At 63.2% G+C, this 51,661-nt stretch carries 40 protein-coding genes (1 of these 40 only partly in view); 35 read left to right on the top strand and 5 right to left on the bottom strand.

Features of this window, described 5'->3' with window-relative positions; genetic code table 11:
* Positions 1 to 1,067, top strand: a 1,067-nt coding sequence (gene mblB / locus EIP75_RS18445) for an anti-phage 6A-MBL system MBL-fold protein (RefSeq protein ID WP_125244752.1), incomplete at its 5' end; no start/stop codon positions are given.
* A gap of 5 nt (positions 1,068 to 1,072) precedes the next feature.
* Positions 1,073 to 3,334, top strand: a complete 2,262-nt coding sequence (gene cap2-3, locus EIP75_RS18440) for an anti-phage 6A-MBL system cap2_3 protein (protein ID WP_125244751.1) — start codon at positions 1,073 to 1,075, stop codon at positions 3,332 to 3,334.
* 214 nt (positions 3,335 to 3,548) lie between these two features.
* On the opposite strand, the gene EIP75_RS18435 is transcribed toward cap2-3, so the two are convergent.
* Positions 3,549 to 4,865, bottom strand: coding sequence for a hypothetical protein (locus EIP75_RS18435; RefSeq protein WP_125244750.1), 1,317 nt, complete (start codon positions 4,863 to 4,865; stop codon positions 3,549 to 3,551).
* A complete protein-coding gene (locus EIP75_RS18430) occupies positions 4,855 to 9,993 on the bottom strand; it encodes a Cdc6/Cdc18 family protein (protein ID WP_125244749.1) in 5,139 nt (1,712 codons plus the stop codon). Before EIP75_RS18430 ends, EIP75_RS18435 begins: the two co-directional genes overlap by 11 nt.
* 1,597 nt (positions 9,994 to 11,590) lie before the next feature.
* On the opposite strand from EIP75_RS18430, the gene EIP75_RS24175 reads away from it, so the two are divergent.
* A complete protein-coding gene (locus EIP75_RS24175; protein ID WP_158622905.1) occupies positions 11,591 to 11,728 on the top strand; it encodes a hypothetical protein in 138 nt (45 codons plus the stop codon).
* Between the two features lie 242 nt (positions 11,729 to 11,970).
* On the opposite strand, the gene EIP75_RS18425 is transcribed toward EIP75_RS24175, so the two are convergent.
* Positions 11,971 to 12,612 (bottom strand): pyridoxamine 5'-phosphate oxidase family protein, encoded by a 642-nt coding sequence (locus EIP75_RS18425; protein WP_125244748.1) that lies wholly within the window; start codon positions 12,610 to 12,612, stop codon positions 11,971 to 11,973.
* 112 nt (positions 12,613 to 12,724) lie between these two features.
* Between EIP75_RS18425 and EIP75_RS18420 the strand changes: the two genes are divergently transcribed.
* Complete coding sequence (locus EIP75_RS18420; RefSeq protein ID WP_125244747.1) at positions 12,725 to 13,663, top strand: LysR family transcriptional regulator; 939 nt, start codon at positions 12,725 to 12,727, stop codon at positions 13,661 to 13,663.
* Between the two features lie 69 nt (positions 13,664 to 13,732).
* Here the strand turns inward: EIP75_RS18420 and EIP75_RS18415 are convergent, their stop codons facing one another.
* Complete coding sequence (locus tag EIP75_RS18415) at positions 13,733 to 14,407, bottom strand: TetR/AcrR family transcriptional regulator (protein ID WP_125244746.1); 675 nt, start codon at positions 14,405 to 14,407, stop codon at positions 13,733 to 13,735.
* A gap of 85 nt (positions 14,408 to 14,492) precedes the next feature.
* Here EIP75_RS18415 and EIP75_RS18410 point away from each other — a divergent pair, with 85 nt between their 5' ends.
* From EIP75_RS18410 to EIP75_RS18370, 9 genes are all read left to right on the top strand, one after another.
* Positions 14,493 to 15,500, top strand: coding sequence for an HlyD family secretion protein (locus EIP75_RS18410; RefSeq protein WP_125244745.1), 1,008 nt, complete (start codon positions 14,493 to 14,495; stop codon positions 15,498 to 15,500).
* 5 nt (positions 15,501 to 15,505) lie between these two features.
* Positions 15,506 to 17,308, top strand: a complete 1,803-nt coding sequence (locus tag EIP75_RS18405) for an ATP-binding cassette domain-containing protein (protein ID WP_199758648.1) — start codon at positions 15,506 to 15,508, stop codon at positions 17,306 to 17,308.
* Positions 17,305 to 18,459 carry an ABC transporter permease gene (locus EIP75_RS18400; RefSeq protein ID WP_233584938.1) on the top strand — a complete coding sequence of 385 codons (1,155 nt, stop codon included), beginning with the start codon at positions 17,305 to 17,307 and terminating at the stop codon, positions 18,457 to 18,459. Before EIP75_RS18405 ends, EIP75_RS18400 begins: the two co-directional genes overlap by 4 nt.
* A 4-nt stretch (positions 18,460 to 18,463) precedes the next feature.
* Positions 18,464 to 19,576, top strand: a complete 1,113-nt coding sequence (locus tag EIP75_RS18395) for an ABC transporter permease (protein WP_125244743.1) — start codon at positions 18,464 to 18,466, stop codon at positions 19,574 to 19,576.
* A gap of 3 nt (positions 19,577 to 19,579) precedes the next feature.
* Entirely contained in the window at positions 19,580 to 21,202 is a 1,623-nt protein-coding gene (locus EIP75_RS18390) for an efflux transporter outer membrane subunit (RefSeq protein WP_476561145.1), read from the top strand.
* Positions 21,203 to 21,325: 123 nt separating this feature from the next.
* Entirely contained in the window at positions 21,326 to 22,342 is a 1,017-nt protein-coding gene (locus EIP75_RS18385) for a peptidoglycan DD-metalloendopeptidase family protein (protein ID WP_125244763.1), read from the top strand.
* A 173-nt stretch (positions 22,343 to 22,515) separates the two neighbouring features.
* The gene (locus tag EIP75_RS18380; RefSeq protein ID WP_125244741.1) at positions 22,516 to 22,770 is read left to right on the top strand and encodes a hypothetical protein; all 255 of its coding nucleotides are present in this window, start codon (positions 22,516 to 22,518) and stop codon (positions 22,768 to 22,770) included.
* Positions 22,771 to 22,864: 94 nt separating this feature from the next.
* Positions 22,865 to 25,351, top strand: coding sequence for a mechanosensitive ion channel family protein (locus EIP75_RS18375; RefSeq protein WP_125244740.1), 2,487 nt, complete (start codon positions 22,865 to 22,867; stop codon positions 25,349 to 25,351).
* Complete coding sequence (locus tag EIP75_RS18370) at positions 25,348 to 25,695, top strand: hypothetical protein (RefSeq protein ID WP_125244739.1); 348 nt, start codon at positions 25,348 to 25,350, stop codon at positions 25,693 to 25,695. Before EIP75_RS18375 ends, EIP75_RS18370 begins: the two co-directional genes overlap by 4 nt.
* A 52-nt stretch (positions 25,696 to 25,747) precedes the next feature.
* Here the strand turns inward: EIP75_RS18370 and EIP75_RS18365 are convergent, their stop codons facing one another.
* A complete protein-coding gene (locus EIP75_RS18365; RefSeq protein WP_125244738.1) occupies positions 25,748 to 27,238 on the bottom strand; it encodes a flavin-containing monooxygenase in 1,491 nt (496 codons plus the stop codon).
* Between the two features lie 261 nt (positions 27,239 to 27,499).
* Here EIP75_RS18365 and EIP75_RS18360 point away from each other — a divergent pair, with 261 nt between their 5' ends.
* The 22 genes from EIP75_RS18360 to EIP75_RS18255 all read left to right on the top strand — a co-directional run.
* Entirely contained in the window at positions 27,500 to 27,847 is a 348-nt protein-coding gene (locus EIP75_RS18360) for a GFA family protein (protein WP_125244737.1), read from the top strand.
* A complete protein-coding gene (locus EIP75_RS18355) occupies positions 27,831 to 28,238 on the top strand; it encodes an RDD family protein (RefSeq protein WP_158622904.1) in 408 nt (135 codons plus the stop codon). The genes EIP75_RS18360 and EIP75_RS18355 overlap by 17 nt, the downstream gene beginning before the upstream one ends.
* A 109-nt stretch (positions 28,239 to 28,347) precedes the next feature.
* On the top strand, positions 28,348 to 28,863 hold the full coding sequence (locus EIP75_RS18350; protein WP_125244735.1) for a hypothetical protein: 516 nt from the start codon (positions 28,348 to 28,350) through the stop codon (positions 28,861 to 28,863).
* Complete coding sequence (locus EIP75_RS18345; protein WP_125244734.1) at positions 28,860 to 29,306, top strand: DUF4124 domain-containing protein; 447 nt, start codon at positions 28,860 to 28,862, stop codon at positions 29,304 to 29,306. Before EIP75_RS18350 ends, EIP75_RS18345 begins: the two co-directional genes overlap by 4 nt.
* The gene (locus tag EIP75_RS18340; protein WP_125244733.1) at positions 29,306 to 29,938 is read left to right on the top strand and encodes a DUF2459 domain-containing protein; all 633 of its coding nucleotides are present in this window, start codon (positions 29,306 to 29,308) and stop codon (positions 29,936 to 29,938) included. The genes EIP75_RS18345 and EIP75_RS18340 overlap by 1 nt, the downstream gene beginning before the upstream one ends.
* Before the next feature lie 23 nt (positions 29,939 to 29,961).
* Positions 29,962 to 30,252: a hypothetical protein gene (locus tag EIP75_RS18335; RefSeq protein ID WP_125244732.1), complete on the top strand. Its 291-nt coding sequence runs from the start codon at positions 29,962 to 29,964 to the stop codon at positions 30,250 to 30,252.
* 27 nt (positions 30,253 to 30,279) lie between these two features.
* Positions 30,280 to 31,107: a PA3715 family protein gene (locus EIP75_RS18330; RefSeq protein WP_125244731.1), complete on the top strand. Its 828-nt coding sequence runs from the start codon at positions 30,280 to 30,282 to the stop codon at positions 31,105 to 31,107.
* A gap of 57 nt (positions 31,108 to 31,164) precedes the next feature.
* Complete coding sequence (locus EIP75_RS18325) at positions 31,165 to 31,767, top strand: DUF6151 family protein (RefSeq protein ID WP_125244730.1); 603 nt, start codon at positions 31,165 to 31,167, stop codon at positions 31,765 to 31,767.
* Positions 31,768 to 32,098: 331 nt separating this feature from the next.
* The gene (locus tag EIP75_RS18320) at positions 32,099 to 32,836 is read left to right on the top strand and encodes a class I SAM-dependent methyltransferase (RefSeq protein WP_158622903.1); all 738 of its coding nucleotides are present in this window, start codon (positions 32,099 to 32,101) and stop codon (positions 32,834 to 32,836) included.
* A complete protein-coding gene (locus tag EIP75_RS18315; protein ID WP_125244728.1) occupies positions 32,837 to 34,180 on the top strand; it encodes a phenylacetate--CoA ligase family protein in 1,344 nt (447 codons plus the stop codon).
* A 47-nt stretch (positions 34,181 to 34,227) separates the two neighbouring features.
* Positions 34,228 to 37,152 carry an autotransporter domain-containing protein gene (locus EIP75_RS18310; protein ID WP_125244727.1) on the top strand — a complete coding sequence of 975 codons (2,925 nt, stop codon included), beginning with the start codon at positions 34,228 to 34,230 and terminating at the stop codon, positions 37,150 to 37,152.
* Positions 37,152 to 37,994, top strand: coding sequence for an alpha/beta hydrolase (locus EIP75_RS18305; protein WP_125244726.1), 843 nt, complete (start codon positions 37,152 to 37,154; stop codon positions 37,992 to 37,994). Before EIP75_RS18310 ends, EIP75_RS18305 begins: the two co-directional genes overlap by 1 nt.
* A gap of 71 nt (positions 37,995 to 38,065) precedes the next feature.
* On the top strand, positions 38,066 to 41,500 hold the full coding sequence (locus EIP75_RS18300) for a hybrid sensor histidine kinase/response regulator (RefSeq protein WP_125244725.1): 3,435 nt from the start codon (positions 38,066 to 38,068) through the stop codon (positions 41,498 to 41,500).
* Positions 41,497 to 42,429: a response regulator transcription factor gene (locus tag EIP75_RS18295; RefSeq protein WP_125244724.1), complete on the top strand. Its 933-nt coding sequence runs from the start codon at positions 41,497 to 41,499 to the stop codon at positions 42,427 to 42,429. The genes EIP75_RS18300 and EIP75_RS18295 overlap by 4 nt, the downstream gene beginning before the upstream one ends.
* Before the next feature lie 139 nt (positions 42,430 to 42,568).
* The gene (locus EIP75_RS18290) at positions 42,569 to 43,942 is read left to right on the top strand and encodes an ABC transporter substrate-binding protein (protein WP_125244723.1); all 1,374 of its coding nucleotides are present in this window, start codon (positions 42,569 to 42,571) and stop codon (positions 43,940 to 43,942) included.
* A gap of 99 nt (positions 43,943 to 44,041) precedes the next feature.
* Entirely contained in the window at positions 44,042 to 44,902 is an 861-nt protein-coding gene (locus EIP75_RS18285) for an ABC transporter permease (protein WP_125244722.1), read from the top strand.
* Between the two features lie 33 nt (positions 44,903 to 44,935).
* The gene (locus EIP75_RS18280) at positions 44,936 to 45,844 is read left to right on the top strand and encodes an ABC transporter permease (RefSeq protein ID WP_338014941.1); all 909 of its coding nucleotides are present in this window, start codon (positions 44,936 to 44,938) and stop codon (positions 45,842 to 45,844) included.
* A gap of 38 nt (positions 45,845 to 45,882) precedes the next feature.
* The gene (locus EIP75_RS18275) at positions 45,883 to 47,070 is read left to right on the top strand and encodes an ABC transporter ATP-binding protein (RefSeq protein WP_125244721.1); all 1,188 of its coding nucleotides are present in this window, start codon (positions 45,883 to 45,885) and stop codon (positions 47,068 to 47,070) included.
* A gap of 48 nt (positions 47,071 to 47,118) precedes the next feature.
* Positions 47,119 to 48,138 (top strand): alpha/beta fold hydrolase, encoded by a 1,020-nt coding sequence (locus tag EIP75_RS18270; protein WP_125244720.1) that lies wholly within the window; start codon positions 47,119 to 47,121, stop codon positions 48,136 to 48,138.
* Between the two features lie 979 nt (positions 48,139 to 49,117).
* Positions 49,118 to 49,576, top strand: coding sequence for a hypothetical protein (locus tag EIP75_RS18265; RefSeq protein ID WP_125244719.1), 459 nt, complete (start codon positions 49,118 to 49,120; stop codon positions 49,574 to 49,576).
* A gap of 560 nt (positions 49,577 to 50,136) precedes the next feature.
* Positions 50,137 to 50,763 carry a hypothetical protein gene (locus EIP75_RS18260; protein WP_125244718.1) on the top strand — a complete coding sequence of 209 codons (627 nt, stop codon included), beginning with the start codon at positions 50,137 to 50,139 and terminating at the stop codon, positions 50,761 to 50,763.
* 131 nt (positions 50,764 to 50,894) lie between these two features.
* Positions 50,895 to 51,661: the 5' portion of a hypothetical protein gene (locus tag EIP75_RS18255; protein WP_125244717.1), read on the top strand. The gene runs 148 nt beyond the window's last position; 767 of the gene's 915 nt are visible here — the first part of the coding sequence; its start codon is at positions 50,895 to 50,897; its stop codon lies off the right edge, out of view.

Raw genomic sequence — 51,661 nt, 5'->3', positions numbered from 1 at the left:
GGGGATACGGGGGCAAGATCATCGCAAAAGATCTGCGCGACCGAATCAAGAAAGACGGCAAGGGGCGGCCGTATGTGGATGCATTCCTTCTGAGCCATCCTGATGAAGACCACTGCCGTGGACTTGAGCGGCACTTCCACCTGGGTCCAATCGCCGACTATCCAGACGACGCCAAGGAGTACAAAGACAAGAAGATCGTGATTCGCGAGATGTGGTCGTCTCCCATCGTCTTTCGCCGTGCGAGCAAGAGCCACACGCTTTGTAGGGATGCGGAGGCTTTCGACAAGGAGGCACGCCGTCGTGTGGCGTTGAACCTTGAGAAGAAGTTCGTCGTTGATGATGGTGACCGGATCCAGGTGATGGGTGAAGACGTCGATGGTAAGACTGACGACTTGGAGCCCATCTGCAGAAAAGTGAACACAACGTTCAACACCATCTGTGGGCGGTCATCGAGCTACTTCTCGGCCTATCTGCTTGGCCCCATCGAAGCTCAAGACGAGGAGGACAAAGAGGAACTTCTCGCGAAGAATCAGTCCAGTATCATCATAAACTTCACGCTTGCCGCCGATTCCAAGACACCTGACGGGGCCAAGTTCTTGTCCGGAGGTGATGCTGAGGTTTACATCTGGCGAGAGCAATGGTCTAGGCACAAGCACGAAGTTGCGGTCTTGCAATACGACCTCTTGCAAGCGCCTCACCACTGCTCTTGGCACTCGCTGTCAGAAGACAGCTGGTCCGAAAAGAAGAGAAAAGCAAAGGTCGATGCTGACGCCCGCTCCGCTCTTTCACAAGTTCGCAGCGGAGGCTTCATCGTGGCAAGTTCGAAGCCGATCAAAGATGATGACAAGGATCCGCCATGCATCCGGGCAAAAGAAGAGTACGAGGACATCCTTAAAGGTGTCGGTGGTACCTTCTACTGTACGGCCGAATACCCTAAAGAGGCATCGGTTGAGCCACTGGAGTTCACGGTCGGCAAGAACGGTCTGACGCCGCCCGCCAAGACGGATTCCGGGGCCAAGGCTGCGAGTGTCATCACTGCAGCCAGAACACCTATGCCTCACGGCTGATAGCGATGCAGAGCATTCTTGATGTGTTGGCCTTGCTGAAGCGCCATCCTTCCGTGAGTAGTGTCGTCCCCGCCGCTTCTACAAGCGATGGAATCGAGGTGATGGCCGTAATCGATGTCGAGCTACCCAGCCGGCTTCGAGCCGCCGGAGTCACACCAGAGGGCGTTCGCGCCAAGGAGCCTTGCTGGTTCCAGTTCTCCGGAGACTGGCCGCTCAAAGCTCCTACCGTTTGGCTTCGTGAAGACTTCCCTCTCGCCCTACCGCACATCAATCCGCGCCTCGCCGGGCAGCGCGTGAACCCATGTCTTTTTGAAGGTTCACTGCATGAAGTACTGCACCGCTTCGGATTCGAACGGATCGTTGACCAACTTTGCATCTGGCTGAACAAGGCCGCCGCTGGGCAGCTCATCGATCTGGCTCACGGGTGGGAGCCGACTAGGCGAGACACATGCCCCTCAACGACTGTGTTTAGTGCAGAAGAAGCCATCGAAAAGACGCCAAAGGATGGCAGCCTGTTGACGTCACAGGGAACATACTTCACCACTGACGGGAGTCTTTGGGCTGTGGCAGAAGAGAGCTTGCCTGCGGCCGATCCAGAGTTCACCCAGACTCACAGGAAGCATAGGTCGCTAACTTGGGCGAGTGGGTCAGTGCCGTTCTTCTTCCTTCGGTGTGTTGATGAAGCAGGGGATCCCAGAGTGGTCTCTGACTACGCGCCGGAGACCGTCGATGACCTTCCATCCTTGCTGGAGAAAGCAACTTGCCTTGGGGCAAAAGTTGACCTGTTGGAGGGAGCGCTAAAGAGCTTCACTTTCCAAATGACGCTGCAGAGGCCTTTGCGTCCTGCCCATGAGGCCGATTGGTCGCTTGGATTGTTCGCTGTTGTAGTACTGCTTGTCCACCGGCCGGCGTCTCTGGTCGGGTCGCCAGGTCGAGATGTTGAGGTGCTGCCATATGTTGTCAGGTACACCCTTGATGAAAAGAAGCCACTTGCCCCAGTCAGCCAGGCACACCCCGCCTTTCATGCACAGTGCGTCACGCCAGCACTACTTTCATCGGTGTCAGGCTTACCGTCAGATCGCAAGCGACTCCGTTTGGCAATTCTTGGCTGCGGCAGTCTGGGTTCGAAGGTTGCGCTGCATCTAGGACGCACTGGCGCAGGCAACATGGCTCTTGTTGATAACAAAGTCTTTGCCCCGCATAACAATGCTAGGCATGCATTGATTCTCCCAAGAAGTTCTGCAGTACTCCCGAACAAGTCGCTGTTGATGGAGCAGGCGATGGCGGAATTGGGCCACAAAGATTGTGAGTCTTTTGAACTCGACGCTGTCGATGTTTTAAATGATTCGGACTTGGCAAACAACGTGTTTGGCACCGCTGAAGCGGTCATCATCGAAACGACGGCATCGTTACGTGTTTCAGCCGCAGCGGCGCTGTCAAAAACTCTGGCTGCCCTGCCTTCTCGCCGCTTTGTGCAAGCGGGCATGTATGCCCAGGGTAAGGCGGCCTATCTATTTTGCGAGGGTGAGCATCGAAAGGTCACTACAGAGGACCTTCGCTCGGGACTCTTCGAGCTGTGCCGCCAGGACGAAAGAGTGAGGGCCATCCTGGCTGGAGATACATCCGACCCAACGCGCATCTTTGTTGGCGACAACTGCAGTTCCATGACGATGCCCATGCCAGACAGCCTGGTTTCCCGCGCTGCGGCGCTCATCTCCGTCCAACTTGAACGGTGCATTATCGAGAACCCGCCAATCAATGGGAAACTTTGCTACGGAATCGAAGACGCCACAGGCGTCGGAATGACATGGCATTGCGACGACGTTCTTCCTACGGTTGTTTTTCCCGCACCAGATGAAGATGGCTGGACCGTTCGCCTGCTGGAGTCCGTGGCTCAGATGATTGATCTTGATGCCAAGAGGTGGGGGCGACTAGAGACTGGCGGCGCGCTGCTCGGGCATGTCTCTCCTATCACACGGACCATTACCGTGGCAGGACTAGTTGATGCGCCACCAGACAGCATCCGCACCGAATCCAGATTCATTTTGGGAACAAGCGGTCTTGTGCCCTCACTGCGAAAAGCTCATCAACAATCCTTGGGGCACCTGCAATTCGTTGGCACTTGGCACAGCCACCCAATGGGTGGAAATCACTCAGCTCTAGATAGGAAGACGCTGAAGTCAATCGCTGAAGCCTTTGCCGGACTGCCTGCGTTGTCGTTAGTGTGGACACCGAGTGGTTTCAGTTGCGAAATAGCGGCTTCGTAAGCGAGGTGCCAGTTAGTTGAGTAGACCCGTCGTTAGTGGCCATTGGAAAACGCAGTACCCCAATCGATTCTGCGATGGTCTTCGGCGCTCGAACATAGCACAAGGCCATACCACCATCAAACTTTGGCCCCCCAGTTCATGAACATAGATCACCGGCTTACCTTGGAAGGATGAAACGGCCTCCTTAACAAGGTAACGCCAATCGGGCGCTTTTTTAGTCGTCGAAGCTCTCAAGAAGCTGGCGAGCATGATCTACGTGTCGCCAGTTAACGTAGTGCCCATGCGCAATCGCATTACGCAGCAACCGAGTGTTGCCGTACATCGGGCGGCTTCCGTCCGTGCTACTCGCCAAATTCTGACCGAGTGATGCGAACGCCCAGGCGTCATCCGGCGTTACCGGACGAGCCGGAAAGGCTGCAGGATAAACGATGAACCGGTCGCCGCCTCGCTTAAATCTATCTTGGCCATCAAGCGCTTCAGCCGATACCGCGCGGTTCCGCTTACCGTGAAGGCGCACAAGAATCTGGCTTTCAAACTTCAGACAAAGCGCCATGATCTCTCCCGCCAGGGGCGCACAGACCAGCTGATGCCGCAGCCCCCAAACATACTTGCGGGGAAGGCTGGTATGAGCCAGTAGTGCACGAGACGCCCAGGGAACGACCTGGAAGCTATTCATAGCGGGCGGACGCCAGAGCAAGTGATGCTGAAATAACTGGGAGCGAAGCAGCTGCCGGCGGCTGGAAGTGAAGTTGGCCAACGAACCGACTATTTCATGCGCTTCTTCAAGGTCCGCTTTGCCGGAATGCTCCTGCAAAGTCAGCACTGCATGCTCCTGCAATAACCGCTCCAACTCCTCATCATTTCCAGGTGGGCATTCGGCAATTTTGTGTCCCAGCGAAAGCGCGTAGGCAATACTGCCCCCTGCCTCCCACGCTATTCGATGATGGACGTAGGCTGGCCAGAGATCCTCGGCATTGCTAATCGACGATGCCTCTACGAGGACGCTATGCGATGGATGCCCGAATCGAAAGTCGCACGCAGGCTGTACATCCACGACATTCCTGTGGTCGATTACTATCGCTGCTAACGCAGAAGTTTTGGTGGACTTGCGAAAGTGTTCAAGCAGCATTACCAGTTGAAGCCAGTCGTCAGGATGGACAGCTGAGCCCTCATGGAAAACTAGAAGCAGACTGCGGTCCCGTATGCGTGCCTCTATCCTGCCAAGCGCTTCAAATGGCGGGATTGATGAGTCGAGTTCGAAAGCATGGATCATGGCCTGTACGGGTGTTCCAAGCTCGGCTCCGCAGCTGACATAGCAGATGTCCAAACGAGACAGGCCAGCGTTGATCCCGTGAACGAAGCGAGAAATGGAGGGTCTTAGCAATGCGCTAATACGTGCTTCCTCGGTATGCAGGACGCAGAGGGAGCCTTCATGGACCCAAGGTTTCCCTTCGGCCCAATTTGCAAAGGTGCGCGAACCTCGAAATGACCAAGGTGACGTGAATCCTGCCAGCGTTAAATCAAGCTGCACGATAGGATCCTAGCGCCTTGATTAACCGCAGCAGAGGGCCGTTGCGATCAAATCGTACGCGCCCTAATGACCGGGCCCCTGAATCATCGCTGGTCTCTACTCGGGTAGGTAGGAGCCCAGCATCGACAAGCAGCTTGATCGCCTGCCAATCTCCAGCTTGACTTAGAGGAGCATCGATCCCGGCGTCCGACAAGCCCAGCATCATCCAGCAGTCTTGGAACTCCTGTTCCAGATGGAACTCATCGGACACTTCCTCCGCCACATGTGCCGCCATGACTAGCAGTTGGACTTCGCGCGGCAAAAGATGTCCGGGTTGGGCTTCATCACACAGCCTCGATGCGAGTTCCGGCAAATACGCCTCAAACTGATCCAGCGCCGCTTGCAAGTCAGCTGACGTTACATCGGTTCCAGGTGACTGCGTTAGCTTTAGATCCAAAGCGTCCACTAAATACGGCGCGAACTCTGTGGCCTGCGCAATGCGGGCGATAGCGTCGCTGGAGCTGAAGTGGAGTGCCCTGGAAACCTCAAACCACCACGCAAGGGTGGCCTGAGTCATGCGCCCAAGCGTGACGACCTCTACAGGTACTTCGCTACCGGCAAGTGTGTGCTTCACGGCGGCGCGCTGTAGATCGAGGCTTCCAATTAGCACAAGAGGGCGGGAAGCCGGAGCGTTTAACAGCATTGACCAATGTGCAGCCGAAGCATTGCAAAGAACTCGCACTCCACTGGGCAGAGACAACGAATTTCCCTTGGCTGACGAGAGATCCAAGAGACCGTACCTGTCGCAACCAAGGCGGTCAGGTACGCCACACTTCTGGTCCAGTAGAGACCTTACCCAGTGGCCGCTGACAACCACTAGTTTGCAAATCGCCGTATCTGGCTCTCTGTACCAATATCGAACTGTGTTAAGTGCACTCTCCGACAACACGCTCTCTGCTAGGCGTCTTTGAGCTCCGCCCGCGCGGATGGTTTGGATTTGCTGCCGCACATCCTGCTCGACATCTGACTGACGTGTGAGGACAGTAAGAAAATGCGGAAAGCGGAGACGGTACTCCCGATCACCGAGGCGGCGGGTGGACTCTGCTTGAGTAAGCAGACCCCGGTCTATGAAATCCTGCAGATGACGTTCGATCTCTGCGAGTGGCGATGAATCCAGGCGTTCTAGCCAATCGAGGTTTGAATCGATTTTGTTTAGCTTGGTCAGTACCTGAACAGCGCCATCGGTTAATGCAAATCCCGGAGCCAAGTCTTTCAAGGCTAGCAAGGTTGCCCCAAAGACGACCGCACCAACCCGGTTGCCTTGGAAGTTGTTGTTTACTACAGTTTTGATCTCGTCAAGCACCGCCTGTTCGGCCAGCGTAGCACTCACCTCCTCGCGAGAGACGATAAGCTTCTCTCTGTGCGCAGATCTTGTGGCACGGCGCAACCGCTTGATAAGGCTTTCTCCGAACCGAATCAGCACTGCAGGTTGGAATCCACAGCGCATTGCTACAAACGGTGCATGGCTGCCCAGAGAAATTCCCACCCGTCCTAACATGCCATGGAGAAACTTGATCGCTTCGCTGTCCTCCAGTGGTGGCAAAAGAAGCACATCACCAGCATTAGCCCAAACGCCACCACGCGTATTCGTGGTTCGATAGCCTGAGAAGAGCGTCCGAATTCTTGGAAGCCCCTTGCCGTCCTGAGCAGGCAGCTGCTTCATCATTCGGAAGCTAAGCGACCCCTCTCGATCATGGTTGTAGTCCGCCTTGTTGTATCGAATAAGCTGGTCTTCGACAAATGCGTCGGCTTCGTCCAGGATAAGCAGTACGCTGTGTCCCGGCTTCTCGGTCAGGAAGTTATTCATGTAATTCATGAACCGAGCAGCCGCTCCCAATCCACGCGCATCGGGACTCTCCTGTAGCCCGAAGCGCTCAATCATCGCTGCAAGAATTGCATCCACGACCCACGACTCCGAGTCACCGCCCGCAATGGTGATGAAGAAGACGTTCAAGGTGTTCTCTGAGTCGAGCTTGCGCCCGTCGTACCGGTCGGCGACGTATTTCAGCAAAGCACTTTTGCCAAGCTTTCGACCTGAAAAGAGGCGTGTGTACTCGGCACCGAGGGCAATTTTTCTCGCCTCCTGCTCACGGCCAACATAGGTTTCCAGGCGCACATGCTGGCCGTCCAGGCTTGAAAATGGCGATGCATCGAATAGATCGATTTGCTCCAACAATATCTCAATGAACGGGACAAAGCTTTGAGGGCGGCTTCCAGCGAATGAGGCGCATAGACGGCACACGTCAATGTCGTCAATGATGGCTGCTGTGATACCACGCTTACGCAGGTCCGAGCAAAGCTCGTCGCGACGCGAGAGAGCGATTCCCGGAGCCAAGAAGGCGTAAAGAACGCGCGTCGCTTCGTCGCTTTTTGCTTCCGTAGCCCAGTTACTGGGAACGCTGTTTCCACGAACTATGGCTTGAGGCAGCGGCGTCATGACGATCTGACCGAACTCTGCAAGCTGAGGCAGAAAAGTTGGGTTCATTCCCGTCTTTTGGAAGTACCGCCGGATTGCTCCGCAGTTGACGATTACCTTGCGTGGCTGAAGTTCACGGAGTTGGCCGAGGAGGACGGGCCGCCGCTCCCCCCGCACTCGCTCGGTTTCACCACTGACCAAAGCAAAAAGTAACTTCGGGAGCGAATCGCGCTGTTCGCCTTCTATGGCACCTGACGACCAAGCGTCCGCCAAATTCCATTGTTCTTCAGTTGAACCGCGCAAATCCTGTGCGAGCTTAGTTCTGGGCTCTCGCCACAACTTAATTGCGTCGTCACGCCACAGTGTGCGGCGTCCGCTGCGCCGACCTGAATCAACTTCTGGTACTGCACCGCCGTGCAGCAGTGCAAAGCCCGCTCTGTAGTCGCCATCCTGAAAGTAAGGGGCAGCCCGCTCGGCCAGTTCTGGCGAAGTTGCCTGCGCCTGCTCTAGGAGCTTGCGAGCTGTATCGTCTCGCTGAGTCACAGCAAGCTCGATGCTACGTGTCAGCCATGTTAGACGCAGCAGACGTTTGTTGATCGAAATGCTGGCATCGGACTTGGGCCGCATCATTTCTCGGGCCTCGTCGACGACGCTCTTCAGCCGCGCCTCGTCAGGCACCATAAGGTCATCGCAGGCACTCCAAATTTCTTCCAGCCGGCGGGTCGCTTCGAAGGTCTCCGCTGAAAGGTCGAAGGTGTGCTGGTGCAATAGCGTGCGTTGGTGATCGAGCAAAACATCGGTATGCGACAGTGCCGCGAGCACGTCCCGACGCGTGCTTTCAGCGGCAACATTCCTCAGCGCTGAGAGGAAATCCTCGTCGCTACTGGGATTGTCAGCTTCACTGGCAAACCAGTTCTGCAATAGAACGCTTGCAGCTCTTGGTTCTTCGACATCGCGCACTCGCAAGCCATCTTTGGCAATACCAGCACGTGTCAGTGCGGCCGGCGCAAGAAAGCGAATGACATCGATGTGGTTCAACAAATGGCGAGCGCTCAGACGTAGCAACTGTGGCTGCGGGTTCTGCTTCAGGACTGCGGAAAACAGTGACGCGCATAGCGTGTCTGTGGTGCCCGAGGAGCCTCCGGCCAGAAGACGCATGCCTGCCTCAAACGGAATACCATCGTAGGATGTCTTGGCTCTGTCTTGCGATCGCCGCGTCTCCAACGCCAACAGAGCGTCAGCGAGATGGCTCACGGCCGCAATAATCTGCTGAGCTGCGCCATCCGCCGCAGATCGGTCCTGATGCTTCACGTTCGCGCTGTCCATGATGCGCACAAAAGCGCGCCCGATTCCAACGACGCGCGAGCCAATACTTGATGCTGGCACCTTCGGAGAAGCAAGGCCCTTCGGCCCACTTGGCGCAAGTTCGTCCCGCAGCGGGACGACCTGCTCTTGAATAAAGCGTGTCCAAGCAGCTCGGCAATGAGTGCGTTGGATCTTTCCTCCCGCTGCGCTCCACAAGGCCGTGACTTCTCGCTTCAAAGCCTCTTGCGCCTTTCGGAGGCTGTCCTCAAGTTTCGCCAAGGGCTCCGGTCTGGCGTCGAGCAATCGCAGACGTAAGGACTCCAAGGGATCCACTTGAGATGACCAGCCGTTCAGCAGAAAGGTAATTACCTCATTGATAGCCGAATCATGATACGAAGCTCGTTCTAGGAGCTTTTCGATATCAAGCGGCGTGAACGTGCATGGCAACGTAGGCCTCAATGCCTCCAGCATGAGCCTAACGCCGAAGCTTACGTCATAGACGTTAGGGCTGAGCATGACCTGACGCAACCGGTCCACCCGTTCGGGTTGACGCCCTGCGGTGGGAAATTCCGGTGCGGACAAGAGCTCCTCAGCCTCATCCATATCATTCAGGTTGAGCGGCGGGGTGGCCCCGGCCTCATCCGCAGCGCGCGCAAATAGATAGGCCATTCCGGCATCGCCACGTTCCCATGCCTGCAAGGCAAGGTTGGAAACAGCCGGAGCGAAACCCGGAGTGCTCCAAGGCGCGAGGACGACAACGCCTGAAGCGTCTACCCAATGGTGGCAGAAGAATTCCTGGAACGATTGGAACTCCAGAGTTGCCAAGTCGGACTGCCCCTCAACGAGCGTTAAGGGAATGCCATTTACCTCGGCGGTCGGCATCGTCGAATGCTCACCCGTCACCAAGAGCTTTGGATCCGAAGGTGTCTCAGAGGCCTCTACGATCCCCGTAGGCCACTCAGAATTTAGTTGCTCCGTGACATCGGTTTCCGTAGCCTCTTCAGGTGACGCGCCTGCAGATCCGACAGCTTCGCTAGTTACTGGCGCAGCCTCCCCCCGCGCGATAGACTCCGGCTCAAGCGCTCGTTCAGCTGGCTCAGGGTGCGACGTGCTCGTCAGCGCACCAGTAACAGATGCATCTGGATCGAACGGGCGGAAGGTAAGTTTGCCGCGCACCGCCGCGAAGGCAATCACACGACCAAAGACAACCTCGACTTCTAACTGGAGATCGGCGGCCAATTCGTCATCGAGTTGGTCACCCTCCTCAACCAGTCGCAGTAGGCTTTGGACGGCCAGTTCTGCGGCAGGTGCCAGTCCCCCTTGCTGATTGGCCTCATCCAGTTCATCGCACTTGTCACGCAGTGGCACGAACTCCGGTTCGCTTATGTGCCGGATCGCCCGACATCGCACAAGTTGCGCGTTGGCATTCGCGAGCCGACCACGGGCGGCTAGTGCCTCCCGGAGATCGGCTAAATGCGAAGTCTCGACGTTCAATTGAGAAGCAGCGGCGGAATGTGCAGCGTCAAGTTGCTCCCAATTCTCGATTACATGGATTAGGTCAGGAACCTCGCCTGCAGAAGCTGATGCTGCTGCCGTAAGGAGAAGGTCTTTTAGTTTCTGAAGGTCTGATTCAAGTGTCTGCAACGAGGATTCATCGATCGGCAGACATGAGACCTCTGCCCCGTCCGGAATTGGCAATGAGGGGGGATCGGTTGGGACCATCCCGCCATTGCCACATGTTGGCACGATTGACTGTACGACAGGGGCCTCAACAACTGGCGATAGCTTCAAACTCTCAAGTGCAGGTCTCAACCCGATCCAGCCAGGGTCCGACAACATTAGGCCGGCACAGACTAACGTCATCTGACGTGTTCCATGAATGGAGGCCAAGCTCAATGCATCGTGCTGAGCATTGTCGGAAGAGAAGGTCGGGACCGGCCCCTTCCTAGTACCCACATCATTGTGCTCACAACCAAGCACATCCAGGAAGTCGTTTAGAGCCGCAGTGAACGCAAACTGGATCCAATTGCACGTAGCCCCTATGAGGAACTCCTGCGCCGCCGGTCCTGCCAAGAGCAACTGCCCCTTGTGCCGCCCAATGGAACGCCTAACTTCGTCCGCCGACAGCAGCCTCACCTTTGCAATGAGCGGGAGCTTCACGCCTCGCGTATTTTTCACGGACTCTAATTCGCGTAATGCGAAGCAGAGCCGCTCATATCGCCCAGATCGACGATCCATTTCAGAGCCGTACTTGCCGGCGTTTCGCCAGAAGGCTTCTTGCTCGGCGGTGGTCAAATATGACCACAGCGACTGAAATTGCCCCCATGCTTCCGCCCAGTTGAATCCAACGCCCCCAGTCATTCGAAGCCACCCCTGAAAATATTTCAATTCGTATCGATTGTCTACCAGAGCTAGCAGTGATCCGTGCTTAAAAGGTGACTAAACACCTAAGATTTTCCCCAGTTCGCGTGCGCCATGCTCTCGGGTCGCCAATGCTGTTGCACAGTTCGGAAGCATCAACTTTCTCCCCTGCGGGGCAGTGGATGAAACCATGCAGTCGGCTTGATGTGGCGCTCCGCATGCAGGCTTGCTGGCTGATTCATAGCGCTACAGCAAAACCCGAACGCTGGCACCTCAGCTGCGTAGATTTAGCCGTCGATGACCGTTGTAGTGCACCATGCTTCACACGTATGCTCGAAGTCGCCGCAGCATTGCGCAACTCTGAAATTTGCCGGTTTTTAACTCTGATACAAGCGTTGAAAGGTTATCTAGCGTAGTAACACGAAGTTAGAACCCTGATCACGCCTAATGAGCGAGAACCCCAAGCTGCCCCCATCTGGGGTGGCCCTGGCCGAGGCCCTGCGCGACATGGCCCAACTTGACGCCCAGCGCCCACGCGTCACACGCCTGCGCAAGTTGATCGGCCGTGCTAACGATTCCGAGATGGCACTGGGCCAGCGACATTATGACCACCTCGCTGGAGGGCTACGCCCTGCTGAAGGTGCTGGGCAAGGCCTCGGGGCTGGACGCACTGCGCCGCGACATGGCCACCCGCTTCTCGCGCAAGGCGCCTGCCGCCAAGAGCCCGGTTGGCGCGCTCTGACACTCGGCCACGGAAGTTCAAAAGCCCCGCTCGCGGGGCTTTTTCTTGACCGCTTGCTTGCCGCATCAAGGGCCGCAAGGCTTGCGCGCAAGGTTCACAGGCTCGCTGCCAAGGCATTCATCCCAGCATGCAAGCCAAACTGCTTCGGTGCGCAAAGCAAAGATCCTTGCGCGCAAGCTCGCGGTGCTTTGCGTCCAAGCCTTCTCGCTCAATGCGCAAGGCTGTCTACTCGGCAAGCCGATCTATAAGGCTTGCCCGCTGCCTCCAGCGTTCGAGAGCCGAGCCTTCAAATCCGCATTCTCCCGCTCAAGCACCGCCAGCCTGTCACGCATCGGCGCCACCGCCTCACCCACTTCCTGCTCGGTGAACCGCGGTGTGATGTGCTGTGGGCAGTTCCAATCGAACGCCTCCAGCCGCAGCTTGAAGATCCGCTCCAGCTTGGCCCGGTAGTCAGGCGCCGTCACCAGCGCCGTCAACGCCGGGTCGGCATCCAGCGCCACCTCTTCCACCCGCACATACACCTTCAGCCGGGTGCGGTGCGCGTAGTCCATCAGGAACAAGCACGCCCGGTCGTTCGCCACCACGTTGCCCGTGCTGATGTACTGCCGGTTGCCCCGGTAGTCGGCAAAGGCCAGCGTGGTCTCGTCCACCAGCTTCAGAAAGCCGCGCGGCCCGCCACGGTGCTGCACGTAGGGCCAGCCGGTCTCTGACACGGTCGCCATGTAGAAGCTGTCGCGCGCGGCGATGAAAGCCGCTTCGTGCTCGGTGAAGCGGTTGAATTCGCGGTGGCCCTGAAAGTCTTCCCACGCGTGGGCCGCGCCCATCTTTTCTTGGGCGGCACGCACGCTGGGGGTGATGGCGATGTCCAGGAATCCGTATGACATGGTGGGCCGCCGTTTCTGTGAAGTGAAGCTGGCCCCATGATGGATCCTTCCAGCAATCTTGATAATCTACCAATATCAGGAATGTTCTTACCAAAATTTGGAAGGGTGCCCCGTGGATCGTTTTGAGGCCATGTCGATGCTGGTGGCGGTGACGGAAGCCGGCAGCCTTTCAGGCGCAAGCCGCGTACTCAAGGTGCCGCTGGCCACGCTCAGCCGCAAGATCACCGATCTGGAGGCGCTGCTAGGCACGCGCTTTTTGATCCGCACCACCCGCAAACTCACGCTGACGGATGCCGGCGTGGCCTACGTGGCGGCGGCGCGGCGCATCCTGGAGCAGGTCGATGAGGCCGAGCGCAATGCGCTGGGAGAGTTCACCACGCCCAAGGGCGAGCTGGTGATCACCGCGCCGCTGATGTTCGGGCGTCTGCATGTGCTGCCCGTGGTCGCCGATTTTCTGGCGGCCTTCCCGCAGATCAGCATCCGCCTGATGCTGGCCGATCGCAATGTGGACCTCATCGACGACCGGGTAGACATGGCCGTGCGCATCGGTGCCCTGCCCGACAGCTCGATGGTGGCCACCCGCATCGGCAGCATGCGCACCGTGGTGTGCGCCAGCCCGGCCCTGCTGCTTGAGCATGGTGAGCCCAAGCACCCCCAGGCCCTGAGCACGTATCCCTGCATCACGGTGGAGTCGCCCATGCCGTCGCCATCCTGGCGTTTCCGCGATGCGGGCAGCGGCGCCATCGACATCGAGATGCGGCCCCGCCTGGTGGTGTCAACGCCAGAGGCTGCTGTGGATGCAGCGGCCCTTGGTGTTGGCGTGACCCGCGTGCTGCATTACCAGGTGGCCAACGCGGTGCAGGCCGGGGCGCTTCAGATCGTGCTCGAAGGCTTCGAGCCAGAGCCTTCGCCGGTGCATCTGGTGCATGCATCGAGGGGCGTGATGCCGCTGAAGATGCGCTGCTTCATTGATTTCGCCGCGCCTCGGCTCAAGGCGCTGCTGGGCGAGGTGGCCAACAGGCCAGCTGCGCGGCAAAACAAAGATCGTTGAACGCAGGCTCACGGGGCTTTGCGCCCAAGCCTTGCGCTCAACGCCAGGGTGCCTACTCGGCAAGCCGAGCTATGTAGCTTGCGCCTCACTCTTCCCGCTCTGCGTGTGCGCCCGCCCCACCGCCTCCAGCCCCGCCAGCGCAAACCGGTGCATGTGCGCCACGATCTCATCCCTCGGCATCTGGCGCACCAACTGCGCCGGCCCCGGCAGCCCATTGCCCGCCACCAGCAGCATCAACCCTGGGGCAGCGATGCTCACGATGCAGCGCAGCAGCGCCGGGTCGCCCAGGGGGATGCCCGTGAGCTCGCTCAGGATGCGCGCCACGATGGCCAGCTTGGGTTGCACTTCGATGTCCAGCAGCACCTTCAGGTGTGAGCTGGGCGCCAGCAGCTCCCGCGCCAGGATGCGCGCATGCCAGACGCCATCGCTCAGGGCCGTGTCGATCAGCGTCTCGATCAGGCGCCTCAGCTTGTCGGCGGGCGGCAAGCTGCTGTCGGCCAGTTGCCGCAGAGCCTCCAGCTTGATCACCCGACCATGGGCCTCCGTCAGTACCGCCTGGTACAGACCGCTTCGGCTTCCGAAGTGGTAGTTGATCGAGGCCAAATCCACCCCCGCCTGCTCGGCGATAGCCTTGCTGGTTGTTTCTGCGTAACCGTGGGCGGCGAACAGCGGCCCGGCCGCCTCCAGGATGCGGCTGCGCGTCTGCTCTCCGTCGGCACGCATGCCGCGGGTTGGCTTGCTCATTGGGTTCAGGTCATTTGAGGAACGGGCTTGATTCTCGGCGGATCTTAGTTTAAATTGAATTTAGATTTCAGTCGAGGGTCATCCCATGGACAAGAAGAAGCTCATCGCCGCCGCCGTGGTGGCCATCGCGGTGGTTGTCGGCGGCGTGCTGTGGTGGCAGCACCGGCAGCAGGCGCCATCCACCACGCTGGTGCTGCACGGCAATGTGGACATCCGGCAGGTGTCTCTGGCCTTCGATGGCAATGGCCGCGTGGCCGAGTTGCGCGCTCAAGAAGGTGACCGCGTCAGGGCCGGCGCCGTGCTGGCCGTGCTCGACACGCGCACCCTCACCTTGCAGGCCGATCAGGCCAAGGCCCAGGCCGATGCGCAGCAGCAGAACCTGCTGCGACTGCGCAATGGCGCCCGGCCGGAAGAAGTCACCCAGGCCAAGGCCCGCCTGGCCGCCGTGCAGGCCGATGCCGCCCGCGCCGAGCAGGATCTGGCCCGGCTGCAGGGCATCGCCACCGACACGCAGGGCCGTGGCGTGAGCGCGCAGGATCTGGACCGCGCCAAGAGCGCCGCGCAGGTGGGCCGCGCCAAGGTCGATGAGGCGCGCGACGCCCTGCGCCTGACCGAGCAAGGCGCCCGCAAGGAAGACGTGGCCGGCGCCGAGGCGCAGCTCAAGGCCTCGCAGGCTCAACTGGCGCTGCTGCAGCACCAGATCGAACTGGGCCAGCTCAAGGCCCCGGCCGATGCGGTGGTGCGCTCGCGCCTGCTGGAGCCGGGCGACATGGCCACGCCACAGCGGCCGGTGTACGCCCTGGCCCTCACGGGCCCGAAATGGGTGCGCGTGTACGTGGGCGAGCCGGATCTGGGCCGCGTCAAGCCGGGCATGGCCGCCCGGGTCAGCACCGACGGTGCGCCCGGCCAGCCCCTGCAGGGCCAGGTGGGCTACATCTCGCCGGTGGCCGAGTTCACGCCCAAGTCCGTGCAGACCGAAGAGCTGCGCACCAGCCTCGTCTACGAGGTGCGTGTGCTGGTCAACGACACGGGCGACGCGCTGCGCATGGGCCAGCCGGCCACCGTGCAGCTGAACACCGGCCACGCGCCATGACAGACATGGGCACCCAGCCCACCGTGGTGAGCGACGGCCTGCGCAAGGATTTCCCGGCACCGGGCGGCGGCACGCTGCACGCGGTCGATGACATCTCGCTCACGGTGCATGCGGGCCAGCTCACCGCGCTGGTGGGCCCCGATGGCGCGGGCAAGACCACGCTGCTGCGCATGGCGGCTGGGCTGCTCAAGCCCGATGCCGGGCGCCTGAGCGTGCTGGGCATTGACGTGGCGCGCGATCCGCAGGCCGTGCAGGACCGCATCAGCTACATGCCTCAGCGCTTCGGCCTGTACGAAGACCTGAGCGTGCAAGAGAACCTGGACCTCTACGCCGACCTGCACGGCGTGCCGCACGAGGTGCGCCGCGATCGCTTCAAGCGCATGCTGGACATGACCGACCTGACCCGCTTCACCGACCGGCCAGCAGGCAAGCTCTCCGGCGGCATGAAGCAGAAGCTGGGCCTGGCCTGCACGCTGGTGCGGTCGCCCGACCTGCTGCTTCTCGACGAGCCCAGCGTGGGCGTGGACCCGCTCTCGCGCCGCGACCTGTGGCAGATCGTGCAGCAACTGGTCGATGAAGACGACCTCAGCGTGATCGTGAGCACCGCCTACATGGACGAGGCCGAGCGCTGCGCCCAGGTCTTCGTGATGCACCACGGCCGCGTGCTGGCCGAGGGCGCACCCGATGTGCTGCGCCAGCAGGCCCGAGGCCTGACCTTCACGGCCGAGCCGCCACCGGGCATGGCCGCCCGCGATCTGCAGGCGCGGCTGATCGACCGGGAGGCACTGGTCATCGACGCCGTGCCCAAGGGCGGCGCTGTGCGCTTCATCCGCCAGCGGCAGGCCGACGAGGGCGCTCTGCAGGATCTGCTGCAGGGCACCGAGCCCCAGGCCCGCCCCGAAGAGCTGGAAGACGCCTTCATGATGCTGCTGCGCCAGCACCACCAGAACGACGAGCGCGATGATCAGGCCGCCGCGCTGCCCCCCAGCGAGGCCGCACCCGACAAGATCAAGGTGCAGCCCAAGGCCATGCAGGACGGTGGTGTGCCCCAGGGCGATCAGCCGGTGATCGTGGTGCGCGATCTGGTGCGCAAGTTCGGTGATTTCACGGCCGTGGCCAGCACATCCTTCGAGGTCAGGCGCGGCGAAATCTTCGGCCTGCTCGGCCCCAATGGCGCGGGCAAGACCACCACCTTCCGCATGCTGTGCGGCCTGCTGCCGGCCAGCGGCGGCCACCTGGAGGTGGCGGGCGTGAACCTGCGCCACGCCCGCGCCCAGGCCCGGGCCCGCATCGGCTACGTGGCGCAAAAGTTCTCGCTGTACGGCAACCTCACGGTGCGCGAGAACCTGGAGTTTTTCGGCGGTGCCTACGGGCTGCGCGGCCGGGCACTGCGCGAGCGCGTGGACGCGGCGCTGGCCCAGTTCGCCCTGGAGCCCCAGGCCAAGAGCGGCCAACTGCCCGGTGGCTACAAGCAGCGCCTGGCCATGGCGGCCGGCCTGCTGCACCAGCCAGACATCCTGTTCCTGGACGAACCCACCAGCGGCATCGACCCGCTGGCCCGGCGCGCCTTCTGGCGCACCATCACCGGTCTGGCGCAAGGCGGCGTCACCATCATCGTGACCACGCACTTCATGGAAGAGGCCGAGTACTGCGACCGCATCGCCATCCAGGATGCCGGGCGCGTGCTGGCTCTGGGCACGCCGCAGCAGGTGCGCGAGCAGGCCGGAGGCGACCACGCGAGCGACATGAACAGCGCCTTCATCGCCATCGTCGAGCAAGCCCGCCAGGCCGGAAAGGAGGCGCCATGACGATGACGCACACGACGTCCCCCGGCGGCGGCTTCTGGCGCCGCTTCACCGCGCTGCTGCGCAAGGAAACACGCCAGATGCTGCGCGATCGCAGCAACCTCGCCGTGGGCCTGCTGCTGCCGGTGGTGCTGATCCTGCTGTTCGGCTATGGCCTGTCGTTCGATGTGAAGAACGCGCCCGTGGCCGTGGTGATGGAAGACCACTCGCCCCAGGCCCGCGACATGCTGGCCGGACTGCAGGGCTCACCCTACATCGCGCCCGTGTGGATGACCAGCATGGTGGAGGCGGAGCAGCGCATGCGCGCCGGCGAGGTCAACGCCATCGTGCGCGTGCCGCAGGATTTCTCACGCGAGTTGGGGCTGGGCCACGGCCGGATCCAGCTGGTGCTCAATGGGGTCGATTCCAACACCGCCGCGGCGGTGGAGGGCTACGTGGGCGGCGCCCTCGCCACCTGGGCGCAGCAGCAGGCCGACCGGGCCGGGGGCAAGCCCAACGGCGTGGGCAGCGTGCAGGTGGTGCAGCGCATGTGGTTCAACGAGGCCAACACCAGCACCTGGTACCTGGTCCCCGGCCTGATTGCGCTGGTGATGACGCTGATCGGCGCCTTCCTGACCTCGCTACTCATCGCCCGCGAGTGGGAGCGCGGCACGCTGGAGCCGCTGTTTGTCACGCCCGTGCGCCCGCTGGAGATCGTGCTGGCCAAGCTGGTGCCCTACCTGGCCGTGGGTGCCATCGACCTGGCCATGTGCCTGCTGGCCGCGCACTTCCTGTTCGAGGTGCCCATGCGCGGTTCGCTGGTGGTGATCGTGATCGCCTCGATGCTGTACCTGGCCGTGTCGCTGCTGCTGGGGCTGTTCATCTCCGGCCGCACGCGCAACCAGTTCGAGGCCAGCCAGATGGCGCTGCTCACCAGCTTCATGCCGGCCATGATGCTGTCGGGTTTCGTGTTCGACCTGCGCAATGTGCCCGTGGTGGTGCAGGTGATCAGCCAGTTGCTGCCGGCCACGCACTTCATGGGCCTGATCAAGACGCTGTTCCTGGCCGGCAACCATTGGCCCATGATCCTGTGCGACGGCGGGATCCTGGCGCTGTACGTGCTGGTTCTGCTGTTCGCCACGCGCCGCACCCTGCGCAAGACCCTGGATGCCTGACGCCATGAACGACTTCATCGCCGCGCTGGCGCGCATCGGCTTCCTGATCCGCAAGGAATTGCTGGACCTGCTCAAGGAACCCTCGGCCCGCGTGCTGCTGATCGCGCCCGCGCTGATCCAGGGCCTGTTGTTCGGCTATGGCGCCACCTACGAGCTGACGCATGCGCCTTACGCCGTGCTGGACCAGAGCCGGGGTGATGCCTCGACCGAGCTGCTGCGGCGCGTGGACGGCACCGGCGTCTTCAAGCGCGAGGTCATGCTGAGCACAACGCACGACATCGCCCCGGCCATCGAGGACAGCGGCGTGCTGATGGTGCTGAGCTTCCCGGCGGATTTCGAGGCGCAGCTGGCATCGGGCCGGGCCGCACCGCTGCAGCTGATCCTGGATGGGCGCAACTCGTCCACGGCGGCGGCCGCGGCCGCGCAGGTCACCGCCATCGTCACCGACTACAACCAGCAACGCGGCGGCGGCGCGCAGGTGAAGGTGGAGCGGCGCGCCTGGTTCAACCCCAACCTTGAATCGCGCTGGAACATCATGCCCGCGCTGATCGCCAGCCTCAGCATGCTGCAGACCATGCTGGTGGCCGCGCTGTCGGTGGCGCGCGAGCGCGAGCAGGGCACCTTCGACCAGTTGCTGGTGACGCCGCTCACGCCCATGCAGATCCTGATCGGCAAGGCCGTGCCCTCGATCCTGGTGGGGCTGGCGCAATCGACCGTCATCCTGCTGATCGTGCGCTGGTGGTTCCAGATCCCGATCGCCGGATCGACGTGGCTGCTGTACCTGGGGCTGCTCAGCTTCACGGTGGCGGCGGTGGGCATCGGCCTGTCGATCTCGGCCGTGTCGGTCAACATGCAGCAGGCCATGCTCTACACCTTCCTGCTCTTGATGCCGCTGATGATGCTGTCGGGCCTGCTGACCTCGGTGCGCAACATGCCCGAGGTGCTGCAGATCGGCACCTATGCCAATCCGCTGCGCTTCGGCGTGGACCTGGTGCGCCGCGTCTACCTGGAAGGCGCCGGCTTCAGGGACATCGCCTTCGACTTCGTGCCCATGCTGGTGATCTCGGCCATCACGCTGCCGCTGGCGGCCTGGCTGTTCCGCAACCGGCTTTCCTGAACCATGGGGACACCCGCCATGCCCACACCACGCCTCGCCTGTCTCAGCCTCAGCATCGCGCTGGCCCTGGCCTTCACTGCCTGCGCCACCGGGCCTGCCTACCAATCCCCCACCGCGCAGGCACCGGACGACTGGACCACCTGGCGCAGCGGCGACGAGAGCCTGCGCATCCCGGTGGAGACCCGCCAGGCCCTGCCCTCGGCGTGGTGGCGAGCCTTCAACGACCCGTTGCTCGACCAGCTGCAGCAGCGCGCCATCGAGGCCAGCCCCGACCTGCGCACCGCCACCCTGCACTTCGCCCAGGCCCGCGTGCAACGCAGCACCACTGCCGCGCAGCGCGGCCCCGATGTGGGCGTGAGCGGTGGCGTGAGCCGCCAGCGCCAAAGTGAAGTCGGTGCGGGCACGCGCATGCTCGATGCGCTGGGCGGCGACCGTGCGCGCCTGGCGGATTTCCTCAGCGAGCCCTTCACGCTCTACCAGGCCGGCTTCGATGCCTCCTGGGAGCTNACGCGCATGCTCGATGCGCTGGGCGGCGACCGTGCGCGCCTGGCGGATTTCCTCAGCGAGCCCTTCACGCTCTACCAGGCCGGCTTCGATGCCTCCTGGGAGCTGGACCTGTGGGGCCGCGTGCGCGGCAGCATCGAAGCGGCTGATGCCGACGTGCAGCGCCAGGCCGCCCTGCTGGACCTGGCCCGCCTGAGCCTGGCCAGCGACGTCGCCCGCCACTACATCGACCTGCGCACTGCGCAACGCCAGAGCCAGCTGGCCCGCGAAGACATCGCCGCCCTGCAGGACCGCCTGGGCCTGCTGGAGGCCCGCGTGAAACGCGGCGTGATGGACCACCTGGACCTGGAGCGCCAACGCGCCGAGCTGTCAGCCGTGGAGGGGCAGTTGCCAAGCCTGCTCGCGCAGGAGAGCGGCAGCGCCAACCAGATCGCGCTGTTGCTGGGCGAGCGCCCCGGCGCCCTGCGCGGTCTGCTGGCCGTGCCCTCAGCGGACACCGCGCCGGCCACACCGCCCGACCTGGCACTGGGCCTGCCTTCGGAGTTGGCCCTGCGCCGCCCCGACATCCGCGCTGCCGAGGCGCAACTGCACCGCGCCACGGCCAGCATCGGCGTGGCGCGCGCCGACCTGTACCCCAGCATCCGCCTGGGCGCGAAGTTCGGCCATGAGTCTTACCTGCGTGGCGAGTTCAGCGATTGGGGCAGCCGCACCTGGTCCATCGGCCCCTCCCTGAACCTGCCCTTGTTCGACCACGGCCGCCGCAAGAGCGTGGTGCAGTTGCGCGAGCTGGAGCAGCAGGAAGCGGCCGTGAACTACCAGCGCACCGTGCTGCAGGCCTGGCAGGAGATCGACGATGCGCTGAACGGCTACGCCGCCGAGCGCCAGCAGGCGCAGCAGATGCAGGCCCGGCTGGACAGCACCCGCAAAGCCTACGATCTGGCCCGCGCCCGCTACGACGGCGGCACGGTGGATTTCACCGTGGTACTCGATGGGCAGCGCGCTTATCTGCAGGCACGCCGCGATCTGGTGGCCAGCCAGGGGCGGCTGGGCAACCGTTATGTGATGGTGAACCGGGTGATCGGAAATGTGCCAGGGCCGGATGCCAACGGTGCCAAACCCTGACACGCCACGTCGGCGTCTCCAGGACCAGTGATCCTGTCCCCCAAGATTGAAGTCCCCAGCACCCTTGCAGCGCCCGGCAAACCCGGTTGCAATCTGAAGCTTCCGTTTGCAAGGGAGCACGCCATGGTCATCCAGCCCGCCACCGTCGCCCGCAGCCTGTACGCTGCGGCCGCCCTGGCTTTGTCCGCATCGGCCCACGCCGTCCAGTTCATCTCCCCGCTCGGCGGCCAGCCCTTCAAGGACTGGACCATCGTCAACTACGTCGACACGAACCCTGGACCAGGCGTGTCCGATTACCTTGGCGGCATCTACTCGTACAACGGCCACGACGCCATCGACTTCACGCTGCCCAACTTCGCCGCGATGAACCGCGACGTGCCCGTGTTCGCCGCCGCCGCGGGCACGGTGGTGAGCGTGCACGATGGCGAATACGACCAATGCTCCTGGGCCGCCCCCTGCGGCAACAACCCCAACTACATCACCATCGACCACGGCGGTGGCATCACCACCCAGTACCTGCACCTGGCCAAGGGCTCGGTCGACGTGGCCGTCGGGCAGACCGTCACGGCGGGACAGACCATCGGCCTGGTGGGCAGCAGCGGCCTGTCGACCGACCCGCACCTGCACTTTGCGGTGTTCGAGAACGGGCAGGTCGTCGACACCTACCAGGACCCGGCCAAGTGGTGGGTCTCTCCCCTGCCCTACGCCGGCGACCAGCGCGGCATCCTGGACTCTGGCGTTTCCAACCACCTGCCCACCAACACCGAATGGACCTACCGCCCGCCCGAGGCCGGCGCGTTCGAGCCCAACACCGGGGCCAGGGCGTTCATGTGGGTCAACTTCTTCGGCACCAACAGCGGCGACACCATCGACTTCATCTGGCGCCGGCCCGATGGCACACAGGTCGGCAAGTCGGCGTGGAACGTGGCCGAGTATTCGTTCGCGCGCTGGGCGGCCTCCTTCATGCTGCCTGAGGACCCGGCCCTTGGCCTGTGGAGTGTCGACTTCCGCATCAATGGCACCGTGCTGGTCAGCGAGACCTTCGCGGTGGGCGCCGTGCCGGAGCCGCAGACCTATGCACTGATGGCGGCGGGCTTGATGGTCGTGGGCGGCACGCTGCTGCGAAGAAAGAAGGGCTGAGTGCAGACCGCTGACTACAATCAAGGCATGCCAGTACGCCATCGCTCCGACCCGCCTGCGCGCCCGTCAGATCAGCAGCTTCGCGAACAGTTGAGCACAAGCTGACACTCCGCATGACTCTGATCGCTGGCTGGATGCGGAAGGTCGCACTTTGGAGATGCCGGCAACGCGGCTTGTCCAGCATCCTGGAAATCCCGGACGCCACCTTCCTGGACATCGTGTCGGCACTGGAGGCCGATGGTTGGGAAGTTTATTCAAGGTACTGGGGCATGGACGCAGGCATTGACCATGACTGCGTCCGCCTGCGCCGCCACGGCGTCAAGCTCAAGTGCGAGTGGGATCGCTGTGATGACTGGCGCATGGAAGGGCCGAAGGCAACCATCCAGCAGCTTGCAGAGCGCTTCGGATTGACAGCCCCACCGCCGTAGCGATGAGACATCCCGGATCGGGCCGGGTGACCGGAGGTTTGGTACGCTGGAACCCCGGCAGCAGCCGCCCTTCCAGGGCAAGGACACCCGATCGATGCACGACGAGCACCTCCACACGCGCAGCACCTTGCGGTGGCTGGCCATGGCCGCGCTGGCACCACTGCTGTCCCTCGTCCTGACCTGCATCGCAGCCCAGCCCAACACCACCGCAGCAACCATCGCAGCCTCCGCTGCGGTCGCTCCCATCGCAGTGGCAGACATCCTGGCCCGGGCTGACGAAGACCAGCAGCGGGTGGACCTGGCCAAGCACCTGCTGGCGGCGCCAGACCCTGTCGATCGCCTGGGCACCGCGCTCGATGACATCGCACGCCCGGTCGATGCCAAGCAGCGCACGGCCGCAGCGGGCACGCTGCGCCAACTGCCCGTCATGCGCCTGGAGAGCCTGGCGCGGCACTGGGCCTTCGACACCCGCCGCTTCGAGCGCTGGGAAGCGCAGGCCAGGCGCGAACTGGCCCCTTACGCCGACAGCGCTCTGCAGTTGGCACAGCGCCGCGCTGCCTGGTCAGCCACGCGGGCCGAGGGACTGCTGGAGGGATTGCCGCCCGCGATGTCCACGCGCGTCGACGACATGATCGGGCAGATCGATGCGTCCGAAGCTGCGCTGGGCACCGCACTGGCGCGCCAGTTCGCCCTGAAGCAGCGGGCCAGCGAGCTTCAGGCCCGCATCCAGGCCGGCAAGGACGAGGTCGCTGCCGCCATCGACGACATCGACCACCGGCTGCTGCAGACCGATGCACCACCCTTGTGGCAAGGGCTGGGCCAGCGTCCCGATTCGCAGGCCGCCTGGGCCGCCATGGAACAAGGCATTCAGATCGAGCGCCAGTTCGCGCTGGACTACCGCGCCTTCGGCACGAACAACCGGCAGGTGCTGGGTGTGCTCCAGATCCTGCTGCTCCCGCTGATCCTGTGGCTGATGGTGCGGAGCCGGCGCGCGCAAGATGGCGCGGCGCCACCGGTCCCAGCCACCGCACTGCACCGCCCGATCTCGGCATGGGTGCTGCTGTCGATGCTGGCCGTGCTGGCCCTGGAGCCGGACGCGCCACTGCTGGTGGAAGAGCTCGCGCTGCTGATCGCCCTGGTTCCCGTGCTGCGCCTGCTGCCCGCGGGCGTGCTTCAAGCGCTGGGCGTGTGGCCGTATGTCGCCGTCGGGCTCTATGCCTTGGACCGCCTGGGTGTGGCGGCCGTGGCCGATGCAGGCCTGTACCGCTTGTTCCTGCTCGCGCTCAACGGTCTGGCGCTGGGGCTGACCGCCTGGCTGCTGAACGGAGCGGGGCTGCCGGCCGCCTCGCGTGGCAGCCCTGCGTGGCGGATCGTGCGGCCCATCGGCTGGGTGGTGCTGACACTGCTCGCGGTGGCCGCTGTCTCCAACATCGCCGGCAACGTCTCGCTCGCCGAGATGCTCACCAGCGGGGTCATCGACAGCGGCTACATGGCCTTGCTGCTGTCCTCCAGCGTGGTGGCCTGCCTGGGCATATTCGGCACGCTGCTGGGCCAGCCTGAACTGGCCAACCGCCGGCTCGTGCGCCAGCAGTCGCCGCTGCTGCTGACCGCCTGCAGGCGCCTCCTGGTGCTGGGCGCATCGCTGGGCTGGTTGCTCTACACGCTGGACCGCTTTCGGGTGCTGCGGCCGCTGCACGATGCAGGCGCCACCGTGCTGGCTCTCGGCATCGACGTGGGCGAGGTGTCCATCCACCTGGGCGATGTGCTGGTGTTCGGGCTGTCCGTCTGGATCGCGTTCTGGGCGGCGCGGACCGTGCGCCATGTGCTGCGCGACGAGCTGCCCCGCCAGTCAAGGCTGCCACGTGGCGTGGGCAACAGCATCGCCTCATTGAGCTACTACGGCGTGCTGATGCTGGGCCTGCTGGTGGCGCTGTCCGCAGCGGGGTTTCAGGTCAGCCAATTGGCGCTCGTGTTCGGCGCGCTGGGCGTGGGCATCGGCTTCGGGCTGCAGGGCGTGGTCAACAACTTCGTGTCGGGCCTGGTGCTGATGTTCGAGCGGCCCATCCAGCCTGGGGATGTGGTGGACGCGGCCGGCACCTCGGGCACCGTGCGTGAGATCCACCTGCGCTCGACCATCATCCGCACGTCCGACGGCGCCGACGTGGTCGTGCCCAACGGCCTCCTGATCAGCGGCAACCTGACCAACTGGACCATGTTCGACCGCAGCCGGTGTGTCGAGATCCAGCTGGGTGTGGCGCCAGACTCGGACCCGGCGAGCACCTTGGCCGTGCTGGGCGCTGCGGCACGCTCGACACCCGGCGCGGCCGAGAAGCCCGAGCCCGTGGTGCTGATGACGGGTTATGTGAACGGCACGCTGACATTCGTGGTGCGGGCCTGGACGGATGACCTTTCCACCGCGGGCGCACTACGGGGCGAGTTGCTGGCACGCACGCTGGCAGCGCTGCGAGCGGCCCGGATCGCCATCCCGAACAACCAGCTTGATCTGCACCTGCGCGCCGTGCCTGAGCCCGTCGAGGCCTGGCTGAAGCACGAAAGCTCTGGCACGGAGAAAACCCCATGACCCCCATCGAACTTCTTGTCATTGCCGTCACCGCCGATCAGGACACACCGATCGGCAAGGTCCAGATCAACGAGGCCGGGCTTCTGACTTTGTTGAGCGCCACGCCTGAACAAAGCGACTACCTGGAGGGCTGGGTGCACAGGCTCAACGAGCGCGAGGATTTCACCTTGAAGGTCGTGCCGCCTGCCAGCGCGGGGGCACCCACGCTGAGCACCCATGGCCGCCGGTTCTCGCGCTCACAACCCTCATTCCTGGATGACTTGAAAGCCTACGTCCGCCAGTTGTACGGCATCAAGCTGATGAGCCAGGCCGAGCTCTCTCAACCGGCCGATGGCATCGGCTGACCAGCCTTGGCGTGAGCGGCCCGGCCAGAAGGCCGGGCTCAAAAGGGCCTGATCAGGCCGCCACCTTGCGTGGAACTGCCTCAGCGCCCACCACATGGGGCTTGCGGAACGCCATCACCCCGTCTTCCAGCTTGCCGTTGTGCAGTTGGTCCATGTCCAGCGCGTAGTTCTGGTACAGCTTCCAGGGTGCGCGGTCGGCGCCCTTGGGCATGTAATGCTCGGCGCGTGTCACGTAGTTGGAGGTCATCTCCAGCAACGAGCCGGTCTTGATGTCCGGGTCCTTGCGCTCGGGCACGGCGATGCGGGTGCCCGTCTTGTCCATGTGCTTGATCAGGCGGCACACGTACTCGGCAATCAGGTCGGCCTTGAGCGTCCACGACGCATTGGTGTAGCCCAGCGCATTCGAGAAATTGGGGATGTCGCTGAACATCACGCCCTTGTACGAAATGTGCTGGTTCATCTCGATGGCCTTGCCATCAACCGACATGGTCATGCCGCCAAACAGGCGCAGGTTCAGGCCTGTGGCCGTCACGATGATGTCGGCCTCGAGCGTCTGGCCCGACTTGAGCAGGATGCCCTTGTCTGTGAAACGATCGATATGGTCGGTGACCACCGAGGCCTTGCCCTTGCGCAGCACCTTGAACATGTCGCCATTGGGCACGGCGCACAGGCGCTGGTCCCAGGGGTTGTAGGGCGGCGTGAAGTGCTTCATGTCGAAGTCCTTGCCCACCTGCACCTTCACCTGCTTGAGCAGCAGCTTGCGCATGAAGTTGGGGTACTTGCGCGACAGCTTGAAGATCATCTGGGTGATGAAGTTGTTGCGCGCCCGGCTGATCTTGTAGACCGTCATCTCTGGCAGGAACTTCAGCAGCACCCGCACCATCGGGTCGAACTGCGGCACCGAGATCACATAGCTGGGCGTGCGCTGCAGCATGGTGACGTGCTGGGCCTTATCCGTCATCGACGGGATCAGGGTGATGGCCGTGGCGCCAGAGCCGATCACGACCACGCGCTTGCCGCTGTAGTCCAGGTTCTCGGGCCAGAACTGCGGGTGGATGACCTGGCCCTTGAAATCGTCACGGCCCTTGAACTCGGGCGTGAAGGCTTCTTCGTAGTTGTAGTAGCCGGAGCACATCATGAGCCAGTTGCAGCTCAGTTGCACCGTCTCACCCGAGGTCTTCTGCACGGTCAGCGTCCAGGTGGCGGTTTCGCTGCGCCAGTCGGCCGAGACCACCTTGTGGCCACAGCGGATCTTGCCTTCGATGGCGTGCTCGCGGGCGGTTTCGCGGATGTAGTTGCGGATGCGGTGGCCGTCGGCGATGACTTGCGGCTCGGTCCAGGGCTTGAAGTTGTAGCCCAGCGTGTACATGTCCGAATCAGAGCGAATGCCGGGGTAGCGGAACAGGTCCCAGGTACCGCCGGTGGTCTCACGGCCTTCCAGGATGGCGAAGCTCTTTTCAGGGCAGTTCTTCTGCAGATGGCGAGCGGCGCCGATACCGGACAAGCCGGCGCCCACGATCAGGACGTCAAAGTGTTCAGCCATGTGGAGTCTCCGTGGGCAGATCCCGGGGGCCTGCCCTATGTGATAACGAATGTGTGCACTTTACATCTGGCAATCATCATTGTCAAATTAGAGATGACCCGAAGAGCCCCCCTGCTCGGAGGGGGTCGGCACCGGGTCTGGCGGGACCGGAAGGTCTCTGTTGCCAGGACATGAAACGTCACGTTACCCCCAAAAAATCTCCGCACAGGCATCACTTACATTTCCGAAGGTGCGATTGAGCACCAATCAACAAAGATCGATATGAAGCACACAGGAAGTTGCCACTGCGGCAAGGTTGCATTCGAGGTCAGCGGCGAGATCACAGGGGCCCTGTCGTGCAACTGTTCGATCTGTCAGAAGAAAGGCTCGCTGCTCTGGTTCGTCCCCCGCGCTGACATGACGCTGCTCACGCCCGAAAACGCCGCAGACACCTACACGTTCAACAAGCACGTCATCAAGCATCGATTTTGTTCTGTCTGCGGCATCCACCCATATGGCGAAGGCATCGACCCCAAGGGCAATGCCATGGCAGCCATCAACATCCGCTGCCTGGACGGCGTCGATCTGGCTGCTGTGCCTGTGCAGCACTTCGATGGGCGCGCCCACTGAGACATCAGCGATGAACCAACCTCTCGCATCCATTGGCGACAGATTCACCGCGCAGTTTCTAGACGGCTTCGTGGCGGCCGGCACCGGCGCCCTCTTCTACTTCGCCGCCAAGGCCGCAGGGCTGCCGCTGGAGCTCACCATCCTGGGCTGGGTTCTCTACCTGCTGATCTGTGATGGGCTCCCTGGGGGCCAAAGCATCGGCAAGAAGTTCACGCGCAGTGCCGTGGTGCACGTGGATACCGGCCGGCCTTGCAGCTACCTGCAGTCGTTCGTGCGCAATCTGTGCCTGATCGTCCTGGGTGTTGTCGACTGCGCGTTCATCGCCGGCAGGCAACGGCGCCGCCTGGGCGATTTCATCGCGCGGACCAAGGTCGTGCGGCTGGCAAATTGATGACGCGACCCCAGGAAATCGTGCTCCCCAACTTCCACCCTCGATACATGACCTCCAAGCTGAACATTGCTTCGTTCGTCACGGCTCAGCCAACGAAGCAGGCCGCTCAATGAAACTCAATGCTGCTCTCGCCTGCTTGATCGCTCTTTCCAGCCAAGCCGCATCCAGTCAGGAGGTTGCAGGCGTTGCATCCGAATCACGCGACGCGGCAAGTGGATTCATCGGATCCATGAACTTCACAGTGGGCCGCATCGCCAGGGATTGCCTTGCGGATCTCGGCAGGACCGAAACCCCTCAGCAGTTCGCGGAAAGCTGGCAGCAACGCAACACCAAGTACGTGGTTGCCGCCGCTGAGTACATTCAAGCGCGCTTCAACGAAGCCACAGCCAAAGGCGATGACACCAAGAACACGCTTCTGGAAGAGCTGGCCTCGGTACGCCGAACAGCAGAAGGTGATCTCAAGGGCCTGTACGACAAGCACGGCAAGGATGCCACCTGCAAGCGCATGACCGCGCTCATCGATGGCGGAGCCTACGACATCACCCCCGGTGTACCCATGTTCAAGGAACTGGAAGCCTTGTCCGCCTGGTCTCAATCACACCTCAAGGAGCAGGCCACACCATGAACGCCCATGTCGCCGCGGTCTACAGCGGCCTTGTTGCGGCCCTGATCACCCCCATCGTGCCCGTGGCGCATGCAGAGGTCTACAAGTGGGTCGATGAGAAAGGGCAGACACATTACGGCGAACGCAAGCCCGGCACGGCCCCTGCGGCCAAAGTGAAGATCCAGCCATCGGCTGCCTTCCCGGCAGCGCCCCCGCCCCAGGGCGAAAAGACAGAAAACTGGTTGCGTCCTCAAAAGCCAAACACCAAAACAGCCGTCCCACCTGCAGAACCAGTCAAACGGAGCCGTACCGGCGGCCGCGACGACGGCACGGACGCATCGCGCTGCGCACTGGCCAGAGACGTGCTGGATGGAAACCTCCAGCACGCCAATGGCAGTCCGATCGACCAGCACGACATCGACGTCGCCAAGAACGACGTCAAGTTGTTCTGCAAGTCTCGCTGATGCTGCTGAGAACGTTCCTCATCTTCACCGCGCTGTCGAGCGCATCTGCGGCGTACTGCGCAGATGGCATTGCAGAGCCACAGGTCAAAATCTACGTGGTGGGCAATGGCTGGCATGCGGGGCTGCTGCTTCCAGCACAGGCCATCAATACAGAGATCCCCAGCCTGCGCGAGCGCTTCCCACAGGCTGGCCATTACGAGATCGGCTGGGGCGACATGGGCTTCTACCAGGCCAAGGACATCACGGTGGGCCTCGCCATCGAAGCCCTGTTCTTTTCGAAAGGCTCACTCCTGCATGTTGTGGGGCTACAGGGGCCTGTCGACCGCTTCCTGATCGGCAACGATGTTGCGCAAACCTGTGTCAGCCGCAGCCAGTATGAGCGCATGGCCCGGTTGATTGCACAGGCCTTTGTCCACGGACTTGACGGCAAGCCTGTTGCCGCCGGTCCGGGTCTGTATGGCGATGGCCAGTTCTACAAGGCGTATGGCAGATACAGCTGGCTGCACACGTGCAACCGGTGGACCGCAGCGGTGCTGCAAGCGGGAGGAGTGGCGCTGTCGCCCCAGTTCAGCCTCACGGCCGGCAGTGTTCTTGATGCCGTGCACAGGCAGGGAAAATGCCCGGCACCCTGAGCGATCCGCGCTAGCATCTGCCCATGCCGTTGAAGATCACCCCCACCGTCATCAGTGCAGCCTTGGCTGGCATTTTTTCTGCCGTCACCTGGCCCTTGTTGTGGAAACACTTTGGTCAATCGGCCTCGTCCGGGCACATCGAAGTGATCCTGGGCACGCTGCTGCTGGTCGCCCTGCCCGCTCACGCCTTCGTGCTCGGCTTCGGACACCGGCAGACCTCGCAGGCGGGATTGGACACGGCACTGCTCAAGCGCATCGGCGCCTGGTTGGCCACCGCCGCGGGCACGGTGCTGCTCATCGGCGTTCCGGCGTGAGCCCAGGACGCTCAAGAGGCTTGCCGCATGCCAATCGACGTTCTGCGCCTGTTGCGCTGCTCAGCCGTGCTGGGCCTCTTCAGTCTGTGCGCCATCTACAGCCATGCTCAAGCGCCCCACACTGACGCCTGCGGCGGGCCATGGCTGAGGGCGATCGACAACTTCCTGGGGTGGCAACTGCCCAAAGAGGCCGTGGTGGCCGAAGTGTGCAAGCCCTGGCCTGGAAGCCGCAGCGTCGTGCTCACGGCTGTGGCCTACACACCCAGGCAGAGCCCTGCCCAGCCTTCGGCAACCCCGCGCGATGAGCCTGGCGACAAGAAGAATCTGCTGGTGGCCATGGTCGACACCCGCAGCGGCCACGTGCTGGCCAGCCACCGGCAAACGGTGTCTGAAGACGCAATGGTCGCTGTCGACTCCCACAGCCTCAGTCTGGACACGGCTCGATACCAGCTGTCTGGCAAGGTGCGGGCCTTCGGCCTGCGGTTCAACAGCAGCGCCATGGGCGCCAGTTGCCCCGAAGCCGGCTGGGGCGATGAACTGACCTTGTTCGTACCGAAGGGCGAGGTGCTTGAACCGGTGTTGCACCTGGCGATGCTGCGCCAACGCGCCGTCACGGCATGCATCAGCGCACAGGCTGAAGGGGCTCTCTGGGAAGTGGCCGATCTCACCCTGGCCGTGCTGCCCAGCCAAACCAACGGCCTGGCCGACCTGCGCGTGACCGCCACCATCCGCCGCGAGACCAGCGACGACCGTGTGCCTCCCGCAGCGGTCACCACCGAGCACGCAGTGCTGCGCCATGGCCCGGCTGGGTACCGAGCCAGTGGCCCACATCCCTGGTGGTTGGGGAGCCGCTGACGCCGCCGGGCTACCCCTGATGCCCGTCCGGTTTTCCCAGACGGCTACTCTGCAGCCATGGATCACATCCCACTGCGCTGCACCTGCGGCATCCTTCAAGGCCAGGTCAACCCTGAACCCACCAGCGGCCGTGCCCGCTGCTACTGCAAGGATTGCCAGGCCTACGCGCGGTTCCTCGGGCGCCAGGACGAGATCCTGGATGACCACGGTGGCACGGATCTCATCGCCACGCTGCCCGCCGCCGTGAATTTCACCACGGGGCTGGACAAGCTGGCCTGCATCACGCTGACGGACAAGGGCCCCTTGCGCTGGTATGCCACCTGTTGCCGCACGCCCGTCGGCAACACCAGCCGCAACCACAAGGTGGCCTATGTAGGACTGGTCCGCACATGCCTGGCCGTGCCCCCGTCCAGCCTGGACCAGGCCTTCGGACCCGCCGACATCGCCTTGAACACCGGCTCGGCGAGTAGCCCCGTGCCTGCCACCCCCTGGGCCACATTCCAAGGTGTATTCAAGATCATGGGCAACGCGGCCAAGGCCCGGTTGAGCGGGCAATACAAGGACAACCCCTTCTTCGCCACCACCTCAGGTCAGCCGATCCAGGAGCCTCAGCCTCTTGGCGAAGACCAACGGCGGACGCTTTACCGCGATACGGATTGACCCTCGGATAAGCGCGGCTGTTGCCTGTGATTTCCACCAACCGGTAAAGTAGCCGGACAGCATCATCACACCCATGCAACCAGACACGGTGTGATGCCCGTCCGGTTCAGACCGTGATGCGGCTGGCTCTTTCAGCAGTCTTTAGAAGTACCCCCTGTCGGGGCGCGTCCAGGTCGTCATGACGCGCGCCCATTGCACGCGAACCTGCGTCACGTTCAGTGGAGGCTACACAGTGATACTGCCCTCAAGCGAGCCTCCTCGCTCGCATTGGACCGAGCATGCTGCCACGTGGGATCACTTCGGCCCACCCCTTCGCCCTCATCCGCTGGACATGGCACGTGTGCAAGCCGTGTGTGCAGCCCGTTGCGGCGATGCACCACGTGCCCTGCTTCTGGGCGTGACGCCCGAATACGCGCTGCTGCCCTGGCCTGCCGCCACCCGCCTCACAGCCGTCGACAAGTGCGCGGACATGATCGCCAAAGTGTGGCCGGCCAAGCGCCTGCCCGGCTCGTTCCGTGCCATGGAAGGCCAGTGGACCGACCTGCCCCTGCCCGACCAATCCGTGGACGTGGCCATGGGCGACGGCATCAGTACCGTGCTGCCCCACTGGTCCTTGATGGACAAGATCCTGAGCGAGCTGTACCGCGTGTGCGCCCCCGGATCGACCGTGATCCTGAGGCTCTTCGTGCAACCCGATACGCCCGACACCCTGGAGCAGTTGATGGACGATCTGGAGGTGGGCTGCATCCAGGGCTTCCATGCCTTCAAGTTGCGCCTGCTGATGCTGCTGCAGCGCGACCTGGCCAGTGGGATACAGCCGCGCCAGGCCTGGCAGACCTGGCACGCGCTTCGACGCCAGCATGCCGCCAGCATCGAGGCTCGCCGATGGCCCGTGCCAGTCATGGACACCATCGAAGCCTATGCCTCCTCGTCCGACACCTACTGGTTTCCCAAAGTAGGCGAAGCCTTGCAGGCCTTCGATCGGCACTTTGCGCCTCGGGAAATCCACTATTCGGATGTCGAACTCGGCAACCGATGTCCCATATTCGTTCTGGAGCGGAGAGCCTGAGTGCCCACCGGTGCCCCCACAGCGCAAGGTGATGCCACGGCCCTCACACATGCGCCCGCCCTGCGTCGGCTGATCGCAGACCTGGACGCGCTGGCCCTCGGAAATCCTGAGGCCTTGCGCGCCCATCAACAGGCATGCCTTCATGCCTTGCATGCCCATTTCCGGCAGCATTCGGCCTGGTATCGGGCACGGCGCGAGCGCGCTGGCCTGGCTCCTGAAGCCGGACTGGGTCTGGACACGCTCACGCGCCTCTCTCCCATCACTCGTGCAGAGCTGCAGGGCCTGGGCGATACCGCCTTCACAGATCCACCCACCGGTCATGGCGCCGTGCGCCTCACGCAGACCTCCGGATCGAGCGGCGAACCCGTGCGTGTGGCCCGCACCGAACTCAGTCACCTGTACTGGATGGCCTACGGCGTGCGCGAGCACCGCTGGTTCCAGCGCGACGCGGGACAGAGCCTGTTCGTGGTACGAGCCAACCTGGACAGACGCTTCATCGCACAGCAGACTTGGGGGCCACCCATCGACCTGCTGGAGCAGACGGGGCCCGGGTATGCCGCGTCGCTGTCCCTGTCCACCGCCGACATCGCTGGTTTGATGACCGAGCTCAAGCCTGCCTACGTGCTGCTCTACCCCAGCGTGCTGCGCGATCTGCTGCGGCAGTTCGCGGCCCGCGGCGAAGTGCCGCCGGGCCTGCGCCAGGTGCGCTCGATGGGAGAGACCCTGCCACAGGACCTGCGCGATGCCGTCAAGGCCGCATGGCAGGTGGATGCCGTGGATGCCTACAGCTCTCAGGAGCTGGGCGTGATCGCGATCCAGTGTCCCGATGGCGAGGGCTACCACCTGATGGCCGAGAACCTGATCGTGGAAGTGACACACCCGGACGGCACAGCCTGCGCCCCGGGTGAGACCGGGCAGGTGGTCGTGACCGACCTGCACAACCTTGCCACCCCGCTGATCCGCTACGCCATTGGCGACCTGGCGGAAGCCGGCGGCACGTGCCGCTGCGGTTGCCGCCTGCCCATGGTGCGAGCCATCCGCGGCCGCATGCGCAACTTGATCACCTACCCCGACGGTCAGCGCCGCTGGCCGCTGGTGGGCTTCGCGAAGTTCCGCGACATCGCGCCCATCTCCCAGTACCAGGTTGTGCAGCACTCCGTTGATTTGATCGAACTGAGGCTGAAGTGCGTGCCGCTCGGCACTGCTCAGGAGCAGGCCCTGAAAGAGGTCATGCGCACCGCGCTTGGCCATGTATTCCCGATCCAGATCGTTTACCACCCCGACGGCCTTCCACTGCAGGCCAATGGGAAACACGAAGAAGTCATCAGCCTGGTCAGCGCATGACCGAGCCCACGACTGACAACCCCTAGAGAGAAGAAAGGTCCCAAGACATGAACAAGATCCATAAGCTGGTGTGGAACACCCACTCCCAGAGCTACGTGGCCGCATCGGAGACTGCCTCGTCACGGGGCCGCGCGCCCAGCGAGAAGCGGGCCATTGCTGCCGTCGCGGCCAGCCTGGCCGGATTGCTGGCATCGGGCTCGGCCTGGGCCATCCCCGTGTGCGCGGGTCCGCAGAGCACCACGGTCAGTGCCAACACCGGCAGCACGGTCACGGCCTCCTGCAACCAGGAGACGATCACCGTGAACCAGGGCGTGACAATAGACGCGCCTGGCGAAACGGGCCTGACCAACAACGACGGCGGCTTGTACTGGAACCGGACGACGGTGGTGAACAACGGCACCATCATGGGCATGACCCCTATCGTGCTGACGGGTGACGTCGGGGCCATGGAACTGGATGGCTTCACCAACAACGGCACCATCGAGTCCTACAACACGGTCAGCGGAAACTTCGGTGGCAATGCCGTCACCTTCGAAAACCTCACGGTCACCGGCACCATCAGCAACACCGGCACGATCACGGCCGGCTACGATGGCGTCCACATCGGAAGCAACACCACGGCACCGCTGCTCGTCAACTCCGGCACCATCTTCGGCACCTCTTCGGGTGTGAATGTCAACGGCTCGCAACTGGACGAGATCCGCAATGAGGCGATCGGCATCATCGAGGGCAACAACCTCGGAGGCATCGCCGTCGAGCACGGCGGCACCATTGGCCTGGTCGACAACCGAGGCACCATCACATCGCCCAGCGCTGGCATCGCCGCCCGGTTCTCCGGATCGGTGATCACCAAGATTGTCAACGCCGAGAACGCCAGGATTTTCGGTAGTGCAGGCATCGGGATCGACGACTCTGCAGTAGTGATCGACATCGAGAACGCTGGCACCATCGAAGGTGAGGTCGGTGTTGGCCTCCAGTGGTACGGCCAGATCACCGGCACCCTGACCAATCAGAGCACAGGCGTCATTTCCGGCGACGAAGCCGGCATCTGGATAGAGACGGAAGGAAGAATCAACGCCATCATCAATGAGGGCCTCATCAAAGGGAACAACATCGGCATTGATGGCCACGAAGGCGCGGTGTTCTCCGCTGGCATCAATAACAGCGGCACCATCTACGGCGGCCATGCAGGCATTGAAATCGCAGACTATGCGACCGTGACGGGTGGGATCACCAACTCCGGCACCATTGAAGGCGGCAACTACGCCATCCACGTGACATCCGACAGCGCTCTAGACCGAGTGGACATCACTGGCGTCCAATCATCCTTGAAGGGCGATGTCGACGCGAGCATGGCCGACGTGAACGTGAAGTCAAATGCCAAGTTCATCACCACCAACGCCTTCAACGTGAAGTCGTTCAATGTTGAATCCGGCGCTGAACTCACGCTGACCAACGCAGAACACACCCAGAATGGACTGGGCACCAACGGCATCAGCGTCAGCAACGGCTTCATCAACAACGGCACGGTGCTGATCGGCTCAGGCACGCTGGGACGCATCAACGGAACCTACACGCAGAACACTGGCAGCACGCTGCAAGTGGGCATCGACAGCGTGGCCAACCACGGTGTGCTGTCCGTGTCGGGCGATGCCACGCTGTCCAGCGGCAGCACCCTCAAAGTGGCCGTGGGCAGTGCCGCTGCGTTCAATGGCGGCGACCGCGTGGAAGGTGTGGTCACCTCGGGCGGCACACTGCTCGCCACGGGCCTGACGGTGAGCGACAACAGCGTGCTGTACAAGTTCACGGCCGACACAAGCCGTGTAGGCTCCGAGCTGGACCTGCTGGTCACCCCGGACGAAGCGCCCTTCGTCAACAACGTGGGCGCTGGCCGCACCCCCTTGGTGGGCGTGGCCCAGACGCTCGACAAGATCCTGGCCGACGGCGTGCCCGCCGAGCTGCAGCCCGTCATGGACCGGCTGACCTCGTTGACCACGGAACAGGCCCAGGAAGCGATGCAGCAACTGTTGCCCGTGATGACCGGCGCCGGCTCGCAAGCAGGCGTGAATGCGCTGCGCAGCATGAACAAGATCATCCAGTCACGGGTGGAATCCAACCAGGGCTTGTCCGCCGGCAACCCGGCGTCCGAGCGCTACCTGTGGGTTCGCGCCTTCGGCAGCTCCGGTGAGCAGGACAGCCAGGATGTGGTGGCGGGCTTCCGCTCGCAGACGGGCGGTATCGTCATCGGTGGCGACAAGCCCATCAATGACAAGCTGCGTGCGGGCTTCGCCTTCACCTATGCCCGCACCGACATCGACAGCCGCGGCTCGGGCGCACCCAGCAGCCTGGATGTGAACACCTACGAGCTGGTGCACTACGGCAGCTACAACCTCGACCCGGTCACCGACATCAACTACCAGGTCGATGCCGGCTACAACACGGTCAAGGGCGTGCGCCAGATCGTGTTCATGGGCCAGCAGGCCCACAGCGACTTCAACAGCCTGAACTTGCACGCCAGCGTGGGCATCGGGCGCACCTGGGCGCTGTCGTCACAGTCGTCGATGACGCCTTCCGTGCGGCTGGATTACACGCACATGAAGACGGGCGACTACACCGAGACCGGCGCGGCCGGCGTGAACCTGCAGGTCGATGACTCCACCTTCAAGGAGTTCATGCTGACGGCCGACCTCAAGGGTTCGCACAACCTGAGTGAGCGCACGAAGCTGGTCGGCAACGTGTCGGCCGGGTACGACTTCACCAACAAGCAGTCGGTGACAACGTCGTCCTTCGTCGGTGGCGGAGCCGTGTTCGAAACCAAGGGGCTGGACAGCTCTCCGTGGCTCTACCGCGGCGGCCTGGGCCTGCTGCACGACAGCAACAACATGGAGTACAGCCTGCGATACGACCTGGAGCGCCGCACCTCGGGCTATACGAACCAGACGCTGTCTGCCCGCGTGCGCTGGGCATTCTGATGGGAAGGCGGTGCGCGCGCACGGCCTGGGCAGCGCTGCTGCTGGTGGCCTGCTCAGCGTGCTCGACACTGCCTGCCCCTGCACAACGGCTCGAGCTGGCGCGGTCCATCGCCGCGCCAGCGCAGCTCCGCCTCACACGGCTGCCGACCACCCCACCCATGGTGGCCGCGGTGTCGTCAGCCCCCGTCAGCAGCGATGTGCTGACGGTCTACATCGAAGGCGATGGCTACGCATGGCGTACGCCGGAGTGGCCATCCACAGACCCCACCCCCCTTGACCCGGTCGCCTTGCGCCTGGCCGCCCGGCATGGCCACGGCGCCGTGGCCTGGCTGGCTCGGCCCTGCCAGTATGTGGATGCACAGGCCATGGCCTGCCCAACCTCCTACTGGACATCGCAGCGCTACGGCCTGCCTAGCACCACGCTGATCGACCAGGCCCTGAACGATCTGAAGACACGCCATGGCGCTCGCCACCTGGTGCTTGTGGGCTACTCAGGTGGCGGCACGGTGGCAGCCAGCCTGGCTTCGCACCGCCCCGATGTGATTCGGCTGGTGACGGTGGCCGCGAACCTGGATCTGGGGCAATGGACCGCTCACCATGGGCTGCCAGCCTTGCCTGCTGACCAGAACCCGGCCTTGCAGGGAGGACGCCTGCGTGAGATTCCGCAAACCCATTTCGTCGGCGCTCGGGACAAGGTGGTGCCACCGGACACGGTGCGCTCATATGCAGCCCGGATCGCGGTGCCGTCACTGGTCCGTGTGGTCGATATCCCTCAGGCCGACCATGGCTGTTGCTGGGCCGACCTCTGGCCAACGCTGCGCACCTTCGCGCTGCCCGGTTGAGCCATTTCCGGACAGCCCTGTACGCGATTTGACGTATAGCCGCGGGCGCCCCGCTGCCGCATGCTCGTGGCATGGACACCGACGCGCCGCCGTCCCAGCGCATCGTGCGCATCCGCCGTGAGTACAACGCCTGGGTCGCCGATGAGACCATCGAGGACTACGCGCTGCGCTATACGCCCCGCAGCTTCCGCAAGTGGAGCGAGTTCCGCGTGGCCAACACGGCCCTGGGCGCGGTGTCCTTCCTGGCGCTGGAGGCGATTGGCGCTTCCATCGCGGTGGATTTCGGCTTCCAGAACGCCTTCTGGGCCATCCTGGCCGTCAGCCTCTTCATCTTCATCACGGCCATCCCGATCTGCGTGTACGCGGCGCGCCATGCCGTGGACATCGACCTCCTCACGCGCGGTTCGGGCTTCGGTTACCTGGGCTCCACGCTCAGCTCGCTGATCTACGCCAGCTTCACCTTCATCTTCTTCTCGCTGGAGGCCGTGATCATGGCCACGGCGCTGGAGTTGGGCCTGGGCATCCCGCTGTGGCTGGGCTACCTGATCTGCTCGGTGGCGGTGATCCCGCTGGTGATGTACGGCATCACCCTGATCAGCCGCCTGCAGGCCTGGACGCAGCCGCTGTGGATCGCGTTGCTGCTCCTGCCCTACATCTTCCTGTGGATCAAGCAACCGCCGCAGTTGCAGGGCCTGATGCACGCCTCATACGGCATCAACGATGGCCACTTCGACTGGCTGCTGATGGGCTCGGCCGCCACCGTGGTGGCCTCGATGGTGGCGCAGATCGGCGAGCAGGTGGATTTCCTGCGCTTCATGCCGGAGGCCAAGAAGGGCCGTGCACGCTGGAAGTGGTGGGTGGCGCTGATGGCCGCGGGCCCGGGCTGGATCGTGCTGGGCGGCGCCAAGATGCTGGGCGGTGCGGTGCTGGCCTTCCTGGTCATCCGCCAGGGCGTGGCACCGGGTGATGCGATCAAGCCGGTGCAGATGTACCTGGGCGGCTATGCGCAGGTGTTCGGCGATCCTGCCTGGATCGTGGGCTTCACCTGCCTGTTCGTGATCGTCTCGCAGGTCAAGATCATCGTCGTCAACGCTTACGCAGGGTCGCTGGCCTGGTCGAACTTCTTTTCGAGGCTCACGCACGCGCACCCCGGGCGGCTGGTGTGGCTGGTGTTCAACGTGCTGATCGGCGTGGCGCTGATCAAGGTGGGCATCTTCGATGTGCTCGAAGGCCTGCTGGGCTTTTATGCCAACTTCGCCGTGGCCTGGATCGGCGCGCTGGTGGCCGACCTGGTGGTCAACAAGCCCCTGGGCCTGAGCCCGCCGGGCATCGAGTTCCGCCGCGCGCACCTGTACGACATCAACCCCGTGGGCTTCGTGTCACTGGCCCTGGGCACGGCACTGGCCTTGGCCGCCTTCGTGGGCGTATTCGGCCGGCCGGCACAGGCCTGCAGCATGGTGATCGGCTTCGGCGTGGCCTTCTGCTGCGTGCCGCTGATGGCCTGGCTGACCAAGGGACGCTTCTACATCGCGCGCCAGCAGGCGCCTTTCAAGCCGGGCAGCCTGGTCAACTGCGGCATCTGCGAGAAGCCCTATGAGGCCGAAGACATGGCGCACTGCCCTGCCTACGGCTGCAACATCTGCTCACTGTGCTGCTCGCTCGATGCCCGATGCGAAGACATCTGCAAGCCGCCCGAAGCCAGCCTGGCCCGCCAGGTGGGCGAGAAGCTGCGGCAGTTCGCACCGCGCCTGTTCCGCTCCGAGCTCAGCCGGCGCATGCACTACCTGCTGTGCCTGTCGATCCTGGCCCTGGTGCTGGGCGCGGTGCTGGCCTTCATCGTCTCGCAAGAGGCGCACATCCTGTTCGAGCTGGCGCCCGGTTCTCCCGCGCACTGGAACCTCATCAACATCAAGATCACCTGCGCACTGTTGCTGCTGGTGATGGCCATCGGTGTGTGCTGGCTGCTGCTGTCCAGCGACAGCCGCCGCGTGGCGCAGGATGAATCCAACCGCCAGGCCACCCTGCTGCTCGACGAAATCCAGGCGCACGAGGTGACCGACCGCGAGCTGCAGGCTGCCCGCCATGCCGCTGACCAGGCCAACCTGGCGAAGAGCCGCTTCTTGACCAACATCAGCCATGAGCTGCGCACGCCGCTGAACAGCATCCTGGGCTATGCGCAGATCCTGGAACGCGAGCAGGGCCTGCCCGCACACCGCCGCGCCGCCCTGCAGGTGATCCGCCAGAGCGGTGACCATGTGGTCTCGCTGATCGACGGCCTGCTGGACATCGCCCGCATCGAGACACGCCGGCTGCGCCTGGTCAACAGCGAGATACCGCTGGCCGATTTCCTGCACCAGCTGTCGGACATGTTCCAGCTGGAGGCCCGCCGCAAGGGCATCGAGTTCGAGTACAGGCCCACGCACCGCCTGCCGCCGGCCGTGCGCGGCGACCGCAAGCGCATCGCGCAGATCCTGATCAACCTGCTGGGCAACGCCCTGAAGTACACCGCCGCCGGCCGCGTGTCCTTCCGCGTGGAGTACGCCAACGAAATCGCGGTGGTCGAGGTACAGGACTCAGGCCCAGGCATCCCGCCCGAGGACCTGGACCGCATCTTCCTGCCCTTCGAGCGGGTGGAGCGGGCCGATGGCTCACCTGCCGCCTCGGTGGGGGGCGTGGGCCTGGGCCTGACCATCTCGCGCATGCTGACCGACCTGATGGGTGGCGAGCTGATGGTGCACAGCCGGGTGGGATTCGGTTCGACCTTCACGCTGCGCCTGTTCCTGCCCGCCATCCTGCACCCGCAGGCCGCGGCACTGCCACCCCTGCCCCACCACATCAGCGGCTACCACGGCGAGCGCCGCCGCCTGCTGGTGGTGGACGATGCCGCGGTGGACAGGCAACTGGCCTGCGACCTGCTGGAGCCGCTGGGCTTCAGCGTGTCGCCGGCCGCCTCCGGGCTCGACGCGCTGCGCATCGCCGGCCAGGTCAACCCCGACCTGGTCCTGATGGACATCGACATGCCCGGCATGGACGGCTGGGAGACCGCACGCCTGCTGCGCACCAACCGCATCTGCCAGGCGCCCATCCTGATCGTGTCCGCCAACGCCTTTCACATGGATCCGCAGGACGACCTGGGCGTGGGCCGGGAGGATTTCATCATCAAGCCATTCAAGGTGGACGACCTGCTCGAACGCATCCGCGCCAAGCTGGATCTGGAGTGGTTCACCAACGATGCAGCGCTCCCCTCCCCCATGGACGACGCCATCCCACCCGGCCCCTTGCCCGCTGACAGCATGGCCGTTCTGCGTGAGCTGGGCGAGATGGGCTATGTGCGCGGCATCCTGGAAAAGCTCGACGAGATCGACCGCCTGGATGCCACCTACGCGGCCACCACCGGCCTGCTGCGCGGCCACGTGCAGCGCTTCGACCTGAAGGGCTACGCCACGGCCATGGCCGACCTGGCGCAGCCCACCGACACCCACCCGCAAGGAGCGACCACGCCATGATCGCGACCGACACCCCCGTGCTGCCACGCCCGGCCACCGACCAGACCGCCCTGGTGTTGATCGTGGACGACGCGCCCGAGAACCTGGCCATGCTGCACGAGGCCCTGGACCAGGCCGGCTACCGCGTGCTGGTGGCCACCGACGGCCCCACCGCGCTGGCCCGTGTGGCACGCCTGCGGCCCGACGTGGTGCTGCTGGATGCCGTGATGCCCGAGATGGACGGCTTCGAGACCTGCCGCCGCATGAAGGCCGACCCGCTGAGCGCGCACATCCCCGTGGTCTTCATGACGGGGCTGACCGATGCGGACCACATCGTCGAGGGCTTTCGCGCCGGAGGCGTGGACTATGTGACCAAGCCCATCGAGACCTCGTCGCTGCTGGCGCGCATTGCGACGCACCTGCGCAATGCGCGCCTGGCCGTGCATGCGCAGCAGGCGGTGGACGCCACCGGCCACGCGATGCTGTCGACCACGCTCGATGGCCATGTGCGCTGGCTGTCGCCCTCTGCACGCGACTGGCTGCACAGCTGCCTGGGCGACGAAGCCCGCCTGCCGGCCCACGTGGTGGACTGGCTGCAGGGCCGCACCGACGCGCATGCGGGTGAAAGCCTGCGGCTGATGGTGGAAGGCAGCCACCTGAGCCTGTCGCGCCTGGCCGGCGATGCCCTGGCCCTGACGCTGCTGGTGCGGCGCCATGCCAGCGTGCCCGAACCCGCCGTGCTGGCCCAGGCTTTCGGCCTGACCACGCGGGAGGCCGAGGTGCTGCACTGGGTGGCCCTGGGCAAGACCAACCGCGACGTGGGCAACATCCTGGGCATGAGTCCGCGCACGGTGGACAAACACCTGCAGCACGTCTTCGCCAAGCTTCACGTGGAGACACGCACGGCCGCCGCATCGCTGGTGCTCAACCGCGCCTTCGATGCGCCGTGAAGAAAGTGCCTGCGCATCTACGCGGTCACTACGCGTTCGCGATCCAGCGTATTGAGCGAACCCTGGCATCGCCAGACACTGGATCCAACGGTTCGGAGCGGTTCCGCACCAAGCGCCAAGGCCCCAGGAGCACCATCCCATGAGCGACGACAAGCAGCCACCCACGTCCACAACGTCCACCATTGCAGCCGTTGAAGGCACCGCACAGGACACATCCATCGAGACCGCCATCGACACCTCGCGCCGCGGCCTGCTCAAGGTGGCGGCAGCCGGTGCGGCCCTCGCAGCCACGCCCCTTGCCGGCTTCCCGCAGATCATGAAGCGCGAGATCAAGGACATCACACTGCGCCACATCGGCGTGTCCTATGCGGTGCAGCGGGCCATCGCAGAGCAGGCCTCCAAGGACCTGGGCTTCAAGGTGCAGACCCAGAACCTGGACACCTCGGCCTCCATCACCCGCTTCGTCACGCAGCCCAACAGCGTGGACATCGCCGACATGGAAGGCTGGCAGGTCAAGGTGGCCATGGCGCGCGGCATCATCCAGGGCATCGACTCCAAGAAGATCAAGGAGTTCGACGGCATCCTGCCCATCTTCACCACCGGCGTGTACGAGGGCCGCAAGATCTCGCGCCAGGGCATCTCGCCGTATGAGGTGATGTACACCGATGGCCAGAAGGCCAGCAAGATCCTCGAAGGCCGCCAGCAGTGGCTGACCTTCCTGCCCCAGGTTTTCAACGCCGACTCGCTGGGCTACCGCCCCGACAAGGTCGGCCGTGAGGTGACCGAGTGGAAGGACCTGATCGACCCGAAGTTCAAGGGCCGCGCAGCCATCCTCGACATCCCCAACATCGGCATCATGGACGCGGCCCAGGCGCTGGAATCTCGCGGCGACCTGGTCTACGGCAACAAGGGCAACATGACGCGCAAGGAGATCGACACCACGATCGCCGCGCTGATCGAGCTCAAGAAGCAGGGCCACTTCCGCGCCTCGTGGAGCACCTTCGAGCAATCGGTCGAGCTGATGGCCAGCGGCGAGGTGTTCATCCAGTCGATGTGGTCGCCCGCCGTGACCGCCGTGCTGGAAAAGGGCATGCCCTGCATCTATGCGCCCGTGGGCATCAAGCCCAATGGCAAGGAAGGCTACCGCGGCTGGTGCAACGGCATGGGCCTGATGAAGCACCTGAGCGGCAAGAAGCTCGATGCCGCCTATGAATACCTGAACTGGTACTACTCCGGCTGGCAGGGCGCCTACGTGGCCCGCCACGGCTACTACAGCCCCGTGCCCCGCACCGCGCAAAAACACATGACGCCGGCCGAGTTCAACTACTGGTACATGGGCCAGCCCGCCGCCGAGGTCATCAAGAGCTCGCACGGCATCGCCATCGCGCAACCGGGCTCGGTGCGCGACGGCGGCTCGCTGGCGCAGCGCTTCTCCAACATCGCCTGCTGGAACACGGTGATGGACGAGAACCAGTACATGGTCCAGCGCTGGAACGAGTTCAAGGCTGCCTGATCCCGACAGGCACCTGAACCGGGGCGGCGCCCCATCCCAAGGACACGCCGCCCCGCCCTCCCCTTCCTTTTGACCGCAACGCACACGCGGGGCTCGCCCATGCTCGACCGTTTCAAGCCTTATCTGCAACTGGCACCGCTGTCACTGGTGTTGCTGCTGTTCGTGGCAGCGCCGCTGATGTTCGTCTTCATCGTCAGCTTCTTCCAGTCCGACGGCTTCGACATCACACCTGCGTTCAGCTTCGATAACTACCGCAACGTGCTGACCAGTGGCCTCACGGTGCAGCTGTATCTGAAGATGGCCAAGTTCGCCGTGCTGACCTGGGCGATCACGCTGGTGCTGGGATTTTTCATCGCGTACTTCCTGGTTTTTCACGTGCGCAATCGAACGGTAGCCATCGGCCTGTTCCTGGTATGCACCGTGCCTTTCTGGACATCCAACGTGATCCGCATGATCTCGTGGCTGCCCATGCTGGGACAGCACGGCGTGGTCAATGACACGCTGATGGCCGTGGGCGTGATCGACGAGCCCTTGCGCGTGCTGCTGTATTCGGATTTCGCGGTGGTGCTGGCCTACGTGCATCTGTTCACCATCTTCATGATCGTGCCCATCTTCAACGCGATGAGCCGCATCGATCGGAGCCTGTTCGAGGCGGCGCGCGACGCCGGTGCCGGCCGGCTGGAGACGATGCTGCAGGTGGTGCTGCCCCTGTGCAGATCGGGCATCGCACTGGGATCCATCTTCGTGATCACACTGGTCATGGGCGACTTCTACGTCGTCAAGGTGATGAGCGGCGGAGGTTCGGCCTCGGTGGTCTCGGCCATGTACGACAGCGTGTCGACCCTGCTCTTCCCGCAGGCCAGTGCCAGCGCCGTCGTGTTGCTGGTGGTGCTGACCGCCCTGGTGGCCCTGGCCGGCCGGTTCATCGATGTGCGCAAGGAGCTGGTGCAGACACGCTGAGCAGCGCCATCTCGACATCACCAAGGACACCCCATGAGCACCCCTGGCGCCCCCGCCCCCACCCCCGACACCCCCACCCGCGCCATGCTGCGCGCCGCACGCCGCGCCGACGCCGACCGCCGCCCCTGGACCTTCTATGCCCTGGCCGCTGTCTTCAGCGCCTACGCGCTGTTTCTCTACAGCCCCATGCTGTGCATGTACGTGCTGTCCTTCCAGGGACCACAAGGCGCACTGTCATTTCCCATGCGGGGCGTGAGCCTGTACTGGTTCCACCAACTGTGGGAGGGCAGCACGGGCGATATCGCCGGCGCCGTGCAGCGCTCCATTCCGCTGGCACTCATCGTCACCATCGTCACGGTGGTGTTCTCGGTGGCGGCGGGCCTGGGATTTCGCAAGCAGGTCAAGGGCAGCAGCGCCATCTTCTACGCGGTGATCATCGCGCTCACGGCGCCCGGCTACATCCTGGGCATCGGCATCGGCCTGATGTTCAACCTGTTCGGCTGGCCCACCAACTGGTACAGCTCGGCCCTGGGCTCGCAGCTGTCATGGACGCTGCCCTTCGGCGTGCTGATCACCTTCGCCGTGTTCGGTCGCTTCAACCCCGCGTACGAAGAAGCCGCCCGCGACTTGGGCGCCACGCCGGCCCAGACCCTGCGCATGGTGGTGCTGCCCATCCTGCTGCCCGGGATCATCGCCATCGCGCTGTTCGGCTTCACCTTGTCGTACGACGAGTTCGCACGCACCCTGCAGACCACCGGCCCCAGCAATACCGTGCCCATCGAGATCTGGAGCATGACGCAGAACGTGACCTCGCCCTCGATCTACGCGCTGGGCACGGTCACCACCGGCATCTCCTTCCTGATCATCGGCCTGGCCCTGGGCGCCATCGCGCTGATCCAGCACCGCCGCAACGCCGGCGGTGGCGGACACCACGGCCATTGACCCCCACTGATCTCAAGCCCTCACGACGCGAGACCCGCATGATCATCGAAGACATCTCCGCCCACACGCCGCCCACACCGGCCACCACGCCCGTGGCCTCCACCCACACGACGCCCGCCACCGGTGGCATCGTGCTGGCCGGGCTGACCAAGCGCTATGCCGATGGCAACATCGCGGTCGACAGCATCGACCTGCGCATCGAGGCCGGCACCTACTGCTGCCTGCTGGGCCCCAGTGGCTGCGGCAAGACCACGATGCTGCGCATGATCGCCGCGCACGAGACACCCAGCGAAGGCGCCATCCTGATCGACGGCGCCAACGTGCTGGGCCAGTCACCGCGTGAGCGGGGCACGGCCATGATGTTCCAGAACTACGCGCTGTTCCCCCACCTCACGGTGCGCGAGAACGTGGCCTTCTCGCTGCGTGCCCGCGGCGTCGACAAGAGGACGCGCCTGTACGAGGCCGACAAGGTGATCGAGCAGGTGCAGCTGGGTGCGCTGGCCGGACGCCTGCCTTCGCAGCTGTCGGGCGGGCAGCAGCAGCGCGTGGCACTGGCCCGCGCCATCATCCTCAAGCCCAAGGTGCTGCTGCTGGACGAGCCGCTGTCGGCGCTGGACGAGTTCCTGCGCCTGCAAATGCGCGGCGAGCTGCGCGGCATGCAGCGCGCGCTGGGCATCACCTTCATCCACGTGACGCACACGCAGCTCGAAGCCATCGCCGTGGCCGACCAGGTGGTGGTGATGGAAAAGGGCCGCATTGCCCAGTCGGCCAGCCCACGCGACATCTACGCCTTGCCACGCACCGAGTACGTGGCCAGCTTCATCGGCGGCCAGAACGTGCTGCGCGGCGAAGTGATCGCCGGCAGCGAGGTGCCCGGTGCCGTGGCCCTGCGCAGCCCACAGGGCGCCACCTTCCTGGTGCCTGAATCCGACGCGCCGCCCGCCGCGCCTGGCAGCACCGTGGCCTTCGCCGTGCGGCGTGATCGCCTGAGCGTGATGCCGCACAGCGAGGCCGGCTCGCCCGGCATCAACGCCGTGGCCGGCACCGTGCGCGAGCTGGAGTACCAGGGCATCTACATGAAGGTGACGCTGGCACTCGACGAGCCCGGCACCCCGCCCTGCGTGGCCTATGTGGAAGAACGCGCCTTCTTCGAGCAACCCGTGCAGGTGGGCCAGCGCGTCGTGTGCCGCTGGGCCACCAGTGAAGCGCACCGCCTCGCGGCTTGATCCATCCCAGAACCCCTTCAGACCTTTTCCCGCAACAGGAGCCTCGCGATGAAAGACTACGACATCTACGAACTCGGCGACGTGGTGCTGCAAAGCCAGAAGACGCTGCGCAACTGCCAACTGGCCTACAAGACCTACGGCAAGCTCAACGAGGCCAAGGACAACGTGATCATCTACCCGACGTGGTACTCGGGCCAGCACTACGAGAACGAATGGCTGATCGGCCCGGGCATGGCGCTGGACCCGGAGGAGTACTTCATCATCATCCCCAACATGCTGGGCAATGGCCTGTCGACCTCCCCCAGCAACACGGCTGCGCCCTACAACGCCTCGCGCTTCCCGAACATCACGGCCTACGACAACGTGCGCGTGCAGCACCGCCTGGTAACCGAGAAATTCGGCATCACCAAGATCAAGCTGGTGACGGGCTGGTCGATGGGCGCGCTACAGACCTACCACTGGGGCTGCCTGTACCCCGACATGGTCGAGCGCATCCTGCCCTTCCAGGGATCGGCCAAGTGCTCGCGCCACAACTTCGTGTTCCTGGAAGGCGCCAAGGCGGCGCTGCAGGCCGACGCCGCCTTCAAGGACGGCTGGTACGGCGACACCAAGCCTGACAAAGGCCTGCGCGCCTTCGGCCGCGTGTATGCGGGCTGGGGTTTTTCGCAGACCTTCTACCGCCAGAAGCTGGACATCGACACCATGGGCTATGCCTCGCTGGAGGATTTTCTGGTGGGCTTCTGGGAAGGGCTGTTCCTGGAGCGCGATCCCAACAACCTGTTGACCATGTTGTGGACCTGGCAGAACGGCGACATCAGCAACAACGATGTGTTCAAGGGTGACCTGAAGGCTGCGCTGGGAGCCATCAAGGCCAAGGCCGTCGTGATGCCGGCATCTACAGATCTGTACTTTCCGCCGGAGGACAACGTGCTGGAGGTGGAGTGCATGCCGAACGCGGAACTGCGGGTGGTGGATACGGTGTGGGGGCACTTTGCGGGCGGGCCGGGGACCAGCCCTGCGGATATCAAGGTGCTGGATGAAGCGTTGAGGGAGTTGCTGGCGAGTTGAGGTTTGCCGACGGCAAGTACAGAGGATATCGAGTTGAAGAGGACTGTGCCTTGGCACGGTCCTCTTTTGTTTTGGGTGCGAACCTAGGGGGGAAAGGCTAGTTACAAGAAAGAATCTTTCATTTACATTGACACGATCAAAGCGGAGAAGACAACAGGGCACGATGGGGCAAGAAGCCCATGACGCAAGCCAAGAATGAAGCAGCCTTACGCCGCTGCCATTCTCACGATATTTCTATCGAAAGGCCCTGGACCGACCGATACGGCCTGGTGTTTGACAGCCAGGATCACCATAGCAAACTACCCAGTAGCCCGCTGTGCGCATTCATGACATCCGCGCCCCCAAAAAACCGCAAGACAGGACCATCACCATGGCTGAAAATACTTCCGCAGCAATCCTTGTAGCCGCAATTGGTGCCGCGGCCTCGATAGCCGCAGCGCTTATCAGCTCTGGGATCTTTGCAAAAGCTAGCGTAAAGGAGTCCGTCTAGGCGCTGAAAATCACGGAAGTAGATGTATGGGAAGACAGAAAACCCAATACGCCTTACACCTCGGATCGCGGCGGTATTGTGGTTGCTGTTGCAAATGCAAGCGTTGAACACAGACATGTCGCTATCACCGGGTTCATCGAGGGAGAGCTCATCGCTGCGGCTGCAGCGCAGGACAGCGATGTCGAACGAGTGCCCTCAATTCTTTCCAGCTCATTTGCCATGCCAGTTCCCAAAGGCAAGCCGTGGATCGTAAAGGTTCCTGAACCTCAAAACTCTCGCGTTCAAATCAAGTGGTTTACCACCCAGGCGAAGGTTACGACGTCGGAATAGAAAGCATCACCCGCCTCCCTTCACCCGCCGAACATGGCGGACTGAGGGAGCAATCGAAGGTATTACGCATCTTGCAAGGTCGGGTGAAAACCTCTTACCCAAGCCCAGGCCTCATGACGGCAGTTGAGCATATTCACCCTCGAACCACTGGAGGCACTCATGAGTAACGACCAATTGCATCAAGGCACCAGCAATGCTGACCTGGAAACGGGTAAAATTTTAGAGTCAACAACACCCGAACCCGAACCGCAGTGGTACAAGCAAAGTGGGCGCTTTTTTGGAAACCAGACAATAAACTACTGGGCATCAGCGATTTATATTGCGCTGGTTACTGCACCATTTGTCCTTTTTTTGCTTTATCAACAGGACTTCCTAGACAAAGTCAAATCAAATCCCGTACCCGCTTCGATCTGGGCAGTTGTGGCAACGTTGGCATACCCATCTTGGGCGTGGTTGGAGATGCAGGCGTTTGAGCCGTGGGTTCGAAAGCTGCCCGAAAAACAACGAGCTGTTGAAAGAGCGTTCTACAAAACAAACAATGATCTTGCAAAGAATTTCTGGTCTGCCTTGTTCGGGATTTATGCCACTGCAGGAATTCTTCTCGTTTTGAGACGTTGAGGCTTAACAATCAGCAAAACGTGGGAGATAAGTCATGGCGGCTCGCTTTTCGCGCAAGGCGCCTGGCGTGAAAATCCCGGCCGCAGAGAACTAAAGCTCGGCCCTCGCAGCGCACCAGCCCCACTCGCGGGGCTTTTTTCTTGGGCGTTCGCCAATTTGGCTCGGGGCGCAAGGTACGGAGCGTGGGGCGCAAGTCTGTGTGCTCGCGCCATGCTTTGGCCAGGCTTGCGCGCCAGTTCTTTTGCCTTGCGGCCCGAGTACACCGGCCTTGGCATTCGAGCCTCTCAGCCGTGGCCGCCGGGATCAACGCCTTGCGGCCCGCCTTCAGATGCTTGAGCGCATGAACAAAAGCTTCGCCGTGCAGAGTTCAAAGCCTTGCGCGCAAGGATGCAGTGCTTTGCAGGCCGCTCTTTGATCTCCAGCATGGCGTTTGACTTACAGTGACGACAACAACATCAAACCACGTCATCAGGGAGATGAGGGATGCACAGACCGCTAGCCAGGGCGCTCTCGCGTGGGCTCATCACATCAAGCCTGCGACACGCATAGCCGTGGGGTACTTGCTCACCGTCGTGATGCTGGCCCTGGCCATCGGGGCCTTGGGTCTCTTCTTCTGGATCGCCCACAGTTTGACCAAGGCCGTAGGTGACCTGGCGCATTGGGCCTACATGTTGGCCTTCAAGAAGCGCCCGCCGCGCGCACTGTCTATGGCGGGGCTGGGGGCCACATGGCTCGCGCTCGTCGTCGCGGCACCGATGCAGGGCTGTGACTACTATCAAGTGCGCCTCTACAAAGAAGCCATTCCGGCCAAGCTCCAGCTGGCTGACCTGATCTACCACGATGAGCAGTCTGACCTCCGGGAAGGCTGTGGTGAGGCGGTCTTCAGGCTGTCAGATGAGAGCCTGGCCAGCATCAAGCGGCAAGGGCTGGCCTATTTCAATGACGCCACCCTCGGCCGTGATGGCGCCCGCTATCACCAGTACGCCGCCTGGCAAACCTTGGCACACCAGCAGACACCTCAAGACCGACTGCTGCGAGGTGCCCATTGCATTGAGGATCTCCCAGCGATGTGGGATGACATCCAGAGGGCCGTAGCCCAGGGTGAAGGCTTCTTCACCACGGGGCAGGAGCAAGACTTGATCGTCATTCCCAAGCTGGGTGTCATCGTCTTCTCGCACAACGGCTGAAACGACGCATGCGTCATGCAGAAGTCGAGCAACATTCGTTAACATTCAGGCTTCGCTGATCAACCACAAAACACAGGGACTGATGGGAGCACCCGCTCGACGCGTTGCGGTGCGCTCCCATGACAACGCACATGAAGGCCAAACTCGCACTGCTTGCCCCCGTCCTCGCCGCTCTGCTGTCGGCCTGCGGCAACCTCCAGGGGCTCAAGGTGGCGGAAGTGCCCGCCACGCTGCGCTCGACCCCGGTGACCTTGAGCACGCAGCGCCCGCCCCAGCTGGTGTCGCCCGGCGCCATCGAGATCCCCGACCACTCCGTGTTCCTCAAGCAGACGGCTGGTGGCAGCGCGGCGCTTGGCATCCTGTTTGGCCCGATCGGGGGCTTGATCAACGGCGCCAACATTGAGCGCCTGAGCCAGGAGATGGCGCAGAACAGCCAGGGCTCCAGCCTGCTGCAGATCGATGCACTGGCCGAAGCCGCCGCCGCATGGGGCCAGCAACCGGTGCAGGCCGATCCCAAGACCCTGCAACTGCGCCCCTATGTGATCGTCTACCCCGATGACGGCCGCAAGACCGTCACCGTGATCAGTGGCACCTATGTGAGTTCGTCCCACCCCTTGCCCGAGGGCAAGCTGTGGAACGCCGATTACCACTACGTGCTGCCGGCGCCGCTGGGTTTCGACGTGCTGGACAAGCCCATGGCGCCGGAGAAGCTGGTCGCGTTCAAGAACGAACTGAAGGAAGGCTTCCGCCAGATCCGCGCCGAGATCGCGCGTGACCTCGCGCCTGAGCAACCGAGCCGGCGCGTAGCGATGATCTGGGCGGAGCCTCTCAAGTCCACCCTGCCGGGCTTCGCCGGCTTCAGCTACGGTGATGTCGAGACCGAGCCCTCAGGCAGGCT

Source organism: Aquabacterium soli (assembly GCF_003933735.1).
GTDB classification, from domain to species: domain Bacteria; phylum Pseudomonadota; class Gammaproteobacteria; order Burkholderiales; family Burkholderiaceae_C; genus Aquabacterium; species Aquabacterium soli.
Note: the sequence above shows the minus strand (reverse complement) of the source record. Positions and strands in the feature narration are given on the sequence as shown.

Coding starts and splice junctions, on each gene's coding strand:
- cap2-3 (WP_125244751.1), top strand. CDS start 1,073: ATGCAGAGCATTCTTGATGTGTTGGCCTTGCTGAAGCGCCATCCTTCC.
- EIP75_RS24175 (WP_158622905.1), top strand. CDS start 11,591: ATGACCACCTCGCTGGAGGGCTACGCCCTGCTGAAGGTGCTGGGCAAG.
- EIP75_RS18425 (WP_125244748.1), bottom strand. CDS start 12,612: ATGTCATACGGATTCCTGGACATCGCCATCACCCCCAGCGTGCGTGCC.
- EIP75_RS18415 (WP_125244746.1), bottom strand. CDS start 14,407: ATGAGCAAGCCAACCCGCGGCATGCGTGCCGACGGAGAGCAGACGCGC.
- EIP75_RS18410 (WP_125244745.1), top strand. CDS start 14,493: ATGGACAAGAAGAAGCTCATCGCCGCCGCCGTGGTGGCCATCGCGGTG.
- EIP75_RS18405 (WP_199758648.1), top strand. CDS start 15,506: ATGGGCACCCAGCCCACCGTGGTGAGCGACGGCCTGCGCAAGGATTTC.
- EIP75_RS18400 (WP_233584938.1), top strand. CDS start 17,305: ATGACGATGACGCACACGACGTCCCCCGGCGGCGGCTTCTGGCGCCGC.
- EIP75_RS18395 (WP_125244743.1), top strand. CDS start 18,464: ATGAACGACTTCATCGCCGCGCTGGCGCGCATCGGCTTCCTGATCCGC.
- EIP75_RS18385 (WP_125244763.1), top strand. CDS start 21,326: ATGGTCATCCAGCCCGCCACCGTCGCCCGCAGCCTGTACGCTGCGGCC.
- EIP75_RS18375 (WP_125244740.1), top strand. CDS start 22,865: ATGCACGACGAGCACCTCCACACGCGCAGCACCTTGCGGTGGCTGGCC.
- EIP75_RS18370 (WP_125244739.1), top strand. CDS start 25,348: ATGACCCCCATCGAACTTCTTGTCATTGCCGTCACCGCCGATCAGGAC.
- EIP75_RS18365 (WP_125244738.1), bottom strand. CDS start 27,238: ATGGCTGAACACTTTGACGTCCTGATCGTGGGCGCCGGCTTGTCCGGT.
- EIP75_RS18360 (WP_125244737.1), top strand. CDS start 27,500: ATGAAGCACACAGGAAGTTGCCACTGCGGCAAGGTTGCATTCGAGGTC.
- EIP75_RS18355 (WP_158622904.1), top strand. CDS start 27,831: ATGGGCGCGCCCACTGAGACATCAGCGATGAACCAACCTCTCGCATCC.
- EIP75_RS18350 (WP_125244735.1), top strand. CDS start 28,348: ATGAAACTCAATGCTGCTCTCGCCTGCTTGATCGCTCTTTCCAGCCAA.
- EIP75_RS18345 (WP_125244734.1), top strand. CDS start 28,860: ATGAACGCCCATGTCGCCGCGGTCTACAGCGGCCTTGTTGCGGCCCTG.
- EIP75_RS18340 (WP_125244733.1), top strand. CDS start 29,306: ATGCTGCTGAGAACGTTCCTCATCTTCACCGCGCTGTCGAGCGCATCT.
- EIP75_RS18335 (WP_125244732.1), top strand. CDS start 29,962: ATGCCGTTGAAGATCACCCCCACCGTCATCAGTGCAGCCTTGGCTGGC.
- EIP75_RS18330 (WP_125244731.1), top strand. CDS start 30,280: ATGCCAATCGACGTTCTGCGCCTGTTGCGCTGCTCAGCCGTGCTGGGC.
- EIP75_RS18325 (WP_125244730.1), top strand. CDS start 31,165: ATGGATCACATCCCACTGCGCTGCACCTGCGGCATCCTTCAAGGCCAG.
- EIP75_RS18320 (WP_158622903.1), top strand. CDS start 32,099: ATGGCACGTGTGCAAGCCGTGTGTGCAGCCCGTTGCGGCGATGCACCA.
- EIP75_RS18310 (WP_125244727.1), top strand. CDS start 34,228: ATGAACAAGATCCATAAGCTGGTGTGGAACACCCACTCCCAGAGCTAC.
- EIP75_RS18305 (WP_125244726.1), top strand. CDS start 37,152: ATGGGAAGGCGGTGCGCGCGCACGGCCTGGGCAGCGCTGCTGCTGGTG.
- EIP75_RS18300 (WP_125244725.1), top strand. CDS start 38,066: ATGGACACCGACGCGCCGCCGTCCCAGCGCATCGTGCGCATCCGCCGT.
- EIP75_RS18295 (WP_125244724.1), top strand. CDS start 41,497: ATGATCGCGACCGACACCCCCGTGCTGCCACGCCCGGCCACCGACCAG.
- EIP75_RS18290 (WP_125244723.1), top strand. CDS start 42,569: ATGAGCGACGACAAGCAGCCACCCACGTCCACAACGTCCACCATTGCA.
- EIP75_RS18285 (WP_125244722.1), top strand. CDS start 44,042: ATGCTCGACCGTTTCAAGCCTTATCTGCAACTGGCACCGCTGTCACTG.
- EIP75_RS18280 (WP_338014941.1), top strand. CDS start 44,936: ATGAGCACCCCTGGCGCCCCCGCCCCCACCCCCGACACCCCCACCCGC.
- EIP75_RS18275 (WP_125244721.1), top strand. CDS start 45,883: ATGATCATCGAAGACATCTCCGCCCACACGCCGCCCACACCGGCCACC.
- EIP75_RS18270 (WP_125244720.1), top strand. CDS start 47,119: ATGAAAGACTACGACATCTACGAACTCGGCGACGTGGTGCTGCAAAGC.
- EIP75_RS18265 (WP_125244719.1), top strand. CDS start 49,118: ATGAGTAACGACCAATTGCATCAAGGCACCAGCAATGCTGACCTGGAA.